51 protein-coding genes, 2 tRNA genes and 1 pseudogene (1 of these 54 running past the window's edge) are annotated in these 49,477 nt (G+C 45.4%); 23 read left to right on the top strand and 31 right to left on the bottom strand.

From position 1 onward, the window contains the following. Positions 1–76: 76 nt before the first annotated feature. Positions 77–337 carry a transposase gene (locus QUA25_RS29460; protein WP_333206449.1) on the top strand — a complete coding sequence of 87 codons (261 nt, stop codon included), beginning with the start codon at positions 77–79 and terminating at the stop codon, positions 335–337. A 423-nt stretch (positions 338–760) separates the two neighbouring features. Here the strand turns inward: QUA25_RS29460 and aroF are convergent, their stop codons facing one another. The 7 genes from aroF to QUA25_RS11310 all read right to left on the bottom strand — a co-directional run bounded on the left by aroF (position 761) and on the right by QUA25_RS11310 (position 7,104). Beyond that, positions 761–1,822 carry a 3-deoxy-7-phosphoheptulonate synthase gene (aroF, locus tag QUA25_RS11340; protein ID WP_333037658.1) on the bottom strand — a complete coding sequence of 354 codons (1,062 nt, stop codon included), beginning with the start codon at positions 1,820–1,822 and terminating at the stop codon, positions 761–763. Positions 1,823–2,028: 206 nt separating this feature from the next. Further along, positions 2,029–2,502 (bottom strand): PAM68 family protein, encoded by a 474-nt coding sequence (locus tag QUA25_RS11335; RefSeq protein WP_333037655.1) that lies wholly within the window; start codon positions 2,500–2,502, stop codon positions 2,029–2,031. A 95-nt stretch (positions 2,503–2,597) separates the two neighbouring features. Then, positions 2,598–2,867, bottom strand: a complete 270-nt coding sequence (gene rpsO, locus QUA25_RS11330) for a 30S ribosomal protein S15 (protein WP_333037652.1) — start codon at positions 2,865–2,867, stop codon at positions 2,598–2,600. A gap of 150 nt (positions 2,868–3,017) precedes the next feature. Then, entirely contained in the window at positions 3,018–3,641 is a 624-nt protein-coding gene (ruvA, locus tag QUA25_RS11325) for a Holliday junction branch migration protein RuvA (protein WP_015174486.1), read from the bottom strand. A gap of 18 nt (positions 3,642–3,659) precedes the next feature. After that, positions 3,660–4,022 carry a type II toxin-antitoxin system RelE/ParE family toxin gene (locus tag QUA25_RS11320; RefSeq protein ID WP_333037650.1) on the bottom strand — a complete coding sequence of 121 codons (363 nt, stop codon included), beginning with the start codon at positions 4,020–4,022 and terminating at the stop codon, positions 3,660–3,662. After that, positions 4,012–4,266 carry a type II toxin-antitoxin system RelN family antitoxin gene (locus QUA25_RS11315; RefSeq protein WP_333037648.1) on the bottom strand — a complete coding sequence of 85 codons (255 nt, stop codon included), beginning with the start codon at positions 4,264–4,266 and terminating at the stop codon, positions 4,012–4,014. Before QUA25_RS11315 ends, QUA25_RS11320 begins: the two co-directional genes overlap by 11 nt. Before the next feature lie 201 nt (positions 4,267–4,467). After that, on the bottom strand, positions 4,468–7,104 hold the full coding sequence (locus QUA25_RS11310) for an AAA-like domain-containing protein (protein ID WP_333037647.1): 2,637 nt from the start codon (positions 7,102–7,104) through the stop codon (positions 4,468–4,470). A 971-nt stretch (positions 7,105–8,075) separates the two neighbouring features. On the opposite strand from QUA25_RS11310, the gene QUA25_RS11305 reads away from it, so the two are divergent. Both QUA25_RS11305 and QUA25_RS11300 read left to right on the top strand, forming a co-directional pair. Beyond that, on the top strand, positions 8,076–8,285 hold the full coding sequence (locus tag QUA25_RS11305; RefSeq protein WP_333037644.1) for a hypothetical protein: 210 nt from the start codon (positions 8,076–8,078) through the stop codon (positions 8,283–8,285). A 275-nt stretch (positions 8,286–8,560) separates the two neighbouring features. After that, positions 8,561–9,133: a hypothetical protein gene (locus QUA25_RS11300; RefSeq protein WP_333037640.1), complete on the top strand. Its 573-nt coding sequence runs from the start codon at positions 8,561–8,563 to the stop codon at positions 9,131–9,133. A 60-nt stretch (positions 9,134–9,193) separates the two neighbouring features. Here QUA25_RS11300 and QUA25_RS11295 read toward each other — a convergent pair whose 3' ends face one another. Continuing rightward, the gene (locus tag QUA25_RS11295; protein WP_333037637.1) at positions 9,194–9,367 is read right to left on the bottom strand and encodes a hypothetical protein; all 174 of its coding nucleotides are present in this window, start codon (positions 9,365–9,367) and stop codon (positions 9,194–9,196) included. Here QUA25_RS11295 and QUA25_RS11290 point away from each other — a divergent pair. Beyond that, on the top strand, positions 9,366–10,082 hold the full coding sequence (locus tag QUA25_RS11290; protein WP_333037636.1) for a GUN4 N-terminal ARM-like repeat domain-containing protein: 717 nt from the start codon (positions 9,366–9,368) through the stop codon (positions 10,080–10,082). The two genes, QUA25_RS11295 and QUA25_RS11290, sit on opposite strands and share 2 nt — an antisense overlap. Positions 10,083–10,315: 233 nt before the next feature. After that, complete coding sequence (locus QUA25_RS11285) at positions 10,316–10,876, top strand: Uma2 family endonuclease (RefSeq protein WP_333037634.1); 561 nt, start codon at positions 10,316–10,318, stop codon at positions 10,874–10,876. A gap of 164 nt (positions 10,877–11,040) precedes the next feature. Here QUA25_RS11285 and QUA25_RS11280 read toward each other — a convergent pair whose 3' ends face one another. Continuing rightward, positions 11,041–13,647 carry a dynamin family protein gene (locus tag QUA25_RS11280; protein ID WP_333037631.1) on the bottom strand — a complete coding sequence of 869 codons (2,607 nt, stop codon included), beginning with the start codon at positions 13,645–13,647 and terminating at the stop codon, positions 11,041–11,043. Positions 13,648–15,087: 1,440 nt separating this feature from the next. Here QUA25_RS11280 and acpP point away from each other — a divergent pair. Beyond that, positions 15,088–15,318, top strand: a complete 231-nt coding sequence (gene acpP, locus QUA25_RS11275) for an acyl carrier protein (RefSeq protein WP_333037666.1) — start codon at positions 15,088–15,090, stop codon at positions 15,316–15,318. 181 nt (positions 15,319–15,499) lie between these two features. Here the strand turns inward: acpP and QUA25_RS11270 are convergent, their stop codons facing one another. The 7 genes from QUA25_RS11270 to QUA25_RS11240 all read right to left on the bottom strand — a co-directional run bounded on the left by QUA25_RS11270 (position 15,500) and on the right by QUA25_RS11240 (position 20,575). Next, positions 15,500–15,865 (bottom strand): type II toxin-antitoxin system PemK/MazF family toxin, encoded by a 366-nt coding sequence (locus tag QUA25_RS11270; RefSeq protein WP_333037630.1) that lies wholly within the window; start codon positions 15,863–15,865, stop codon positions 15,500–15,502. Beyond that, entirely contained in the window at positions 15,859–16,059 is a 201-nt protein-coding gene (locus QUA25_RS11265; RefSeq protein ID WP_333037627.1) for a DUF2281 domain-containing protein, read from the bottom strand. Before QUA25_RS11265 ends, QUA25_RS11270 begins: the two co-directional genes overlap by 7 nt. Positions 16,060–16,109: 50 nt before the next feature. Beyond that, the gene (locus QUA25_RS11260; protein WP_333037625.1) at positions 16,110–16,316 is read right to left on the bottom strand and encodes a DUF433 domain-containing protein; all 207 of its coding nucleotides are present in this window, start codon (positions 16,314–16,316) and stop codon (positions 16,110–16,112) included. Between the two features lie 70 nt (positions 16,317–16,386). Next, positions 16,387–17,106 carry a DUF2786 domain-containing protein gene (locus QUA25_RS11255; protein WP_333037622.1) on the bottom strand — a complete coding sequence of 240 codons (720 nt, stop codon included), beginning with the start codon at positions 17,104–17,106 and terminating at the stop codon, positions 16,387–16,389. A gap of 178 nt (positions 17,107–17,284) precedes the next feature. Further along, positions 17,285–18,502 (bottom strand): DUF790 family protein, encoded by a 1,218-nt coding sequence (locus QUA25_RS11250; protein ID WP_333037620.1) that lies wholly within the window; start codon positions 18,500–18,502, stop codon positions 17,285–17,287. A gap of 15 nt (positions 18,503–18,517) precedes the next feature. After that, the gene (locus QUA25_RS11245) at positions 18,518–18,979 is read right to left on the bottom strand and encodes a DUF3598 family protein (RefSeq protein WP_333037618.1); all 462 of its coding nucleotides are present in this window, start codon (positions 18,977–18,979) and stop codon (positions 18,518–18,520) included. Between the two features lie 54 nt (positions 18,980–19,033). Then, the gene (locus tag QUA25_RS11240) at positions 19,034–20,575 is read right to left on the bottom strand and encodes a DEAD/DEAH box helicase family protein (protein ID WP_333037615.1); all 1,542 of its coding nucleotides are present in this window, start codon (positions 20,573–20,575) and stop codon (positions 19,034–19,036) included. Between the two features lie 331 nt (positions 20,576–20,906). Between QUA25_RS11240 and QUA25_RS11235 the strand changes: the two genes are divergently transcribed. The 7 genes from QUA25_RS11235 to mutT all read left to right on the top strand — a co-directional run bounded on the left by QUA25_RS11235 (position 20,907) and on the right by mutT (position 26,250). Next, positions 20,907–21,029 (top strand): hypothetical protein, encoded by a 123-nt coding sequence (locus tag QUA25_RS11235; RefSeq protein WP_333037614.1) that lies wholly within the window; start codon positions 20,907–20,909, stop codon positions 21,027–21,029. A gap of 291 nt (positions 21,030–21,320) precedes the next feature. Further along, the gene (gene ald, locus QUA25_RS11230) at positions 21,321–22,409 is read left to right on the top strand and encodes an alanine dehydrogenase (RefSeq protein WP_333037612.1); all 1,089 of its coding nucleotides are present in this window, start codon (positions 21,321–21,323) and stop codon (positions 22,407–22,409) included. 266 nt (positions 22,410–22,675) lie between these two features. After that, positions 22,676–22,757 (top strand) — tRNA-Leu (locus QUA25_RS11225). A 73-nt stretch (positions 22,758–22,830) separates the two neighbouring features. Continuing rightward, positions 22,831–23,607, top strand: coding sequence for an RNA methyltransferase (locus QUA25_RS11220; protein WP_333037609.1), 777 nt, complete (start codon positions 22,831–22,833; stop codon positions 23,605–23,607). 541 nt (positions 23,608–24,148) lie between these two features. Then, on the top strand, positions 24,149–25,108 hold the full coding sequence (locus tag QUA25_RS11215; RefSeq protein WP_333037606.1) for an RNA polymerase sigma factor, RpoD/SigA family: 960 nt from the start codon (positions 24,149–24,151) through the stop codon (positions 25,106–25,108). 221 nt (positions 25,109–25,329) lie between these two features. Continuing rightward, a complete protein-coding gene (locus QUA25_RS11210) occupies positions 25,330–25,671 on the top strand; it encodes a DUF760 domain-containing protein (protein ID WP_172187001.1) in 342 nt (113 codons plus the stop codon). Positions 25,672–25,845: 174 nt separating this feature from the next. Beyond that, complete coding sequence (gene mutT / locus QUA25_RS11205; RefSeq protein WP_333037605.1) at positions 25,846–26,250, top strand: 8-oxo-dGTP diphosphatase MutT; 405 nt, start codon at positions 25,846–25,848, stop codon at positions 26,248–26,250. Positions 26,251–26,304: 54 nt separating this feature from the next. Here mutT and QUA25_RS11200 read toward each other — a convergent pair whose 3' ends face one another. Continuing rightward, on the bottom strand, positions 26,305–27,543 hold the full coding sequence (locus tag QUA25_RS11200; protein ID WP_333037603.1) for a histidine kinase: 1,239 nt from the start codon (positions 27,541–27,543) through the stop codon (positions 26,305–26,307). Positions 27,544–27,596: 53 nt separating this feature from the next. Between QUA25_RS11200 and QUA25_RS11195 the strand changes: the two genes are divergently transcribed. The 3 genes from QUA25_RS11195 to QUA25_RS11185 all read left to right on the top strand — a co-directional run bounded on the left by QUA25_RS11195 (position 27,597) and on the right by QUA25_RS11185 (position 32,183). After that, entirely contained in the window at positions 27,597–29,321 is a 1,725-nt protein-coding gene (locus QUA25_RS11195) for a DUF2079 domain-containing protein (protein ID WP_333037601.1), read from the top strand. A gap of 250 nt (positions 29,322–29,571) precedes the next feature. After that, positions 29,572–30,759: a glycosyltransferase family 4 protein gene (locus QUA25_RS11190; protein WP_333037599.1), complete on the top strand. Its 1,188-nt coding sequence runs from the start codon at positions 29,572–29,574 to the stop codon at positions 30,757–30,759. A 179-nt stretch (positions 30,760–30,938) separates the two neighbouring features. Then, complete coding sequence (locus QUA25_RS11185) at positions 30,939–32,183, top strand: MFS transporter (RefSeq protein WP_333037597.1); 1,245 nt, start codon at positions 30,939–30,941, stop codon at positions 32,181–32,183. Positions 32,184–32,292: 109 nt separating this feature from the next. On the opposite strand, the gene QUA25_RS11180 is transcribed toward QUA25_RS11185, so the two are convergent. Further along, a tRNA-Arg gene (locus tag QUA25_RS11180) sits at positions 32,293–32,366 on the bottom strand. 78 nt (positions 32,367–32,444) lie between these two features. Between QUA25_RS11180 and moaC the strand changes: the two genes are divergently transcribed. The 3 genes from moaC (at position 32,445) to QUA25_RS11165 (ending at position 33,679) form a co-directional block, all read left to right on the top strand. Further along, a complete protein-coding gene (gene moaC, locus QUA25_RS11175) occupies positions 32,445–32,966 on the top strand; it encodes a cyclic pyranopterin monophosphate synthase MoaC (protein ID WP_333037594.1) in 522 nt (173 codons plus the stop codon). An 88-nt stretch (positions 32,967–33,054) separates the two neighbouring features. Further along, complete coding sequence (locus QUA25_RS11170) at positions 33,055–33,312, top strand: 2TM domain-containing protein (RefSeq protein WP_006633890.1); 258 nt, start codon at positions 33,055–33,057, stop codon at positions 33,310–33,312. 64 nt (positions 33,313–33,376) lie between these two features. Beyond that, positions 33,377–33,679, top strand: a complete 303-nt coding sequence (locus QUA25_RS11165; RefSeq protein WP_333037589.1) for a DUF3181 family protein — start codon at positions 33,377–33,379, stop codon at positions 33,677–33,679. Between the two features lie 74 nt (positions 33,680–33,753). Here QUA25_RS11165 and murJ read toward each other — a convergent pair whose 3' ends face one another. Then, on the bottom strand, positions 33,754–35,367 hold the full coding sequence (murJ, locus tag QUA25_RS11160; RefSeq protein ID WP_333037586.1) for a murein biosynthesis integral membrane protein MurJ: 1,614 nt from the start codon (positions 35,365–35,367) through the stop codon (positions 33,754–33,756). Between the two features lie 379 nt (positions 35,368–35,746). Here murJ and sfsA point away from each other — a divergent pair, with 379 nt between their 5' ends. Further along, positions 35,747–36,481 carry a DNA/RNA nuclease SfsA gene (gene sfsA, locus QUA25_RS11155; RefSeq protein ID WP_333037584.1) on the top strand — a complete coding sequence of 245 codons (735 nt, stop codon included), beginning with the start codon at positions 35,747–35,749 and terminating at the stop codon, positions 36,479–36,481. A 9-nt stretch (positions 36,482–36,490) separates the two neighbouring features. On the opposite strand, the gene QUA25_RS11150 is transcribed toward sfsA, so the two are convergent. From QUA25_RS11150 to QUA25_RS11110, 9 genes are all read right to left on the bottom strand, one after another. Next, positions 36,491–36,718, bottom strand: coding sequence for a hypothetical protein (locus tag QUA25_RS11150; RefSeq protein WP_333037580.1), 228 nt, complete (start codon positions 36,716–36,718; stop codon positions 36,491–36,493). A gap of 96 nt (positions 36,719–36,814) precedes the next feature. Next, positions 36,815–38,092: a S8 family serine peptidase gene (locus QUA25_RS11145; RefSeq protein WP_333037577.1), complete on the bottom strand. Its 1,278-nt coding sequence runs from the start codon at positions 38,090–38,092 to the stop codon at positions 36,815–36,817. Positions 38,093–38,277: 185 nt separating this feature from the next. Then, a complete protein-coding gene (locus tag QUA25_RS11140; RefSeq protein ID WP_333037572.1) occupies positions 38,278–38,742 on the bottom strand; it encodes a hypothetical protein in 465 nt (154 codons plus the stop codon). A gap of 49 nt (positions 38,743–38,791) precedes the next feature. Continuing rightward, positions 38,792–39,715 carry a hypothetical protein gene (locus tag QUA25_RS11135; protein WP_333037569.1) on the bottom strand — a complete coding sequence of 308 codons (924 nt, stop codon included), beginning with the start codon at positions 39,713–39,715 and terminating at the stop codon, positions 38,792–38,794. 406 nt (positions 39,716–40,121) lie between these two features. Beyond that, entirely contained in the window at positions 40,122–40,469 is a 348-nt protein-coding gene (locus tag QUA25_RS11130; RefSeq protein WP_333037567.1) for a DUF1036 domain-containing protein, read from the bottom strand. A 41-nt stretch (positions 40,470–40,510) separates the two neighbouring features. Further along, a complete protein-coding gene (locus tag QUA25_RS11125; protein ID WP_333037565.1) occupies positions 40,511–40,891 on the bottom strand; it encodes a hypothetical protein in 381 nt (126 codons plus the stop codon). A gap of 113 nt (positions 40,892–41,004) precedes the next feature. Beyond that, positions 41,005–41,736 carry a helix-turn-helix transcriptional regulator gene (locus tag QUA25_RS11120; RefSeq protein ID WP_333037562.1) on the bottom strand — a complete coding sequence of 244 codons (732 nt, stop codon included), beginning with the start codon at positions 41,734–41,736 and terminating at the stop codon, positions 41,005–41,007. A 386-nt stretch (positions 41,737–42,122) separates the two neighbouring features. Further along, positions 42,123–42,392 carry a hypothetical protein gene (locus tag QUA25_RS11115; RefSeq protein ID WP_333037559.1) on the bottom strand — a complete coding sequence of 90 codons (270 nt, stop codon included), beginning with the start codon at positions 42,390–42,392 and terminating at the stop codon, positions 42,123–42,125. 78 nt (positions 42,393–42,470) lie between these two features. Continuing rightward, complete coding sequence (locus QUA25_RS11110) at positions 42,471–44,006, bottom strand: HlyD family efflux transporter periplasmic adaptor subunit (protein ID WP_333037558.1); 1,536 nt, start codon at positions 44,004–44,006, stop codon at positions 42,471–42,473. A 63-nt stretch (positions 44,007–44,069) separates the two neighbouring features. Here QUA25_RS11110 and QUA25_RS11105 point away from each other — a divergent pair, with 63 nt between their 5' ends. The 3 genes and pseudogenes from QUA25_RS11105 to QUA25_RS11095 all read left to right on the top strand — a co-directional run bounded on the left by QUA25_RS11105 (position 44,070) and on the right by QUA25_RS11095 (position 46,390). Beyond that, entirely contained in the window at positions 44,070–44,318 is a 249-nt protein-coding gene (locus tag QUA25_RS11105) for a transposase family protein (protein WP_333037556.1), read from the top strand. A gap of 78 nt (positions 44,319–44,396) precedes the next feature. After that, positions 44,397–45,539 carry an ISAs1 family transposase gene (locus QUA25_RS11100; protein ID WP_333037554.1) on the top strand — a complete coding sequence of 381 codons (1,143 nt, stop codon included), beginning with the start codon at positions 44,397–44,399 and terminating at the stop codon, positions 45,537–45,539. A gap of 209 nt (positions 45,540–45,748) precedes the next feature. Next, positions 45,749–46,390 (top strand): annotated as a pseudogene (locus QUA25_RS11095) (IS5 family transposase). A gap of 486 nt (positions 46,391–46,876) precedes the next feature. Here the strand turns inward: QUA25_RS11095 and QUA25_RS11090 are convergent. The 3 genes from QUA25_RS11090 to QUA25_RS11080 all read right to left on the bottom strand — a co-directional run. Further along, on the bottom strand, positions 46,877–47,080 hold the full coding sequence (locus tag QUA25_RS11090) for a hypothetical protein (protein WP_333037553.1): 204 nt from the start codon (positions 47,078–47,080) through the stop codon (positions 46,877–46,879). Between the two features lie 389 nt (positions 47,081–47,469). Continuing rightward, positions 47,470–49,065, bottom strand: a complete 1,596-nt coding sequence (locus QUA25_RS11085; protein WP_333037551.1) for an FG-GAP repeat protein — start codon at positions 49,063–49,065, stop codon at positions 47,470–47,472. Between the two features lie 200 nt (positions 49,066–49,265). Continuing rightward, positions 49,266–49,477, bottom strand: partial view of an AraC family transcriptional regulator gene (locus QUA25_RS11080; protein ID WP_333037550.1) — the 3' end only. The gene runs 682 nt beyond the window's last position; 212 of the gene's 894 nt are visible here — the last part of the coding sequence; its start codon lies beyond the right edge, outside the window; its stop codon occupies positions 49,266–49,268.

Raw genomic sequence — 49,477 nt, 5'->3', positions numbered from 1 at the left:
CTCAACGCAGCTCATTTGTCTGTCTTACATGATTGAGCGGCTTGGGTGCGTGAAGCACCGTTTAGTCTAAACTCCAATGGATAATTTACCCGCCCATAAGTTAGCTTCAATCAAGCCCATGATTGAAGCTGTAGGTGCGAGTATTATTTGTTTATCCCCATACTCTCCCGATTTTAACCCAATAGAGCTTTGGTGGTCGCAACTAAAATCTTTTTTGCGTATGTTCGCTCCAACTACCACATCCATGATCGATCAAATAATTGCAGTTGCCCTCAACTTAATCAATCCTCAACATTTAAGAAATTGGTTTGCTAATTGTTGCTACTGTACCTCTTAACAGCGGGAAGTGCTGTATGTGAAAAAAATCCTGAAATAATTTGGAAAAAACTATGTAATTAATTTTGGTCTAGCTACTAAGAATAAGATGGGACTCGGTCGATTGTTAGAGGAAAAGTTTTAACGATCAGTTTTTGGTTATACTTAGCAAAGGTTTCTAGATCTTTATATCCAAAATAGCCGAACATTAGTCCCAAAACAACTAATAGTAATATCAGCGATAATGGGTGTCTTTTTCCTAATTTTTTTCCGTGGTAAATTGACTTTTTTCCAAAAGGGGATTAGAGTCAGCATATAAATTGATTGTTAAGCGATCGCTAAAAATCTTATCAGATAGCGCGATCGCTTTTACTTTTGGCGATCGCACCCGAGAAGGAAACAGCCCTGCCGCGATCGCATTTTACGTTAGGCGTTTCGCCTGCTTTTATGCCAAAACTGGCACGGGCTGCGGCCAACGTCCCATGACTTTACCAATCACCGCCAATTCTTCCATCAACTTGTCGAACTGATCCGGTGTTAAAGATTGCGGCCCGTCAGACAAAGCTTTTTTCGGATTCGGGTGCACTTCAATCATCAGCGAATCTGTACCAGAGGCGATCGAAGCAAACGCCATCGAGGGTACAAACTGCGCCCAACCGGTGCCGTGACTCGGGTCAACCATAATCGGTAAGTGAGTCAGAGTCCGCAACACTGGAACCGCCGACAAATCGAGGGTATTGCGCGTATATTGCCTGTCATACCCGCGAATTCCGCGCTCGCACAAAATCACGTTCGGATTGCCAGAAGCCATGATATACTCAGCAGCCATCAACCATTCTTCAATGGTGGCCGAGATGCCGCGCTTCAGCAAAACAGGTTTGTCTTGAGCTCCGACTTTCTTCAACAGTGAGAAATTCTGCATATTTCTCGCCCCGACTTGGATCACGTCCGCTACTTCCACGATCGCACTTAAATCGGCCGCATCCATAACTTCGGTGATAATTCCCAAACCGCTAGCTTCCCGCGCCGCAGCTAGCAATCCCAAAGCACTCTCGCCGTGGCCTTGGAAAGCGTAGGGGGAAGTTCTCGGTTTGTACGCGCCACCACGGAGAAAATGAGCTCCAGCAGCTTTGACGCGCATTGCCGTTTCGACAATCATTTCTTCGTTTTCGACCGAACAAGGGCCTGCTACGATCGCGATCGGGTGATGCAAGCCGATCATTACAGTTCCTAAAGGAGTAGCAACCGCTACTTCGCTGGGTTCTCCTTGGCGGTACTCCAGAGAAGCGCGTTTGTAGGGTTTTTCCACGCGCAGCACTTCTTCAATCCAGGTGCTCAATTCGCGCAGTTGCATGGGTTCGAGCTCGGCGGTGTCGCCTACCAAACCCATAACAACTTTGTAACGGCCGACGATTTTTTCTGGTATCAAACCCCAGTTAGTGCGGAGGTCTTCGTCTAGTCGATCGATCTCGGCTTCTGGAGTGCCGGCTTTCATTACAATAATCATATTTTTTTTGCCTTTTTAGTTGGGCTAGAAACGGATCATGACTCTGATGCACTGAGAAAAATAGATGCAATGGCGATCGAGAATCTATTTATATCAGTATTTTTAGCATTGTTGTGGGGCTGGTTCTTGTTCCCTCCCCAAATACAAACTCGCTAATGGTTAACAGCTTAGTTTTTAGCTAATGACTAATGACTAATGACTAATGACTAACTTTTTGGCTTCGCGGCGCGCCACGCTTCTCGCATCCGTCCAAAATTGGTATTAAATTCTTCCCACCCCAGAGTGCTTCCTGAAATTTCTTCATCCCAGGAAGCCGAGAGGACTCCGTAGCTTAATCCCAGAACGCCTAGACCAAAACAGCCCATGCTTACCAGCAATACTGCTGTGTTGGGCAAATCAAACAAGCCCTTGCTGACTACCAAATAGCTTACAAAAAATGTGCAAATTCCCAATAGGGTAGGTATGCCGCAGAATACCGCTATGCGAGATATCATGCGTTGACTGACTACTTCTGGGATGGATTGCGCCTGTTTTCCGGTTTTGTTAACTTTCGGCTGCTTGTCGGCAGAATCCGACTCTAAGGCTACACTTGCTTGGGGTTCTGGGGGCTTTTTAGGCGTTTTTTTACGATTCGTTGCCGGTTCAAAGGGCAAGCGCTTGCGGGGTGGTTCGGAGGACATATTTTATCTCTAACCTGAAATCTCGAACATTTTTCAATAAGTCTTGGTGTTTGCCCAAGATTAAAGAATATTGTCGCAAATTTTGGCTTTGGTGTTTAGCCGCGAATGCCTAGACGGGCAATCAATGCTTTGTAGCGCTCGACATTTTCCCTTTGGATGTATGCTAGCAGGCGCTTGCGGCGGCTGATCATCATCATCAAACCGCGGCGGGAGGCGAAGTCTTTTTGGTTGATTTTCAGGTGGGCGCTGAGTTTGGTGATGCGATCGGTCAGCATGGCGACTTGGACATCTGCTGAACCGGTATCGGTTTCATGGGTTTGGAAGTCGCCCATGATTTCTTGTTTGCGCTGTTGTGTAAGAGCCATGAATTGATTTTAGTTTTTTTTGTACGATTGTCACAATCTCCAATGTTATCACAGGGGAAGCATAATAACGATAAAATTTTTGCCAGGGATGGGTTTGTTGGCCCGACAGAATTTTGGTTTTTACTCCCGGTTTTTGGATGTTGTAGGGGATTATCGGCTCAAATAGGCGATCGCCTCACGTATCCAATCATCGGCATTACCTTTGGCGGATAAAGTGCTGTCTTGACTAAGGGTTTGCAGCGCTTGCAAGACTTCAGCCGCAGTGTATCCCATCGCCAGCAGGATCATCTCGACTTCTTCTTGAATAGCTGGGGGGACTCCGGCGGCGACTGAAGTTGTCAAACCTGCTTGCTGTCGCCATTCCGAGAGTTTGCTTTTGAGCTCCAGGGCGAGACGTTCTGCGGTTTTTGTTCCCACGCCCGGAGTTTTGGCAAGGATGCGGGTGTTACCGCCGACGATGGCCTGGACTAAATCTTGTAATCCTAAAGTATCCAGAAGTGCGATCGCCAGTTGAGCACCGACACCGCTAACACTCGTTAACTGCCGAAACAAATCGCGTTCTGCCGCGCTGCCAAAACCGTACAATACGATTTGGTCTTCCTTAACTTGCTGGTGGGTAAAAATTTGGGCGACTTCGCCGGATGCTGGCAATTGACCGGTCACGCGGGGCAAAATTTGGATTTCATAGCCGATTTGATTGACTTCCAGAGTCAATATGACGCGGTTGCTGCCTTTGGCGATATCGGCGACTGTGCCTTTGAGATAGCTAATCATAGAGTTAATAATACACCGCTATTGGCTTTCATCAAACTCGGCGATGATGCTGCGGATTTCGTTGAGACTGATATCTGTTCGATCCGATTTTGAGTAAATGGTTAACAAAAGTACGCTGACGGGCGATTCAATCTGATAAATCATGCGATATCCTGCACTTTTTCCTTTTTGGATGTTGCTGTTTTTCACCCGGACTTTTAAGATGATATAATCTTCGCCCATTCCGGGAATGCGATCGCCAAGAAAATTGCCAGCCTGTAGTTGTTCAATTACGGGCTGGACATCATTGCGGATACTGCGATATCTTTTCGCGAGGGCATACAAATTTGCTTCAAAGTCATCCGCAAATCTGATCGTGATTGCTTCGGCTTCATTCGGCATCGATTCTCTCCCACAGTTCAGAGATTGGTCGGGTTTGTCCGGTTTTAGCTTGCTGCAACGCTCTTTTGAGACTAGCTTTTACTTCTTCAACTGGAGTATCGTCGGGGTCGTATTCAGCTTCATCTGTAGGTTCTTGAAAGAGGACGATAATTCGCACGGGGCCCGGAGTGTCTAGTTTTAAAGGTCGATCGAGAATTAATTGACCTTTTTCGTCGATCGTTCCTGTGACTTCTAAGGCTTTCATTTGTTTTTCCTTAATTTTTTTGAGTTAATACTATTATATAAGGCAGCCCGATTAATTTTGTTTTTGTCATATCGTTTCCGGTTGCATCGGAATCATAAAATCGAGTCAACAGTTAACACTCAACCATTCAGTTTTTCGACCCGCCCCTCAACAGTCAACAGTCAACAGTCAACAATAATTCCGCTGCAACCGGAATTTATATCAATTCAAAATAAGCTGCTGTTTAACCAAAGACAAATCCGTCTTACCAAAATTCACAACCAAAGCCACATTGAAATTTTCCAACGATTTGACAAACCACATAATTTCATTAGAAGCTTTACCTTCATAGTGATTAAACAAAATAGAAAATCGCTTTTCCAACTCGGGTTTGACTTTGCCCGAAAGCAGTACAAGTTTCAGCAGTAAACCCATGGTCCTGCTGGCGCCGAGGTTGTACACCAAATCGTAAAAAACGTAGTGGCTGGGATGTTGGGAATTTTCCACTACTAAGAAGTTGAACAACTGGTGGCAAGTCCGAACTAACAATGAATTATTGAATTTCACCGAGTCATTTTCTCGCAATGTATTTTTGATTTGTTTGTACAAACGGTCATTAAATTGACGCCCGCCGTATTCTGGTTCAACCGAGGATATTAAATATTCATATAAATCCACCTTAAATGAGGCGTAAGATGGAGTTTGTCTGGCATCTCTCAGGAAAAATTGAGCCGCTTCTTTGTAGCTGCGATCGCCTGCTACTTTTCCCGCAAATTCCCTGACCGCTAAGTGCAGTTCTGCATCGTTCAAAAGTGTGGGATTAGGCGCCCGCTGCACAATTCCTATTTCTGTATTTCTCGGCTCAACCATATAATTCAAATATTGAGACAAATGTGTTTCAAATTGCCGCTGTCTTTGAAAAGCCAGTTGTTTGATGGTTTGTTGGTCTTCCTCAATGCTGTCCTTGCTCAGTAGAGAATGGCCGTACAAATAAGGATACCGACAAATCAATTCGCCCAAAGGAGAATCTGTATCTTTTTTCTGCTGTTCCGCCTCTCTATCTAAGGCTTTTACTAAGCGCTCTATGGTCTGGAATTCTTCACTCTTAGTAAAGAAATTTATTTGTTCTTGCAAGCGCTTGACTATGTAAAATTCCATCCCGAATCGGGGAGAATTCTGCTTAAATAAAGCTACCAACTTGGCGATCGCGAATTGGTTTTGGGAATGCAATTGCCAGCGGTTGATCGGGATGTAGCAGCAGCGGTGGAGGAGATATTTAAAGTCCTGATCCGATCGCTTGACGGAGACTATACTATACAAACTTGCTTCAATCTCTCGATCGGGATAGCCCATGCCGTCGATAAATAGCTTTCGGAACCGCTCGATCACCTGTGCGGGGGATTCTGTTTCCACGCAGGAGACGATGTGATCGTACAATCTCTGTTCGTTGCTGCCAATTGGAACACTCTCTGAGGGCGGGGTGAGGATGCTGGTGTCTGCATCTGTGTCTACGCTGCTGTCTGCAACTTGTGCGACAACCACTGTCGGTTTTTCCCCCAAAGTTCGATCGGGATTCAAGAACCAATAGTGTTCTTGGCTCAATTGTTTGTCCGCAGCCCAATCCAAAGCTGACTGCAAACTTTCCCCTGTCAATAACAGCGATTCATCTTCGCGGTCTGAAGCCAGCCATGCTGCTAGCGCGGAGCGGTACGGAGCCAATTTTCCCAGCTCCTTTTCTACCCAGAATCGATTAAAAACTGACTGATAAATTAGGTTGGAAACTATTAATTTACCGTGAGATTTAACAACCAGTCCTGACAGTTGCAATTCGATTTTTTCGGCCGAGTAATCTGCTGGTACTCCCTGCGATTCCCCGATGTTTGTTGGCTGGGGCGGTTGCAAAGCTTGCTGGTACAGCGTTAACAGCCGCGTGAGGTCGCAGTGGCTATGGAAAATGCGAGCGCGTATGGGTATCAAATGTTGGGGTTGGTCTTCTTCTTCCCAATTTTTAATAATTCTGTGTTTGACCAGTTTTTCAACCTGCTTAGCTTCGGAATTTCTGCCGATAAAAGGCCCGTATTCAAGTACCAAGTGGCAAACTTTTTGAGTGAGAAACGGTTGGCCGCCCGTCCAAGCTAATATTTCTTGGAGCACTTTTTGGGGGCGAAAAGCTTTCAGCGCTAATCCTTTTGCTAGTGGTAAACTTTCGTGCAGTTGGAATCGACTTAAATGAATCTGGCGTCCAATATTAAAAGGGTTGCATCTTGGATCTCGGATCAATTCTGAGGGGGCTGCTACTCCCATAACAGCAAAAGTCAGGCGATTGTATTCCGGTTGCTCTGCCCGATTGGAGTAACAAGCCCGGATCAAAGCAAAAAAATCGCTGGTACTGAAATTTAGGCTGCTGATGCTGTCAATGTCATCTAGGAAAATTACCAGATTTTGCTGAAGTGACTTGAGCAAAACTTTTTCGATAAATATCTCCAATCGCTGGATCGGTGATAGCAGTTCGCGATCGTTCCACCACTTGATGGCATCAAACCTGTTTGTGATGTGTAAACTGCTTGCCATGCGGTAGATGATTGCGGCATACCACTTTTGGGGGGAGATATCTGGGCTGCTGATGCTTCTCAAGTTGATGGCGGCAAAAACTGTACCTTCGGCTTGCAACCTTTTGGCCGTTTGCACTAGCAGGCTGGACTTTCCCATTTGTGGCGAACTCAACACGTAGCAGAAGTCTCCGGCTTTGAGTCCTTCGTAGAGTTCGCTGTCTGCCGATCGCCTGACATAGGTGGGCGCAGCGGCAGGCAAATATCCTCCGACTTGATATTGGTACGTTGAGTTGACTTCTGCTGTCATCTGGGAATTCATCAAGATGCTGCGCCCCTATGCTGTTTACTCGAAAGGTTACAAATTGCAATTATTGCCAGCTTACTATGGTGGAAAATTTTTGTTCCTCTTTCTCTATTGTCTACTAGCTCAGCTTTCTCCTTGTCAATCTTTACCGTATCTTTGCAAGGGTTCGCCGCCAATCCTACGATCGGCCCAATTTTACCCCGCCACTTGATTTTTTACACTCGTTCACATAAATAATTAGATGAATTTTTACTCGATCGGATTGAAAACGCTAAAACGCCCTTTTTTTCACATTTTTTTACAATAATACTTTAAATTTCACCCGATGGTATGATGTGGGCAGGGAAACTCATAACCACAGCGCCGTCAACCTTCTGCCTTCAGATCCGCCTGCCGGATGCTAGAGAAAAACGCTGAAGAATGGCTGCCAATAAAAAACCCCAGCGTTTTGCTGAGGACTGCTTGAGTGGGAGATATCGTTAATCTGCGTTTTTTTAGTTGACTTAGATTGCATGGAATTCCATGCTGCTGACCTTCCCCGGGCTTTCGCGTTCGGGGATTCCTAAGAACAAACTTTTCAGGATGCATCCACAAAAAGTTTAATTCTTAAAGGCTTTGTCAGTACCAGGCTAACCACTTACTCAACTATAAAAGTTAATGCTGTGGCTAATTGTAGAAGATGCGCCCTGATGGCTTAACTACCCGATGGATTAGCACCCTGATGGCTTAACTCCCTGATGGATCGACGCCCTGATGGCTTTCGCTCCACTACCCAAAAAAATCTGGTTGGTGGATGATCGTGGACGTTAGTAACACGTCACTTCCGGCGTTTCCGATCGCAAGCGGGTGTGCCTGTCTGAATTGATTATGGCAGGCAGATTTATCAGAAGACAAGTGGGCTATTGCATCAACCCATTTCTGATAGATCGGGTTAGCCAAAAAGTGTCAATCTACGGAAATCAGGGTCATCGAACATGAAAAACAGCATCTTAGTATTAGGGGTAATTGCCTCGGCTGGCTTCGGCTTTTTCCAGGCAGGCAGCGCCAGCGCTTCAGCGATCGCCCCACAACATTCATCAGCCAGTAGTTTGACGGCTTGGGAGAGTCGTCCCGACTTTAACTACACTGGAACGAATGAGGATGGGGACCAAGAAGAGGTAAAAACGGGTAAAGGCAGGAAATAATTGGCGCTCTTGTGTGGTTTGCTCTTGTGCGGTTGTGGTTGTGGTTGTGGTGGCATTTGTTGTCGCAACCGCCTCTGATCGAGGCGGTTAAAACTCGATCCCAATATCAGTCTACCTAATCCCGGGGGTGGGGGTCAGTTTCAGAGAACAGTGAATGGGAAAATAAATAGGTAAGGCGAGTCTGTCGGTGGAGTTTCCCCGCCTATCAACTTCCTTACCTTCTGATGTTCGGGATTTGGATCTGGCACAATCGTATTTGATATCGTAAAAACCCAATGGAAAATACTCTCGAAACTACCCGCAGACAGCGCGTATTGACACGAACCCAGGAACGGCGTCAGGCGACACCCAAAGAAAAACAGTTGATTCACCTGCTAGCCAATATGGCTTGCAGTTTGATTAAATACGACTACAAACACGCAGCAGGAAAGGGAACCCTCCCGCCTTCGGAACGCAAGCGTTTAGCGGAATGGCACTACCTGCGAGTTCAGCAAATTCGCCGGATCGAACGCTCATTGGAGCCCGTAGCGACTCTGAAGCGGGTGTATTACAAGAGCATTCTCAGTCCGAGGGATCTGAAGTCTTTGAAACTTCTGTGGCTTGAGGAGGACAAAAACCGCGTCAAACGGGTCGATCCTGACTTGGACGACATCCTCAGCGAAGCTTTGGATCGGGGAGATACTTTAAAACAGCTATTTCACTCGATCGAAGTCAAAGAACGCACCTTTTCTGCAACTCCTAGCCCCGGCGCCGTGCCGCTTTGGGTCAAAGAGTGGGAAGACTCGGAATATGACATAAACTTTTTTCCGCCTTCGTTCTCTGCATGGGTTTCCATCGTGGACGACTAGGTTCAAGAAAAACTCTTTGACATGGCATCGATCGTAAAATTCAGATGGTAGACTTTTTTGCTATTGCTGCCATTGGCGAAGAGGGTGGGGGCGATCGGCTAAACCAGGCGGCGTGGCGCGCAGGCCTCCGAGTACAGAGAAGTGAATCGGAGTCAGTACCATTGTACAATGGGGGAAAACCAGGGCTTCAGCTAATCGCTGATAGCTGATAGCTGATAGCTGATAGTTTCTCATGACTGACTCGATTTCTACTTCTCCTCTAGACTCGGCGGCCGATACAGCCGAACTCCGCTCTCAGTTGAGGTCGGGTTCGGAAAAAGCTCAACTGCAACTGCTGCAACAACAAATAGCAGATTCCGGTTGGGATGTATTGATGGAATTTTTATTAGAGCGCAAGTCAGATGCACCGACTGCGGTAATGGGTAAGGCTTACCAAATTCTTTACAGTGCTAATTCTCCGAGAGCTACGGAGTTTTTGCAAGCGAATTTTCCGACTGGGCTTGTGCCGCTGCGATCGGACTCTAACATTGATTACACTCCGCTGCAACAATTATTGGCGTTACAGGAATTTCAAGAAGCCGATCGCTTGACTTTAGATAAGCTTTGTGAATTGGCGGGGGGAACTACCCCGCAGAGAAAGTGGCTGTATTTTACGCAAGTTGAAAGTTTGCCGGTAACGGATTTGCAAACAATTAATACGCTGTGGAAAGTTCATTCCGAAGGCAAATTTGGCTTTTCGGTGCAGCGGGAAATTTGGCTCGGTTCGGGGAAGAATTGGGATAAGTTGTGGCCGCTAATTGGCTGGAAGAAGGGCAATAATTGGACGCGGTATCCGCAAGAGTTTATCTGGGATTTGAGCGCGCCTAGGGGTCATTTGCCGCTGTCGAATCAGTTGCGGGGAGTGCAGCCTTTTGCAGCTTTGATGGCTCATCCTGCCTGGTTGAAGTGAATGGTTTTCCGTCGGGCTTTTGGAGAATGTGGGGCGGGCTGGATGGCCGGCCCCGCTATTGTTTTTGGGGAATTGGGATTTTGATTTTTGAGGCGCAGAAATTCACAGAAATTCACAGGCGGGACGCCTGTTCCACTTTTGGCATAAAGGGAGAAGGGCGATCGCACTTCTAAGGAATTTGGAAAATTTTATACAATACTTATATCAACTAATTAGCAAGAGGGCTGGGAGTCATGGTAGGCATAGGAACCAAACTCACTTTAGCAGAATTTCTAGCTTTGCCCGACGGAGATATATATTGTGAGTTTGTAGATGGTGAAGCAGTTCCTAAAGTGTCTCCAAAATTTTTTCATTCCAGTTTACAGGGAGCTTTGTGTCGCCTGATTCGTGTATGGTGTAAAGGACGCGGGCGAGTGCTTCCAGAATGGGAAATTTTGTTAAAACGTCAGGATAAAGATTGGGTACCTGTTCCCGATTTAACGTACATTTCTTATGAACGTCTGCCGAAAAGTTGGCGGCGAAATGAAGCTTGTCCCGAAATTCCTGAACTGGTGATTGAGATTATCTCTCCTGGTCAAATGATGCAGGAATTTGAAGAGAAGGCGAAAGATTATTTGGCGGCGGGCGTTCCGCGAGTTTTGGTTATAGATCCAGAGGCTATTTTAATTAGAAGCTTTTTCCCCGATGGTTTGAGTCAAGTTTATACGGATAATACACTAATTTTGGATGAGTTGCTGCCTGGTTTGGAGTTGACGACTAGACTGATTTTTGAAGAAGCGGAATTGATTGATTGATTAAGGGCGATCGTACTCTGTGCAAGATATCAGTGGTAAGGTGTGTGACCACGGGAAAACTTTGAAGGAGTGGCGGTGGGACTATTGACTGTCAGGCAATGGGACAAAACCATAGTATTTACAAGGTACTATGGTTTTTTTGCGCTTACCTGTTACTCATTGAACTAGCGATCACTTTGATTTAAGATTGTTTCAATTTGACTCTGTACTTGTTCTAGTTCCCGACGTTTGTCAGCCAGCCAAACCTTTTCTGCCTCGCATTCTGCTTGATTTTGGCGATCGCGCTTTTCCTGCTGTTCTAATAAATTATCCCACAGCGAGATCGCTTTTGACATCGCATCGCTATTGGCGTTAGTGCGATCGTTAAACACTGTAATAATTCTTTCTTGTACCTTCTCAAAAATAGACTGGGCAGATTCGTCAAATTTCTCAACGCCTAACTCGCAAACTTTTTGCTTAATCTGATCTTTAACAGCATCGCCATCTAAAAAACTAAAGCCAAAACCGCCACCAGCGCCAGCAGCTAAGCCACCCAAAATAACTCCTATAAAACCAAGTCCTGTAAAAAATAGCAACCCAGCACCTACTAATGCACCGAGACCCAAACCAACGCCTAAGCTTTCATCACTACCGATATTTGGGTTAATTGAGGAAGCAATTCCCCTTCCACTTGCGCCAAATCCGCCTAAGCTACCTGCTGTTGCTAAGTTATTGAATTGAGCGACAAGGCTAGTGCTGAGTTGCTGGTCAAACTGTTGAAATTCTTGCCGTATTGCATCAATATCTTCACCGATTTGGCTGTCTAGCACTCCCATATTTTGTTGTAAAATTGACTGTACTTTTTGATTGCCCCAGTCATCAATTTCTTTGGTAATGTCTCGTACAAATTGATCGGCATAATCTTTAGTCAACTTGTCTTGACTCATGATGTGTCCGTGTTCGGAAGTCCAGCGATGACTTTTTGCCATCAGGCGTTCTCCCAATTCTTCCACCCATTCATTCCAAGATTCAAGAGCTTCTTCTAAAGATTGCTCCATCAATTCATTAGCTAAAAATCTAATTTTAACCTCGCGACCGCTTACTTCCGCCATTTGTTCAAATATTTTCTGCTTATCTCCTCGATCAACTGTCAATTTTCCCTCTAACATTTCCCACCATTGATTCAATTCCTGACAACCAGTGTCAATAATTTGCTGAATTCCGGCGGCGGACTGCCGAAGTGCGATCGCCCCTCTTTCCACTGTCAAAAACTGTTCCAGAGATTTGGTAAAATCCTGAAAAGATTTCACATACTCATTTTCCGTCCCATCCAAAATAGCCTCAAGTGCAGATTGAGCCGAGATCAAATGAATCCGGTTTTCACCAGCGATCGAATTTTGACTCTTAACAATCGTTTCCACCCTTTGTCTTACCTGGTTGCGTCTTTCTTCCCCACGCAGCAAATCCGCAAAATTAACTAAAACAAAAATACTCTTCGCAGGTTCATCATCTTTGCCGGGATTCAACTCTTTTTTCAAATACAAAAGCAATTCTCGCTCTTTTTCTGTCAAAACCATGTGAGCGTGAGTCAAGAAAATCACCGCGTCGGTTGTTTTGAGAACCTGTTCGGTGACTAACGTGCGTTCCGCTTGTTCGTTCAATCCGGGAGAATCAATAATTTCTACACCATTGCGGCACAATTCGAGATTCGGATGCTCGAAACTGATTTCTTTGATTTCTGAATTGACAATTTCACCTCCAAAAGAACCTAAAGCCACTTCCTCAGAAATTGAAGCTTTATCTTTATATTGCTCAGGTGAAATCTCCTCCTCGCGTCCGTCATTGTATTTGCAGATAACCCGCTGCTGTGGCCCGTATTTTAAAACCGTTACCGTACCGCTACAGGGAATATCTCGCACCGGTTGAATTTCCTCACCCAACAAAGCATTGAGTAAAGTAGATTTTCCTTTACTAAACTCGCCGACAACAGCAACGCGAAACCGCTGAGATTGTAATTTACGAGATATCTTTGTTACTTCTTCTGTTAAATTAGGAGATAGCACGTTGCGATCGCTTCCATCTAGCAGAGTTAAGCCGAGTTTTCCGCAAACCGCATCCAGTTGTTGTCTATACTCCTGAAACTTTTTCAACTGCTGATATGACGATACTGAATGCTTGCGATCGTTTTGTTGTTTCGGTTTTGCTGGCAAATGTTCGATAATGTGACTGGCAGCACGGACAAACAAAGAATCGATAGATTGAAATCGTGCTGGATCGAGTAACGAGTGGACTTCTGCTAAAGCTGCTGTATCGCTTATTGCTTGACTGCTAAAACTCGCTTCTAAAACAGTCAAAAATCGCCCCTCAATTCCGAGTTTGTTGGCGACAATCGTCAAATACTCTTTTTCGCGTTTATCTATTGTCCCATCTGCCGCCGACATTTGATACCCAAAACTAATCAGCAGCAGTTTTTCCTCCTCAGAAAAACACGCTGTCAGCGCCAGCAACGCGGTCAATTTCTTGTAAACTTGCTGTTCCCGCACGCTCTTAACCATCGGCATTACCAATGGGCGCAAATTGTTGTTAGCGGGAATAAGCTCCGTAAAAGTTGTCCGCAATCGCTGCGTTTCCTCAGCACTTACCGTACCGTCGGCATGAATGACTCCCAGCAATACCGTCACCAATCCCGCAAGAAAAAGCACGGGCGGAGTAATATCCTCTTTTCGTAGGTTTTGCCCTGTCAGTCGGGAAATAAGCTCAACCGTTTGCGGACTAATTACCGAAGTGTCCATTTGCCGCGCCTTTAGATAATTTTTTTTATTGAAACTATCATAATATATTAGTTATTCTGTGGATTGGTAACACGGTAAAAATTGATGATGAACTTTGTATTTCCCGCAGCGGTACAGGCTGCGATCGAGGCTGGCAAGTACGTACAAGTGTTTACATCCGCTGGAGTGCCGATCGGCATGGCCAGAGATGAAGCGACGGGACAGTTCGTCGCCCATGCCGTGGGCGCGGCCCTCAACAACAGCCCGCTATCGCCGTTAGTCTCGCCGTTGCAGTTTGCGATGCAAGGCTTGCAGATGCAACAAATGCACATGGGCTTTCAAGCCGTCCAAGCGAGTTTGGGCGTGCTGCAAGCGACAACAGCCGTCATTGGTGTGGGAACTGTGGCTGGGGTAGCCTTGTCAGCGGTGAATTTGCACCAGACATTGAAACTAAAAAAAGCGGTAGAGAGGCTGGAAGTTAAAGTAGAAAATGGTTTCATCAATTTAGAACAACTTTTGAAAGGTCAAGGCGCGGAAATTAAGCAATTAATTTCCGAAGTGGTTGCAGATATAAAATTTGAGAACCATCGCCTAGTCTTAGTGCGGGCTTACGGGTTATTTAATCAAGCAATTCAACGAATGCGATCGGCTTTGCAAATTCAAGACATTAACCGTCGCAATGCTGAAATTGACGCAGCGCGGGGGATGTTGTTTGAAGCTTTAGCAGACTACAGAAATCCGCATTTATTAGAAGAAACTTGTGCGGCGGGACAGTTGCGGCGGTTAGAGTGCAGTTGGGCGATCGAGCAAAGTATTATCGGCACGTATCAGGTACAAAATGAATTTGGTGCTGCGGGCGATCGGCTTTCTCAACTTCAACAACAAATCCGTCAAGATGGCTTAACAGTAATTGCCGGCTGCGACTCTGACGAGGAACTAGATTTTCTCTTCCCAGAAATCACGCGAATTCACAATCACGATTTAGCTGCCTTAGACATTTGGCTTAATCAGATTGAATGGACTAAAGCTTTGCCCGAAAGTGAGCTAAAACAGTTACAGAGTAAAGATTTTACTAATGCAAACTTTTCATCAAGCGGTGATAAAAAATCAGCAACAACAGCTTCAGCAATACCGGATGAACAGTTATTTTATGAAAATTTGCGGCCTAAGTCTCATTTTTATTCTCTTCGGACTCAACTGGAATTAATGCTCGATCCGCAGCAGCGTCAAGAGTATGAAGATTATATCCTTGAGCAAGGGCAAATAGCTGGTCATAAAAGTTTAGTATCGTCGAACTTGGAAAAAGCGTCTGATTTTGCTGTTGCTAATCTGTTTTACTATTTCAGAGTCCGGGATAAATCGGAAGACGAATCAGAATTAGATCCTGATGAAACTACAACTGATACCACTACTCCTAACGTTTTTGCTGAATCTTCCCCAAGTGGTAAGGTTAAGCAGCAAATCTATGAAAAAGTCAAAGCCGTTATTGCCAAGCAACTAGAAGTTGATGCAAGTCAAGTCACCATCAACGCTAATTTTGCCAATGATTTAGGAGCCGATTCTCTCGATGCAGTAGAGCTAATTATGGCAATCGAGGAGGAATTCGACATTGAAATTCCCGATGAAGTTGCCGAGCAAATTAGTACCGTTCAACAGGCTGTTGATTACATTTACAAAAAAATTGATGTTTAAAAAGCCAAGACAGTAACCAACTTCAAATTCCTGAAACAACAAAAGCTCAGATTCAAGATGATTCCCAAACTATGAAATAATTTGGGTTAACTTCAGATTCAGGAATATTTAATTGCTATGATGAATTGTCAGAATTTCAGTTAGGTCTCAATCCTCATAATCAATGACGAAAAGCGATCGCTCACAAGCCTAAAATCACACGTAGGGCTACTGCCAGCTCATCCATATAATTTTCATCTAAATGACCGATTACCCTAATAACCCTAGATTTGTCGATCACTCGAATCTGTTCGCAAAGTATTACTGAATCTTGATTTAAACCCCCAACTCCAGATGGAACAAATACATGAGAAGGTAAAAGAGCGCGACGAATCTTTGTAGTAAACGGTGCAATAATAGTATGAGGACTTACTGCATTAGCACGGTCAATCTGTAAGATGACAACAGGTCTTATACCAGCTTGCTCTGTACCAACTACCGGATTCAAATCGCATAACACAACATCTCCTCTTGTATATGTTGGATTTACTGATGAAGATCCTACCATTGAATCTCTCCACGGGCTAACTTTTCTTCGTAGGCTTCTAAATTCTTTAAATAGTCAGAAAAGTCTGATTCAGTAAGCTGTGGCAATTCACTGTTGTATTTAAGGAGCAAAAAGTCTATAAAATCATTCACCTCTTGAACAAGTGACTCCGGCAGTTGGCTAATTTTAGCAATAGTTAGATCGTAAACTGTCATGTTTTTACCCTATGTATCTTATTCACTTAACTATAACGCTCTCGCTCCAATTACCGTTTAGCTGCGAAACTCAAGCAAGCCCAAATATCCTGTTGGATGAGATAGGGAAAATCATCTAGAATTTCTTGATAAGTCATCCCAGAAGCAAGATATTCCAGCACGTCATAGACTGTAATTCTCATGCCTCGAATACAAGGTTTACCACCTCGTTTACCAGGTTCGATCGTAATTATATTAGCGATATCTTGGTCTGACATGGCTCTCTTCTGTTAGTTTCTGTTTTTAATTCTAACCTAGGAAGCTGATTTTCACGATCGCACATCCTACTCAAAGACATTCATTAAGTTGTTTCATATCCCCTTGCGGCTGCACTTGCTTGTGCAAACTAATTTTGTCGCCCACTTCATACCCCGAATTAAAACCCGCCGCGCTGCTGACTTGAGAATCTGTTCTCGTTCTAATTTTAACCCCTCGGCCCTCTAGATAATCCGCGATCGCCTGTTGATTTTTCTCAAACATCGATCGTACTACAATCCCTGGAGTCGCCGCCACATCCCCCGAACCCGGAATCCCCGACTCTTCCATCTCCTGTTTTTGTTCCAACAATCTTTGTCTTAACCTTGTCGCGCATCCAACCCGAAAAGCATTCAGATACGCCAACCCCCTGCCGTTTCCTTTGCGGTATTTAGCCCTTTTTTCAATTGCAGAACTCAAATACTCGTACAGATGTTTGCAAACAATCAGGTTTGTAGAAGTTCCCACCAAAAACATACTGCCATTATAAGTGTTTCGCATGGCATTGCAACCGTTAGCGTCGGCAATTCCCGAAAGCAGCATCATTTTCCAAGTGACAAATTTCGATGTTGTTTCAACAGAGTCTTCGTCAATCTCTTCTTGGTGATTTGGTCCTAAATCCGCGAGGCTGAGATTGTATTGTGCCAGTAAAAGGGAAGCTTTTTCGGCCGCAGCAGTCGATTCGTTTTCATTTGATGAGGTGGCAAGGGCTAAAAGCTTTTTGATTCTTTCGACAATACTTGTGTCTGCCATTTTTCAATCGGTTTTAGGGTGAGAGTATGCGGTGGCAAGGATTTGGGTGAATTCCTATTTTAGTATAGCTGGGAATGTGCGATATTTTTTGAGGAGGATTTTTTTGAACCGCAGAGGGCGCAGAGGGCGCAGAGAGAGAGAGAGAAAGAAAGAAGTTCCCAACTGGGGCGCGGATTGGTTACTCTTCGAGGACTTCCAGGACTGATTTGGGCAACAATTTATCTTTAAACCAGACTACTTTTGCTGGCACGTCATTTACATTCACCCCGGCTTTTTCTAAATTCAGCCGTTCGGAAATAGCTAAAATCAAGTTATCGCATTCAGACTTATGTACTTGTGCAAATTTCTTTTGCAAATACTCCGGCCGCCAATAGCCAACTATTTCTAATAAAAATACTCGCCCGTCGGGATGCACCAACCGAAAGTCGGGAATCATCACACTACCTGGAATCGGAATTAAATCAACTTCTCGCTCTAGTTGCCACTCGGTTTTTGTGGAATTCCATCTTTCAGCAAATGCTGCTTCTAACATACTATCATAAGGCTTGCCAGGGGGATAGTGGCTGACTAAACCGCAGTCGGAATTTAGGGTGAATTTACCTATTTTCAAAACGCCACTAAAAGGATCTTTTGTGTGCAGTGTCGAGTGCATACTCCATTTGGTGACGTGCAGCAGTGCCGGCAGCATTTTCGCCAGGGCTAAGCCGTAGCGGGTGCTGGGTTTGAACAAGCTTGTAGGGCCGTCTATTGTCAGTGTAAAACCGTGGTCTGCATCGCCTTCAATGTAAGTCATTAATTGAAATAGTTTCAGATAGCGAAATAAGAGTTTGTATTCTCCTGGATCGTTGCGGTGGGCGGTTAATTGGACTTGACTTGCTCGGTAAAATATGCCTTGAACTTGAGAAAGATTGTATTTGTGAAGCAAGTTTTCGGGAGTTGGTGCATTAAACTCAGTGAGGATTTTATTTTCGTTTAAATCGGCGTATAAACCTGTAGTGATTTCGTGAGGTAAAACTTCTCTGTTTAAGTCTTGGCTGAGTTCACTTGCTACTTTTTCCAGGGTTAATTGGGTGGATTGAGGGCTGGGAGTCGATCGGGCAGACAAGGCAAAAACCCGCTGTCTCAACTCTGAGGGTTCTAGGGGACTGATGACTTCCAAGGTGCAGAAACCGCCTTTCAGCAGGTGCGCTAATCCCCGTTTCAGCCGATAATCCGGGCTGTCGCCTTCTAATTCTAGCAAGCGTCCGTCGAGCTCGCCTTGGGTTTTGCCGATCGACTCTTGAAAGCAGTCGATCGTTTCCTTTGCTGCTTCTAAGTTTTTAGCATCTATCTTGAGGCGGAGCGGGATGATTGATTCCCCGTTTTGGCGGTGACTTAATAAATCAGTTGGTAGCATAAGCAGTGAAAAGTTTTACTCAATTTTTTTTTCAACAATCACCGTAACTCCCCTAAGTTTTCCCTCTTCAGTCAAGAGTTGGGTAGTCCGAATTCGCCGATCGGAACTGACGATATTGATGGTTTCAACAGCCATCAGAATGCCAGTTGCTTTGTCCCACGTTTGAAAAATTATCAAATTATCTCCAACTTCTGTGGCTAGTGTTTTGTAGTTGGAAAAAACCGAGTCTGGGCTTTCATATTGCACTTGCCCTTCACCGACAACATGACCCACAAAATTTTTGGTTTCACTCTTGCCATTGGCATAAGTTTGAACGTTTGTTTGCCTCCACTCGTTGTCAACAATTTTCATGGTTAACACTGATGTCAAACGCTCGGTTTCTTTGCAGTCGGCATCGAGTCTTGTCCAGTTTCCCTCCCAAACTCCAATATGCTTGGGGAAGACTTTAAAGTTAGTTATTTGTGCAGTTGCGCTCATTTTTAGGTAAGGTAAATTAGTTGTTAATGAGATTATACACTAAGTTTGCAATATTTAATCTTCATTTTCTTCATCATTATTTTCTCCCCATTTTTGAGGCGACTCGGCCGCGCGCTGGGTTGTCTGGCGGTTGACTCCGTAAATCGGAGTGGGCTTGATAATTTCTACTTGCTGATATTCTGGCTTTGGCGGTTCTATTTGTGTTTGTGGTTGGGGTTTGTGAGGCTGCATTCCTCCTCGGCGGCGTTGAGAAGTTCTTTCTTCGCTGGTGTCTTCGGTGACGACTTCGTAGAGAATTGCTAACTTGTTTGCATCGCTGCTTTTGCGGAGAACTCGACCCAATCGCTGAATGTACTCGCGTTCGCTGCCCGTTCCTGACAATATGATAGCAATTCTGGCGTCGGGAACGTCCACTCCTTCGTTGAGGACGTGGGAGGCGACTAGGGTTTTGTATTCGCCGCTGCGAAAGTGATCGAGAATTTCGTGGCGTTCTTTGACTGGGGTTTGGTGGGTAATTGTGGGGATGAGAAATTCTTGGGAAATTCGGTAAACTGTGGCGTTGTCACCCGTGAAAATTAGGGTGCGTTGGGGAGAATGTTCTGCTAGTATTTGGGCTAAGATTCGCAGTTTTCCTTCGGTACAAAGGGCGATTTCTTTGGCTTGGCGGTGGGCTAGAATGGCGCGCCGTCCTAGGGGCGATCGCGCGCTTGCCATGATAAACTGTTTCCAACCTTCGAGGCTGGATATTTTGATGTTAGACTGTTTTAAGAAGTCGTTGCGAATGTTGATTAATTCTGCGTAGCGAGCACTTTCTTCTTGTGACAGTTTTACCATGATTTGAACTATTTTATGATCTGCTAAAGCATCGCCTGCCAAATCTTCGGGTCTTTTGCTAAATACTGTCGGGCCGATCAGGAAATGTAAATCGCTGTGGCGACCATCTGTGCGATCGGGTGTAGCTGTCAGTCCGAGTTTAAAAGGCGCGATCGCATATTCGGAAATTACTCGATAAAAGTCCGTTGGCAAATGGTGGCATTCGTCAAAAACCAGCAAACCGTATTTATTGCCCAAGGTTTCTGCATGAATACTTGCACTGTCGTAGGTTGCCACTAAAATTGGCGTTTTGTCCCGCGAACCTCCGCCCAACAATCCGATTTCGATGTCGGGAAAAGCTGCTTTTAAATTAGCATACCACTGGTGCATTAAATCGAGAGTTGGTACTACAATTAATGTACTGCGACCAGTGACTTGCATGGCTAATTGTGCCAGATAAGTTTTGCCGGAAGCTGTAGGGAGGACGACTACTCCTTGACTGCCTGCTTCCTGCCAAGCTGCGAGGGCTTGTTCTTGATGTGGGTAAGGCTGCATTTCCACGCTGGGTATGAGTTCGAGTAATTCGTATGCCCTAGCTTCGTCGGTGAAGTGAATGCACTCGGCTTGCAGGCATTCTACCAGCGGGCGGTAGTGAATGGCTCGAATGCGGTATTTTTCCACGCGATCGTCCCAAGTGGCAAAGTCCACCCAGTCTCTGCCTTTGGGCGGCGGGTGCAGCAATAGAGTTCCGCGATCGAATGTTAAGGTAGGTATTCGTGGCATTTTTTTTTAGAGACCTGAGTCGCTGCTGTTAAATTATAAATGACCGATCGAATATATTGACAGCAGACTTTCTTTAGGCTAATTTTTTAATAAAGTCTATTAGACTTCTGCAAAATAGAAATAGACGCGCGATCGCTTGAAGGTTAGAATATAATTTTACTTTCTAAAATATAAGCCAACTCCTGGAATAGATAGAAAAACATCCGCAGTGCAAGCGGCCGGGGTGTTGATTTTTAAGGACTGCATGAATTGGTCAGTATGCGAAATCTTACCTTACGGTGTGGCGAGAGCGGTGAATGAATTTTGACCAAATAACAGGAAAATAGTATTTTTGGCACTTCAGTCTCTCGGCTATCGCGATATTGCGATGGTAAAAAACACCGGCGAAAAGGAAGTGCGGGTTAATTTGCAAGAAGCTCAGTCAGAATTAGAGAGCTGGCAGCTTCAGATCTAACAACTAATGTTAGAATTAGAGCGAGCTAAAAATACGATCGACCTTGTGGGAAATGACCTATTTGGGAAAGTGCGATCGCCGTGGCTGAAAATTAAAAAAATGTTCGCCCGCACAGCATGATTTCCAAATCTAGTATCTCCAAATTCCTCTAGAAGCCAGACTTATTGAAAAAGTCGGGGGCTGTAAACGGGGGGTTCAAAATCTAACATCTAAAATGGTATTGTAAAACATGATGCCGATCGGATTATTTCTAAGCTAGAGTCGAGGTACGGCTTAGATTAGAGGTTATAGATGGAAATAGGCGTCCCCAAGGAAATCAAGGATTTAGAGTTTCGAGTCGGGCTTAGCCCCACAAGTGTTCGGGCTTGTTCGGACAAAGGCCACACAGTTTTTGTGGAAACGAATGCTGGTGCTGGGGCCGGTTTTGCGGACGAGGACTACGTTGAAGCAGGCGCTAAGATTGTCTTAAAGGCTTCAGATGTCTGGAATCGCGAACTAATTGTTAAAGTTAAAGAACCGCTGCCTGCTGAGTATCCGCTGATGCAAAAAGAGCAGTTGCTGTTTACATATTTGCACTTGGCAGCCGATCGCACATTAACCGAGCATTTAATCAGCAGCGGAGTCCAGGCCATCGCCTACGAAACCGTCGAACTCCCGGACAGAAAATTGCCGCTGCTGACGCCGATGAGCATTATTGCAGGGCGTTTGTCCGTGCAGTTCGGAGCTCGGTTTCTGGAACGACAGCAAGGTGGTCGGGGCGTACTTTTGGGTGGTGTACCGGGGGTAAGACCGGGTAAAGTTGTGATTTTGGGCGGCGGCATTGTCGGCACAGAAGCAGCCAGAATTGCTGTAGGAATGGGCGCGAGAGTGCAGATATTAGACGTAAATGTCGATCGCCTAGCCTATTTAGAAACTCTGTTCGGTTCCAGAGTAGAATACCTCTACAGCAGTCCTTTACAAATAGAAGCAGTTGTTCCCGATGCTGATTTATTAATCGGCGCGGTTTTGGTCTTAGGTAAAAAAGCTCCGGTGCTGGTTTCTCGCGAATTTGTTGCGAAGATGCACCCCGGTTCTGTGATTGTTGACGTAGCCGTTGACCAAGGCGGCTGCGTGGAAACTTTGCGGGTAACTTCTCACACAAATCCTACTTATGTTGAGGAAGGAGTTGTGCATTACGGCGTGCCGAATATGCCCGGTGCTGTGCCTTGGACTGCGACTCAAGCTTTGAATAACAGCACTTTGCCTTATGTTTTGCAGTTGGCAAATAACGGGATTAAAGCTTTGGAAATGAATCCGAGTCTGGCGAAGGGATTGAACGTGCAGAATCATCGATTGGTGCATCCGGCCGTGCGCGACGTTTTCCCCGATTTGGCTGATTAGATTCCCCTTTTTTCAGCAAATCCCGTAGGGTGCGTCAGATCAAAGCTTGTGGATTATTAATAACGGGACGCGATCTGAGGCACCCTACTCAACTACACAGCATTTTGCGATGTTTGGCTAACAGTAAATACTCCAAACTAAAGGATTTCTCAACCCGAACATTAATTTGTGCAAAAAAATATTACTCGCAGCCCACAAAAAAATAAATTCCCCAAAACACTTGACAGATTCGCGAAATTATGGCAAAGTAGTAATTCGTGACCGATGCGGAACTGGCGGAATTGGTAGACGCGCATGATTCAGGTTCATGTGGTGCAAGCCTTCCGGGTTCAAGTCCCGGGTTCCGCATTCCAAAGGCAGAAGGAAGTTTGGGGTTAACCCGATACAGGCAATAACCCCATTCGCTCTGCTGAATAAAACAATGCTGACAAGTATTCAAAACCCCCTAGTTAAAGAAATTCGCAAGCTGCACAGCTCGAAGGGACGCAGGGAACAACAATTATTTTTACTCGAAGGGACGCACTTGCTGGAGGAAGCTTGCGCTGCCAAATACCCCCTAGCAACTGTTTGCTGCACTCCCGAATGGCTGGATCGGCACGGGGAACTTTGGGAGCAAGTTGGTAATTTAGCCGATCGCACAGAATTAGTAAGTGCAAAAGTGTTAGAGTCGATCGCCACTACAGTCCAACCCGACGGCATTGTCGCCACCGCACCCCGCACTGCAACAGAACCCGCAAAATTGTCAACTTTAGGAATAGCCTTAGAAACAATCCAAGATCCCGGCAACTTGGGGGCGATCGTCCGCACGGCTGCGGCTGCTAATGCCGACGGTTTGCTGCTGAGCGCAGACAGCGCCGATTTAGACCATCCCAAAGTGCTGCGCGCCTCAGCAGGAGCTTGGTTTAAGCTGCCAATGGCAGTCAGTCCAGATTTAACTGCCGAAGTCTCCGGGTATAAAAATCGAGGAATGCAAATTTTAGCAACCGTAGCCGGGGCCAGTTTAAGTTATTGGGAAGTAGATTTGCGAGTGCCGACTCTGATAGTTTTGGGCAACGAAGGCTCTGGTTTGTCGGAAGAATTGAGGAGTTTGGCCGATCGACAAATCCAAATTCCCCTGAGTCGTGGCGTAGAATCTTTAAATGTCTCGATCGCCGCAGCCCTCATCTTGTACGAAGCTCAACGGCAAAGAAGTCATTAGTTATTAGTCATTAGTCATTATCTGTTGGGGCGGGTTCATCAATATCTGTAACTTCATATTCAGGGTATTGAAAAGCTGTTGGGCATTTAAATTGTATTTTTTGTATTTTTTTCTTGCACTGTGCCAAAAGGATCAAATTCCCTCCCATCTCCCCCTCTCCCCATTCCCCCCATCTCCCCCTCTACCAATCTACCCCTCTGAGATGTGGCGGATGTTGTTTATATTGATGCAAACTGTAAAGCCAGGAAAGCGGGTACTCTCGTATCAACAGTCCAGGCTGGTATGAAATAAATATGAAGAAGTGTAGCCAAGTGCTCTCACAAATGTTAAGATTCTTAACATAACGTAGTATTGTGCACGCCCCAACCAAAACCTAACCTGAGACGGTGCTGACTGGGAGTAGTAGCTAGCTACCATAAAATTAAGCCTCTTTAAATGGAAGGAAAGCGCAAGTCCCCGCCCGCTTTCCTTCCCAGCTAAAGCTAGGGGTTTGCGACTACCGCAAACCTTTAGAGGCACAGATCCTCAGCGGGAAAAGCTCATGAAAACTCTTAAGTCCTCAGATACAGATTCTGTTCGCGCTTACTTGCGGGAAATCGGCCGCGTTCCCTTGTTGACCCATGAGCAAGAAATACTCTACGGGAAACAGGTACAGCGCTCAACCGCACTGCATCAGGAGAAAGATATTTTAGCCGAAGAGTTAGGCCGCGACCCGACGGCGGCTGAATGGGCACAGGCAGTTGGGCTGTCTGAGGCACAGTTGCAGCGGACGATCGAAAACGGGGAAAGGGCAAAGCGCCAAATGGTGGAAGCGAATCTCCGCCTGGTAGTCTCTGTTGCCAAGAAATATATCAAGCGCAACGTAGATTTACTGGATCTAATTCAGGAAGGCACGATCGGGATGCAGCGGGGAGTAGAAAAATTTGACCCCACTAAGGGCTATAGATTTTCTACTTATGCTTATTGGTGGATTCGTCAGGCAATTACTCGGGCCATCGCCGAAAAAGGCCGCACCATCCGCTTACCGATCCATATCACCGAAAAGCTCAACAAAATTAAAAAAGCTCAGCGCCAACTTGCTCAACAGCTTGGTCGCGCGGCCACGGCTGCTGAATTGGCATCAGAGCTAGAATTGACTCCCAAACAGATTCGCGAATATCTCGATCGCGCGCGCCTGCCACTTTCCCTGGACTTGCGTGTGGGAGACAATCAAGATACAGAGTTGGGCGATTTGTTGGAAGATACGGGTACTACGCCAGAAGATTTTGCCCTGCAATCTTCCCTGCGGACTGACTTAGACCACCTGATGGCGGAACTGACTCAGCAACAGCGAGAAGTGCTCGCCTTGCGGTTCGGTTTAGAAGACGGGCAAACCCTAACTTTGGCCAAAATAGGCGATCGTCTCAACATCAGTCGGGAACGAGTGCGGCAAATAGAACGGGAAGCTTTAACCAAACTCCGCAAGCGCAAGCAAGATATCAACGATTATCTAGCCAGCTAGGTAGATTGGGGATTGACGATCGGGTTCCCCCCACTTGCAATCCCCTATCTAAAATCGTAAAAACCGCCGCTTTTAATTCGGTTGTGCCCACTTGGTTGCTATGACTGTCCTGCTACATTAGTAATTACTTAGTAATAAAGATCAGCAGCCATCAGATAAGGGTTATTTAATTTAACCGCCCGCGTCTAACATAACAAGCTGTGTCTGAAACGGAGGTACTCGTGAGCAACTCATCTAATAAATCCCCAGAATTCTTTGAAGAAGACGGAGAAAATGCCAACTTATTATGGCAATACGTGCAGTCAATGGCTCCCGACACAGTTTCTCAGTTGTCTAAGCCGACTTCTCACGAAGTGTTTCAAGTAATGGAGCGAAATATTGTTGGACTTTTGGGGAATTTGCCTTCGGAACACTTCGGGGTGACAGTGACTACCAGTCGCGAACATTTGGGTAGATTGCTCGCCTCGGCTATGATTAGCGGTTATTTTCTCAAAAATGCCGAACAGCGAATGACTTTTGAAAAGTCGATACAAGCCAGTGAGAGACATGGCTCGGACGATTAGTAGATTCTTAACATTTAAGTGATCCAAGTGTCAAGCCCCCCCTCGCAAGATGGGGGCTTAATATTTTAGATTTTAGATTTTAGATTAAAAAATAATTGAATAATTATTGATATTATTCTTAAATTCCCCATTCCCCATTCCCCATTCCCTATTCCCCATTCCTAATTAATAAATATGTCTCTTCCTCCTTTTGCCCACAAAGTTATCGGCGTTGCTGCAATCTGGAACGATCGCCAACAAATTTTGATTGACAAGCGCCGACAACATGGACTGCACGGGGGTTTCTGGGAGTTTCCGGGCGGAAAAATAGAGCCTGGGGAAACAATCGAAGCTTGCATAAAACGGGAAATTATGGAGGAGTTGGGGATTGTCGTAGAAGTTGGCGATCGCTTGATTACAATTGACCACGACTACACTAAATTTACAGTTAGACTATACGTGCACCACTGCCGCCACGTCAGCGGGGAACCGCAAACGATCGAATGCGATGAAATTCGCTGGGTGACACTCGACGAAATTGACCAATTTACTTTTCCCAAGGCAAACGCACAGATTATTGCTGCACTGCGGAAAAGTTGAGCTGTAATATCAAACTCGGTTGCTACTGACAACTGACAAATCTACAGCTAAGTTTTATTTTTGGACGGGCAGAGTAAAGTGAAAACAACTGCCTCTATCGGGTACAGAGTCTACCCAAATTTGACCGTAGTGGGCACGGATGATGCCTTGACACAGAGACAGTCCAATGCCGTAACCGTCTGTTGATTTATCTCGCTGCAAGCGAAAGCTGTCTTCAAAAATGCTCGCGCAATCTTCTTCAGGAATTCCCGGGCCGCTGTTGCAAATGCTGACTTGAACTTTGTAAGCGGTGCGGTGAAGAATGGACAGATTAACAGTTCCTTGGTCTGGGGTGTACTTGCTGGCGTTGTCAAGCAGGTTGACTATGACTTGTTTGATGCGATCGGGATCGGCATAAACCAAGGGCAAATCTGCGGGAATGTCTGTTTCTAAGTTCAGACTTTTCGCCTGAAATTTGTCTTGAAATTGCCCTATTACATCTTGACAAATCGCTCCCAGTTCGATTTTTTTTGGTTCAATGTGGAGTTGAGCGTTTGTACCCCGGGCTGCTTGCAGGATATCTGTAATCATCCGATCGACAATTCGGATTTGGCGGCGGGCTTGTTTCATCAAATGAGCTGCCAGACTCGGTGTCAAACGTGACTTTTCCCCCTCTTTCACCTTCTGACTTGACTCCAAAGTCTCCAAAGCCAAAGATGCGGCCGTTAAGGGATTTCGCAAGTCGTGAGCTAGCATCGCAATAATCCGGTCTTTCAACTGCAACTGCTCTTGCAGGTGTTCTTTTTCCTGTTTGAGGCGAAAAACTTCATCGGAAAGCTGCACAATTTCGGCGGCGCAAGCAACGGAATAGATTGGTTTTGCGTCAGTCAGGGTTTCCGCGAGAGCTGAGGCCGACTGCTGCTGAGCTGCGTATTCTTCTACAGAACGCTTCCAGCGCGGCCACCAGTGTTCGAGTTGGGCGATTAAATTGCTGCCGGCGAGAGTTTGTCGGGGATCGGGATGAATTTTGAGCAGCGAGGGAGTGGCTACAAGTTTAAAGTGTTCGGCTAAATCGGGCTGTTCTCCTACGTCGATGATTTGAAGCTCAAAGTCGCACTCTGCTTTCAAATCCTTTAGGGACTTGCGGATGTGTCTGGTCTGTTCCCGGGAAGAGGAACGCTTGTCTACAAACAGCAAAAGCTGTAAAAGCGGTGCGGGATTTACCGGCTGTTCGGGAGAACAGTCAGTGCCGCTGGTGCCTGGTGTTGGATGGACGCTGTTGAGCTTTTCGATCGGGTGAAAATAATTGAGCATTGCCGAGCCGAGTTATTTCACTTCTACTTTAATTTAATACTTACTTTAGATTTATGCTATTGTCCGATAATTTCATTACAGGCGGGCAGATGATATTTTTGAGATGGAAGAAAAATGAGTCGCTGCGGGTGGTGGTTCAAGTGGCGGCGGCCTTTTTTGTGCTGTGCCTGTTGCTGACGCTGCACCGCTACTACAGCTTTTACGCTACTTACGACCAAGGCATTTTCAATCAACTTTTTTGGAATGGCACTCAGGGTCACTTGTTTGAGAGTTCCCTCTCTTCGGCTTTGTCCACTAATGTGGTTCACCAAAATCAGCTCCCGTCCGTATCTTACTATCGGTTGGGGCAGCATTTCACCCCGGCGCTAATGCTGTGGCTGCCAATTTACTCGCTGTTTCCCTCGCCCGTCACTTTGACGGTGTTGCAGGTGACTTTAATTACGGCGGCTGGAGGAGTGCTCTATGCTCTCGCCAGACACTATCTGGAACCGAGGCTGTCGGCGACAATAGTTGTGAGCTATTACTGCGCTAACGCGGTCATCGGCCCGACTTTGGGCAATTTTCACGATATTTGTCAAATCCCACTTTATGTCTTTGGCTTGCTGCTGGCGATGGAGAAGCGCTGGTGGCCGCTGTTTGGGATTCTGGCAACTTTAATTTTGGCCGTGCGAGAAGATGGGGGAGTTGTTTTATTTGGCGTCGGAGTTTACCTGATTTTGAGCCGGCGCTACCCTCGGACTGGTTTGGCTGTCTGCATACTCAGTTTTGGTTATATGATCGTCCTGACCAATCTGATTATGCCTTTGTTTTCTGCTGATATATCCCAGCGGTTTATGATGGAGCGCTTCGGCCAATATGCCGATGGAGATGAAGCTTCTACTCTAGAAATTATTTGGGGAATGGTGAGCAATCCCGGGCGGTTGGTGGCTCAATTATTTACGCCGTTTTTTGGTAAGATTAGATACCTGCTTGGTCAGTGGTTGCCATTAGCTTTGGTTCCTGCTTTCGCGCCTGCGTCTTGGATGATAGCTGGATTTCCGCTGCTGAAGCTATTTTTAGCGAAAGGAGAGTCGGTGCTGGCGATTAATATTCGCTATGCGATGACTGTGGTTCCAGGGCTTTTTTATGGGGCAATTCTGTGGTGGGCCCAGCGTCAAAAGGAAGAAGATAGAATGGTGAGAGAGGAAAGAATGTTTTTGCGTTTTCCTTCTGCTTTATTTCCTCTGCCTTCATCTTCAAAGTTTCGCCGCTTTTGGGCGTTTTGCATCTGTTTGTCGCTATTTTTTACCTTCACTTCTAACCCAAATCGGACTTTTTCTTGGATTTTGCCCGATGCGATCGATCCTTGGGTGCAGGTTCCTCTCGTCAGACAATGGCAGCACGTTTTGCAAGTGCGGCCGCTGTTGGCTCAAATTCCTGCTGATGCTAGCGTGGCAGCGACGAATACTATTGTGCCGATTTTGTCAAGCAGGCGGGAAATTCTCAGGTTTCCGATGTTTGAACTCCGCAATGATGCGGGGAAGGCAGTGAAGATGCAATATGTAATTGCCGATATGTGGCAGTTGCAGCAGTATCAGACTGCGTTTCGCGGGGAACGGGGACAGTTGCGGGAGATCGTACCGGCGATCGAGCGAATGTCCAAATCTGGAGAGTACGGAATTGTTGGCTTTGAAGACGGCGCGATTTTGATGCGTCAGGGTGCTGTTTCTAATTCTGCATCGGCTGCTGCTTGGACCCGTTTTCGCGGTGAATTGGAGCCGATTTTGAAGAAACGGTAAGCGGGTAGTTACGATCGCCATTGCTTGCCTCAGTGCCTTAAATCTTGAGGAAACCTGTTTTTTTCAGGTAATGGCGATCGAGCAATTTCATGCAAAAACCAGCTTTAGGCATGATTTTCTGTCTTTGTTCCTGCCAAAAGTCAGGCATTGGGCATCAACTTGCGATCAACTTAAATTTAAGGGTGATCATTATACAATAAATCTGTTAACTCTAAACATTAAGTTATATAAATTATTTGGAGGGAGAAAGATGAAAATTTTGGTATTGGCATGGGAGTTTCCTCCCAGAATCGTAGGCGGTATCGCCCGCCACGTATCGGAACTATATCCAGAATTAGTGAAGCTGGGGCACGAAATTCACTTAATTACAGTAGAGTTCGGCCACGCGCCGATGTACGAAGTGGTGGAAGGAATACGTGTGCATCGGGTGGTGGTGGGGCACGCCAGGGACTTTTTTCACTGGGTGGCGAACCTCAACCAAAGCATGGGCCACCAAGGCGGGAAACTGATGCTTGAGGAAGGCCCCTTTGATATCATCCACGCTCACGATTGGTTAGTGGGAGATGCGGCGATCGCCCTCAAGCATACCTTTAAAGTACCGCTAATTACCACCATCCACGCCACCGAATACGGGCGCTTCAACGGCATCCACAATGAAGGACAGCGCTACATTAACGCCAAGGAAAACGACCTCGCTTACAATTCTTGGCGAGTAATTGTTTGCAGTGATTATATGCGGCGGGAAGCCGAACGGGTACTAGCGACTCCGTGGAACAAAATAGAGGTAATTTACAACGGAATTAGACCCGATAAAAAGCCCCGTTGGCACGAATTTGATGCGATGGATTTCCGCCGAAGGTTTGCTGCTGACGATGAGAAAATTGTCTATTATGTAGGAAGAATTAGCTATGAAAAAGGCATTGGTGTATTTCTAAATGCGGCACCTAAAGTAATTTGGGAAATGGGGGGTAAAGCGAAAATTGTAATTGTTGGCGGCGGCAATACAGACCATCTTAAACATTTAGCTTGGCATTTGGGAATTTGGAATAAGTGTTATTTTACTGGGTTCATGTTTGAGGAACATCTCGACAAATTCCAGACGGTGGCTGACTGCGCGGTTTTCCCCAGTCTTTACGAACCTTTTGGGATTGTAGCGTTAGAAAGCTTTGCTGCAAGAGTGCCTGTGGTGGTTTCGGATGCGGGCGGACTTCCAGAGGTGGTGCTGCACACTAAAACTGGCGTTGTTACTGAGGCAAACAATCGGGATTCTTTGGCCTGGGGAATTTTGGAGGTTTTGAAAAATCCGGGTTACGCGCAGTGGTTGGTTGACAATGCTTATCAAGATTTGGAACGCCGGTTTAGTTGGCCGAAGTTGGCGATAGAAACCCAGTGGGTTTATGAACGGGTGGTGGAGGAAAGGGCTGAGGTTGATTGGTAAGAATGCTCTTTTTTGACGGTTGACGGTTGAGAGTTGACGGTTGACGGTTGACGGTTGAGAGTTGACAGTGAGTCGAATATCAACTTTTTTGGTGCAAATCTTAAGAATTTGTAACACAATGATAGAGACACTCGAACTTACTTTGATTGCACTAGGAAGATTTAAAGGGAATTAGCATCTTGAATATTTTTAGGGAAATCGATCCCCAACCCAGACGCAGCTTACTGATTTTATTCACTGCAGGCCTGCTATTCTGGTCGAGTTTGGCTTCGCTACTGCCAACTTTGCCGCTGTATGTTCAATTTGTGGGCGGCACAAAACAGCAAATTGGCTTTGTGATGGGTGCATTTGCGATCGGACTTTTGCTATCGAGGCCGCAGTTGGGTAAAACAGCCGACAGCAGGGGGCGAAAACAAGTTTTGCTTCTAGGCGCGTCAGTCGCTGCGATCGCCCCTTTGGGCTACCTGTTAGCTCAATCTATCCCCTTACTGTTACTTATTCGCGTTTTTCACGGCATTAGTATCGCCGCTTTTACTACAGCTTACAGCGCTTTGGTAACAGATTTATCGCCGCCAGGAAAGCGGGGCGAATTAATTGGTTACATGAGCTTGGTGAATCCTATTGGTCTAGCAGTTGGGCCGGCTATTGGCGGATTTGTGCAAGCTTGGGTTGGTTATACTCCTCTGTTTGCGATGTCGGCGGCGTTCGCTGCAACGGCTGTAGTTTTTACCTGCAAAATTGCGGAACCTAATTTTGTAAGTTTAACACTCTCGGACTCGCTATCTGAGGACAAAAATAGCCAAAAATACTGGAAAATGCTCTGGAATCCGAGAGTGCGGATTCCGGCTTTAGTGTTATTGGTGGTTGGTTTAGTATTTGGAACTTTGAGCACTTTTATGCCTTTGTTTATCCAAGAAACTAAGACTAATTTGAATCCAGGATTATTTTATTCGACGGCGGCTATCGCCAGTTTCGGTATACGGTTGCTCACGGGACGGGCTTCGGACAAATACGGTCGTGGCTTGTTTATTTCTGCAGGCTTAATCTGTTATGCCGTGTCGATGTTATTGTTGTATTTTGCTAACACCAGCAGTGCTTTTTTAATCGCCGCTTTGGTTGAAGGTTGCGCGGGCGGTACGGTTTTGCCGATGATGGTAACGCTGATGTCGGACAGGTGCGAACCTCATGAAAGGGGCCGCTTGTTTTCCCTTTGTATTGGCGGATTTGATTTGGGCATTGCGATTGCGGGGCCGACTTTAGGCTTTGTGGCTGAACAAGTTGGCTACAGAAATATGTTTGGTTTTGCGGCTGGACTCGCTGGTTTGGCTTTGCTGGTTTTTATTACTCAGTCTAGCAAGGGCTTATCTAATTCGATGAAATTTGCGATCGGTCGAGGCAAAGATATTTATGCTTTGCATCAGTAAACGTACCCAATTAAAAAAGTTCTGAGTTTTAAGTCGTGAGTTGAATTAATTTCTTAATTCAAAACTCAAAACTCAAAACTCAGAACTCACAGCTTATAACGTTTTTAAATGGGCTTGGAGGGATTCGAACCCCCGACCTCATGGTTCGTAGCCATGCACTCTATCCAACTAAGCTACAAGCCCCTGTTGAGTTAAGATTTAATCTAAAATTGATTAAGTTCTTTTCTCACAGAATCTAACAGTAACACCATTACCAAAATAATGCAAGACCTTTCGCAAACTTTTTCTAAATTGCCCGATGCGGCACAGCTAACTCACCTCAACAACAGCGGGGAAGCCCAAATGGTGGACGTTTCGGCGAAAGTGCCCACTGTGCGGCAAGCTGTGGCGGCTGCCAGGGTGCGTATGCTGCCGGAGACTTTTGCGGCGATTGAAGCGGGGAATGCGCCGAAAGGTGATGTGTTGGGCACTGCAAGGCTGGCTGGAATTATGGCGGCGAAACAGACTGCACATTTGATTCCTCTGTGCCACCCTCTGCCGCTGAGTAGTGTGGAAGTGCAGGTGATAGCGGATGCTGGGTTGCCGGGGTATCAAATTCGAGCGACGGTGAAAATTAAGGCGGAAACTGGGGTGGAAATGGAGGCGCTGACGGCGGTTTCGGTGGCGGCGCTGACTTTGTATGATATGGCGAAAGGATTGGAAAAGTCGATCGCCATTGAGTCAATTCGACTGGTGAGTAAAAGTGGCGGCAAGTCTGGAGACTATGAAAATGTAGAGGCATAAGTTTCCTACCGAAAGAGGGATGCAGCATTCAAAAAGCTGCACTTATGATTAAAATAGGCACAGAACTACTAATATCAAGTGAAAAACTATGCCTCCTCGTTGGCCCCGCAAACCCGATCGCAATGATCCAGAGTACCGCCGCTTAGATGACCGGATGAATTTTGCTATCCACGTCGGTCTTTTTTCTGCTACCAATTCAGGTTTGTGGTTTGTTCACAATTTGCAAAAGGCTGATTGGCCTTGGGCTATTTCGGTAACGGGTGGATGGGCTCTAGTAGTTTTGGCCCACGCGATTTACCATTTTGCGATCGCCGATTATTCGCCCCTCACCAAAGATTCTGGCTGAAGGCAGTTGGCGGCGATTTGTTAAGTCTTTTGATTGATAACAAATAACTTTCGGCTTTTTTGATATGGCTAATACTACACAGGCGATCGAATCCTTAGCAGCCGAAATCGGCGAAAATGTCTACATTGACATTGCCAAATGGCATTTGTATCTGAGAGATGCTCACCTGCATACCGTTGTTGCCGAACAACTTTATTCCATGCTGGAAGATGGCAATTTAGATGCTGACAAAGTGGGACAAGTTTTGCAAGGAATTCCAGTCAAGCTGGGCGGCGGCAAGCGGGAAGTGCCACTGGCAGATTTGATTCCGATGCAGTGTCAAGTTCAATTGATGGATGTTCTTGAGGAATTTCAGCGGAAAATGTAAAGGAAAGGGCGGGTTTTGTACGCAGATTGTGGGCGTTGTGTCTGGTATTTCGCCCTTAACCCGCCCCGACAATTTTATTTGCGAAAACGGCCACGAATGCGATCGACAAACATATCAACTTCCGGCAACTTCATCTGACTGACAAACAGGGCAAAAACTCCTAACCCTACAAAACTTGCCACACTCAACTGCACTAATTGAACGACCAAACCTTCAGTACCCAAAACTCTTTGACAGCTTTGCAGAGTAGCTAAGGTAACGAAAGCAGTTAAACAACTGCCAGAAGTTAACCCCAGAAAAGGTAAACTCCACTCCCCCCAAGGCAGGCCACCCAGCTTTTTATCTAAACAGTACAAAAGCATAATCATCGAAAGAAGATTCACTCCCACCGTCGCCAAAACTAATCCGGGCGCCCCAAAGGCTCCAACCAACAAATAATCCAAAAGAGCGTTTAAAAAGATATTGATAATACTGATGCGAAAAGGGGTTTCCCCGTCTCCCAAAGCGTAAAATACCCGTACCACAACGTCGCGTCCCAAATACACAAACATTCCAATACTGTAAGCCATCAATATCGGCGCGACAAACTGCGAGGCTGACCGATCAAAAGCATAGCGTTCGTAAACAACGCGGACGATCGGCCCAGCCAGCGTTATCATTAAAGCGCTCAGCGGCAGCATTGTAAGGCCGGTCAAAACTAAAGATTGACGAATTCGATCTTTTAATTCCGGCCAATCTCTCGGATCGGTGAGGCGAGAAAATATGGGTAGAAATGGCACTAAAATTACATTAGAAATGATGCCTAAAGGCGTCATGACTAACAAGCCACTGTAACCCAACGCAGAGGCAGCTTGAGGGATGTAGGATGCGAAAAATAGGTCAGTATAAACATTAATTTGCAGCATTCCTGATGATAAGGTAGCAGGAACCATCACCTTAATTACTTCTTGCACTCCCGGTCGTTTAAAATTAAACCGCAAACGCAATGTTCCCAACCCCGCGCGCCACTGCGCCAGCAGTTGCACCAACCACTGCAAAACTGCACCCGCTAACGTTCCCCAAGCTAACACTAAGCCACCGATTAGTGCGTATTCCGGCTGAATAATTTTGTCTCCGAGTTGCATTGCGAGAATCCCCAAACCGCCAACAAGTGCAACGCTGGAAAATAAAGGGCTAATTGATGGCAACCAGTACATATCGGCGGCGTTGAGAGTGCCGAAACCAATGCCGATTAAGCCTGAAAGTAATGCCATCGGCGCCATAATCCGAAATTGCTGGACGGCAATTGCTTTAATTTGTAAACCTTCTGCTGTTCTATTTAATCCCGGTGCTACCACATCGATCAGCGGATCGGCAAAAATAATTAAAGCGATCGTCACCAACAGCAACAAGCCCCCGACTAAGGTGGTGATAGTCTCGACTAAGGGTGCTGCTTCTTTTTTATCCCGGCGGGCTAAAACACTGACTATGGCGCTGTGAAATGGCCCGTTAATCCCTCCGAGCAAAATAAATAAGAAACCAGGGATGACGTAGGCGTAGTTGTAGGCATCGACGGCGACACCGACTCCAAAGGCTGCGGCGATCGCAATTTGGCGCACCAATCCAAAGACTTTGCTAATTAGAGTGGCGACTGCGACAATGCCGGCAATCCCTGCGAGGGAACGAGAGGGCTTCTGTAATTGGGACACAAATGGTTACAAACGCTAATGCTAAAAGGATTCACTTATTTTAATCGCGAATCGGGAGAATCATATCATGAACTCATAAAACTTCTAGGGGGAATTGCGCGGATACCAATTTTATCGATATTACTGACTTGCGGAAATTCAATAATCGATCGGGACTCTTCGTACTAACTACAAACCGCCGTTTCGTGCTATGATGCCTCAATCTAAAATCTACAATCTAAAATCTACCATTTAAAAATGATGAAATAAATGAGTTGATCAAAGCAGATAAATAACATATAATTGATAACTTATGAGCGATTGTGTTAGCTCCCAGACTTATTTAAAAAGTGCGAACCCAGGTATTCGGTTATAGGTAAAATCTAAAATATAAAATCTAATGACTGGCTTAATTTACAAATATCCTCCTCTTTTACCCGGAATTCTCATCAAACGTTACAAGCGATTTTTTGCCGAAATTGAACTAGATTCGGGAGAAATAATCACCGCGCACTGTCCGAATACTGGCCCGATGACTGGTGTTTACATTCCGGGCAATCCAGTGCTAGTATCTCCCAGCGACAATCCCAAACGCAAGTTAGCTTATACTTGGGAATTAATTAAAGTTTGCGACACTGTGCCAACTTGGGTAGGAGTTAATACTGGGCTGCCAAATCGAGTAGTTAAATTAGCTTTGGAATTGAAATTGTTTCCAGAGTTGGGCAATTACAGTTTAATTCAACCGGAGGTTGTTTACGGCACTGATAAAAAAAGTAGAGTGGATTTTTGGCTAACTGGTGAGGAAAAACCAATTTTTCTGGAAGTGAAAAATACAACTTGGGTAAAAGAGGAGTTGGCTTTATTTCCTGATACAGTGACGGAGAGGGGACAAAAGCATTTGAGAGAATTGATAGAAGTGGTGCGGCAGGGTTCGAGGGCTGTAATGCTGTATTTTATTAATCGCGGGGATTGTACTGATTTTGCTCCGGGGGATAGTGCCGATCGCCTTTACGGAGAATTGTTCAGACAGGCGATTAGTGAAGGTGTAGAGATTTTGCCCTGTCGCTTTGACGTGACGCCAGAAGGCATTCGCTATTTGGGGTTAGCAAAACTGGATCTACTAACCCCTAAATGATTGATTAGTTTAAATTGCCTGCATTTCTCGATCGATCTCAACACTAGCCACGCCTGGTACGCTCTTTAGTCCTTCTAGCTTCGACTCAGCAACTTCTCCAGTAACGATACCAATCACAGGCAGCACCTCATCTACTTTCATTCCCGCCGATTCTAAGGCAGTGACAACCGATTGAATTACCGATATGTTTTGGTCGTCAACAGTCACTATAATGCGCTGTACTTGTTCGTCAGACATATTTAGCATCCTTTGGAGCAAATCCATTGCGGTATTATAAATTGTCTTCTGTTAGATCCCCGCAGGCTAGTGCTGCGGGGATTTGAGTATTCTGCATTACGGAGCTTGTACTAAACCGCTTCCGACACGAGTATTTGGCAACGGTAGCGCCATAGCATAGGCAGTCAGCAATTGCCAAAGTTCAGCACCTCGTTTACCAGTCGATTCGGCATACAAGGCAGCGAGCCCAGCCACGTGCGGTGTAGCCATGCTAGTGCCATTGTAAGCAGCATAACGCCCTTTATCCATAGGCACTGATGAGTATACTTTCACTCCTGGAGCGGCGATATCGACTTTAGTTCCTTGAATTAGGTCAGAGCTAGCCGAGAAGTCAGGCACTTGGACGCAGTTATCGACGGCTGCAACAGCCATAATCGAGGGACTATTCGCTGGTTGTCCAACGGTTTTGGTTGGTCCGTGGTTGCCGGCGGCCGCCACGATCAGACACCCATTTTGTAGTGCCCGACGACCGACAGTTTCGTAGGCTGTAGAGGGCTTTGGATTGGTGTTTCCTAATGACATAGAGATCACTTGACACCCATTGGCGATCGCCCATTCCATCCCAGCCAGAATCCAGCCACTAGCGCCACTACCGGCATTACTCAACACTTTACCGACATAAATGGTCGATTCGTAAGCGATCCCGTACCTGCGGCCGTTAAGATCCTTGAACCCGCAGGCTGTCCCGATGCAGTGCGTGCCATGACGGTTGCCATCTTGTACGTCCTCCCCTGGTACGAAGGACTGCGATACGATCGATCGACCTGCGAAGTCGGGATGTTGGAGATCCATCCCCGTATCCAGCACAGCAACTTTCATTCCACTACCAGTCAACAGAGAGTTCATCACCTTCGTTGCCTTCAAACCCCAAGTAGACTCGCTATCATCGGAAAAACATTCTTGTTTCTCGATTTCTGCTGCTTCTGTAGTAGTGGCTTTGTCGTACAGGTTATTCACCGCATCGCGATAACCCCGCAAATAGTCTGCCGACAACCCATCACCAATGGCGTAGAAAGTGCGCTCCGGTTCGATCGCCAGAATAGCCGAATCCTCTCCCGCTGATGTCATGATGTTGCTGAAAGCCCCTTCGTCTAACGAGACGACGGCCACGCCAAGAGTGGGAAACACCGCTCCCCCTGCTGCTTCAATTTGGCTCAAGTCTAGAGCAGAGTCCGGGAAATCGGCAGCATTTGCCAGGTCTCTGATGCCAGTTTGGTCGTTCAGAAGGTCTAACCCTTCTATCACCGCATCATCGCGGAAAGTAATAATGTAACGCCCTGTCGTTTCATCAGCTTGGGCAGTTTCTGGGATGGAAAAACTAGGTTGTTCAGACATAAATACCTCTTATTGAGTGTTATTAGAAATCCATGACAGTTTTTCTGACATGAATTTCTACTTTTTTTGATGCTGACTCGACTTATTTAGGACTTACGCAAAAGAGCAATTTTTACATTATTTGTGGGGTAAGGTGCGGTGTGCTGCGCCCTACAGATACACTTTGTACGTAAGTCCTGTGCTGTTTACTCGGCTAATTTGCTAATTTGATGGTAAAGTTCGTCATCTAACCGTCCTTCTCCTGTCTGGATCAGCCATTTTTCTAAAGTACGGTTTTTATCGGGAAATTGTTGGGATTTACCATTGCGTCTAGCCACGATCAATCCATTAGAAATCACAATTTCCCGATCGCCCTCTACCTCTTCACCACTTTCTCGGACAATCAAACCACGATACCCCAATCCTTCATTAACAGCTCCTTCTCCTTGATGTGTAGACAATGATTGAAGTCGTTGTGTAAACTGCTGAGATTCTTGCACTGTCAATTCCCAATGTGGGTTTGGTCTGCCACTAAACATATCCACTTCTACTTGCATCTTTTTGTCTCCTAAAGCTGTGACCGAACATCCAAGCAAAGTCACCAAAAACATTAAAAAACCCAAGCCAATTATCCTTTCTAGATATGTTGTGAGTGAATAAGCCCGTTGCATGGTCTTCTTCTCCAGTGTGGGGAACCCACATTCCGCAGTGCTATAGATTCTATTTAATCTTTTGGCTCTTACAAGTGTAAAAGTAGCCACAGAAGATGGTGTAAGGCCCACGGTTACAGGTAGCTGGGTTAGTGATGACTACGCCGCTGTTATCTGTATTCCGAGCCGCTGTCGAACCCGGTTTGTGACCCCAAAATCCTTCTCGCATTTTGCGATACCAGTGGAAATCAACAAAGCCCGGACCAGGGGCGATAACCAGTGCTACTAAATAGCGAGGGGCTTCTGAAGCGGGGAAACAATCGTAGCGTTTGTGCAATCCATCGCACAGAGAAGCTTTGGTAACTTCTACGCAATTAATTGCAGTGTACTGATGTCCGCATCCTTTTCCTGGTTGGGCAAAAGTATCTGTCCGCTTATTGCTCGCATAGTTATAGCAGTTGTTTTTCTGCCGGATTACGGGGTTGTTGTTCCAGAAGCCGGGGTTATAGGGCGAAGTATCATAAAAGCAGGTAGCAGCAGCCTCACTTGAGGTTTCTACCGCCATGTTTGGTAAGTCTTCAACATCAGATACTGAAACTCTGCTGCTGGTTTCCAGTTGTTGTCGCAGAAAATTCTGCAACATTTCATCTAAAGGTAGTTCTTCTCCGAAAGCCGATGCTTCTGGAGATGATTCTGCACTGCTCATTAAGCCGATCAAACGCTCAGCAATCTCGTTTGCTTTATCGCTAGCAGCACTCGCACCTGCTGCCATATACATACTAGCGGGTAGTTCAAAGTCTTGGGCAAGCTCGTCAGAGAGGGGTTCAATGGTGAAACCGCGAAACCCTAATCCAGCATCAGCAGAAGCTGCTTCGGCTACAATGCTACGATTGTTAGCAATCTCTTTGAGCGTAGTTCGAGCTTCTTCCTCGTCCGTAATAATCCACTCTGGAGCGGGTCTTCCGGAAAATATATCGGCAGTAATCCGTAACATACTTAACCTCTTTTTTGAGTAGTTTTCAGCAAACAAACTCCACCTTAAAGTTGTTTAATAGCTAGAGAAGACAACCTTGGTCGTGAGTGTTATTTAAGCTGAGTTTCAAAACTGCATAACAGCTTTTGATCTAATACTCCTCAAAATAAACTTGGAGAGCAATACGACGATCCGCGTATAGGATTATGAAGATATTGCAACAAAATTCCATTTGAATAACCACAACTTTTATCAAGAGATGTTGCTTCTTTTCTGTTATAAAAAGTAAAAAAAATCCCATAAATGGGAGTCCGTGCAATAATATTAAGTAAATTAGAGTTAATAGTCGATTAATTCCGCTCCTATGTAGATTAAGTTGTCAAGTTAAATTTAGAATAAAAATTTAACTTGACAACTCCACTCAGATTTATGCTGTCAAATTCAGCGTGAAATTGTCATAACTGTTAATATCAAGCAACCGGAAGCCTACATTAGTTGCTTGGGTGCTGCTTGTCCACTCACACCAGTCAAATGCTTGTGGAGGGACAGGCCTCACGTAAGGCCCTGCCCAATTTGCTCCGTTATCAGCCTCAGCATAGTAACAGTAGTAGCGATTCAGGCTACGCAAACTCCCCCCATATACCACTTTGCATTCGCCAGGATTGAGCCGCCACCAACCTTTTTTTGCCCAATTTCCACCATCTGGACAGTTGGGGCGATAGTACATAATAGCTACCCAAACACCAGATGTATATTTGTTGCAAATTGTGAGCATATTCCACCTCTTACAATGAGTAATTGCCAATGAATACGGTTCTATGTCCCTGTTTTGTAACGGGTAAATTCAGGTAAAACTTCTTTGTTTTCCACAGAGGACATTGATGATGCACGTAGTGTGTGAAGGAATGTTTGATTTTCGATGCCCGGTTTAGCATCAGATTGACCTTCGCGAGCTTCCGAATCTTGTTTTATTGCACTGACATCCACAAAATCGACTGTTGCATCTTCTTGGCTTTTTTGAGGTAAAACTTCTTTGTTTTCCACAGAGAACATCGATGATGCGCGTAGCGTGTGAAGCAAGGTTTCATTTTCGATGCCCGGTTTAGCATCAGATTGACCTTCGCTAGCTGCCGAATTCTGTTTCTGAACACCGATATCGACAAAATCGACCGTTGCATCTACATTATTGGTTTCCATTTTTACCTCCGTAGTGGATTTTTGTTTGGCACAGTTTACAGACTCCGTATAGCGTTTGATCTCATAGTCCTCAAAATAAACTTGGAGATCAATACGACGATCCGCGTATAGGATTATGAAGATATTGCAACAAATTCCCCGTTGAACAACCCCAACTTTTCCAGAGCAACCATCACAGCAGCCGTCCGGGTTTGTACGCTTAGTTTCCCGTAAAGATGCTCCAGATGTTTTCGCACTGTTCCTTCACTGCAACCGAGCACTTTAGCGATTCCTGCATTGCTTTTATCTTTGGCAATCCAGAATAAAACCTCCGCCTCGCGTTTGGTGAGTCCTAGCGATTCCAGGGTAGAAATAGAGAATGATTGCAGTTCTTCTTCCTCCAACAGCAAGAGATATTGCTGGTTGATTGGATCTGGAATCAGACGGACGATCAACTGTCTTCCTGTTTGCTGAATGTACAATGGTAAACAGCTAGATGGAATATCGCCATTGAATGTGAGTCGCGATATCTGTTCCTTGAACCAATGTTGTAAGAGTTCTGGCAATGAGTGCGGGGCGCGGGATAAAAAATACTGGTTCAACAGTTGTTCGGCGCGTTGAGTCATGAATTGCACCTGCCCTGCAATCTCCACAACTATGGCTCCTACCCGATCCAAGATTTGCTGGACTAATACCTTAATGAAATTATCTGACTCTTTGTTAGTGCGATCGCCTAAAACTTCGAGAGTATAATGTTGGTAGCAATTTTCGTAACTTTTGGTATCAGCGTTTGTTGCTGGGAATTTATCAATACCTTCAGATGTCAACATAACTGCGCGCTGACGCTTTGGTGTCTGTGAATTCATGGGAAGTATCTCCATTGGCATACAGGGTGAGAATGACGAAACCAGATACCCTTGCGGTGGGGGTATCTAGCTCATTTCACTGTTGTTAAGGTATACAAGTGTAGAAATGCACTCTGAGATTTTTTGACAGTCCCTGATTTAAATTGCTTTTCTTAAGTAATCACTAACAATAACAGTCACTAGCTGTTAGTTACCAGTCGCATAATCGAGTGACTTGCATAAATTTTATTTTTGTGTTAACCCAAGTACAGGCTACTGTAGAGATTAGTGGCGAAAAATAAAGTGACAGTCAATCGATTTGAGATTTGAGAGTGAAGAAATCCACTCCACGGATTTATGCGGAGGCTTGTAACCTGGTTGCTTTCGGTCAGGAAAAATTTTTACTATTAAATTCGCAAAATATAAATTTCTACAGGGGAGGCGATCGCGCTTATGGGAAAAACGCGATCGCTTTCAACACCTAGCGCTGTAAAAAAACCTAGCTGTTTATTAATCTTGAAGGCAAACAAGCCTAATCCTGCAACAGCAAGGGCAGCAATCTTGCTAGGTGATGGCGCTGCTTCGGCAATGCTGAGCGCGTTGCTCCAGGTTGCGTTTCCATACGTGATTTGACTGGTGAACCGGCAAGCTTGAAGATAGGTAAAGATGCCGTGCATACCAGTACAGAAACTCGCTCTAAGAACGTCGCGGTGAATTAGATAATCAAATATACTAATAGGTGAAGGTAAAGTTGGTTAAACATCGGCGAGCATCCTGGCTTTTCTGAACATAAATGTAAGTACGGTTTCTTGTCGAGAAATAATGTCTGCTGTAACTTCCATTCCGGCGTGAATATGATACTGACAGCACTGTTGATCGGCAGATTGGCTAATAGCCCGATCGCGCTTGACTAAATAAGTTTTTTGGGGCATAACAGTCACTTCATAGTAAGGCGGACTGTTATTTTCACCAGCAATGGCATCGGGTGCGATCGCACTAACTTTCGCTTCTAGTACGCCGTAGTCGGGATAGGGATAGGCAGAAATCCGCAGGATAGATGTTTGACCGATCGCGATTTTACCAATATCGGGAGCAGCGACGCGAGCTTTGACGACAATCGCAGCATTAGCGGGAGCAATTTGAGCAATTGCCGCGCCGAGTTGTGCAGTTTGTCCGGGATTTCGTAGATTTAGTTTGAGAATGGTGCCGTCTACGGGAGAACGAACAATACTTTTTGCAAGTTCGGTATCAATTTGTTTGAGCTCTTGACGATCGCGATTGATTTGATTTTCGATGTCAGCGCGACTCTGAATCGAAGTTAATCGTTCTTTTTTCAACGCTGCCAAAGCTGCTTCACCCTTGGCTTTTTCTTGAGCAATTCGCTGTTGGGCGATCGCCACGGGTGCGGCACTGGGATTCAAGGCAGCTTCAACAACTTTTAATTTAGCTGCGGACACTTCAACAGCTTGTTGCTGCCTGTCAACGGTTTTTCTTTGGCTTTCAACTGCTTTTTTTTGCGCTTCTACGGCCGCTTTTTGCCCTGCCACGGCTTGTTCTTGCTGCTGGGCGGCAAGTTTCGTCTCCTCCACTAAATCCAGCGAAATAGCGCCTGTTTTTTGGATTGACTGATAGCGATCGCGCTTAGAAACGGCTGCTTTTAAATTTGCCTCGGCAGCCTTTAAATTTGCTGCGGCTGTTTGCAAGGAAGCCTGTTCTTTTTGCAATTCCGGCAGGGATTTTTCCCATTCCGACTGGGCTAATTGTAAATTAGCTTTGGCCGCTTCAACTTCAGCCAGCGAGGTAATTTGCCGTTCTCCATAGTCCCGCTGGCTGCGGCTTAAATCGGCTTGGGCAGAGGCAACTGCGCCTTCCATTGCCTGAGTTTCTGCAAAACCGCGATCGTCTAAAGCGCTAATTTGAGCAGCAATTTGACGCAGTTGCAGTTGGTTTTGCTGGATATTTCCTTGCAGTTGGCTTTGTTTGGTTAAAAGTTGGGAAGAGTCGATTAGGGCGATCGCATCTCCTTGTTTGACAGCCTGATTTTCTTTCACTTGAATGCTTTTCACCGTGCCTGCTGTCGCCGCTTCTACAATGCGAATTTCTCCAGCCGGACGGACGGTAGCCGGAGCTCTGACGGTAACATTATATTTAGCGACAGCAGCAAGTGCGATCGCACCGCCAAAAGTTCCCAACAAAAATAATCCGCCCGCCGTTATCCAGCGGCTGACGGGCGGCAAGAATTCATCCGGTTTTGCGGTGCGGAGAAAGTCAAAAGATGAGTCATTAGTCATTAGACCTCTTGCGAAAGTGCGCGCGTTCTAGGTAAAATAAAAGAAATAATTAGCTCCCATAAGATGAATTACGAACAAGTACAAAAGTTAAACCCCGCCGACTTTAAACGGTACTGTGGACTACATCAAGAGACATTCAAAGAGATGGTAAAAATAGTCAAAGCAGAAAAAGTTTTTCAAAAAAAATCAGGAAGACCAAGTAAATTGTGCGTTGAAGACCAAATCTTAATGACATTATCCTATTTGCGAGAATATCCTACTTTTTTTCATCTGGGAATTAAATGGGGTATTAATCAGGGCGAACGCATCTAAATTCCATGTTAACAGAATCTGGTATATTGGAGAAGAATTATTGAGTAGCTACAAAACATTTAATTAGGGTTTACCTGTATGAAACTCAAACCTAAAATCACCATCGCCGACCATTTTGCCGACTTAGAAGATCCAAGAATTGAGCGGACAAAACATCATCAATTAATTGACATTATCACCCTCTCAATTTGTGCCGTGATTTGCGGTGCTGATACATGGGTGGATATCGAAAGTTACGGGCGAGCTAAATACCAATGGTTAAAAAAAATTTTAGAATTGCCGAATGGCATACCTTCACATGACACAATTGCGCGAGTATTTTCTCGCCTCAAACCCGAGCAATTTCAGAAATGTTTTTTGAGTTGGATTCAATCTATTAGTTGCTTCAATCCAGGAGAAGTAATCGCAATAGATGGCAAAAGTCTTCGCCATTCTTACGAGCGGGGAGGAGACAAAAAAGCAATTCATATGGTCAGTGCTTGGGCGACGAATCAAAGATTAGTTTTAGGACAAGTTAAGGTTGATAAAAAGTCTAATGAAATCACAGCTATTCCGGCTTTACTCAAAGTATTAGAATTGAAGGGAAGCATTGTCACCATTGATGCTATGGGCTGTCAAAGGTCAATTGTGAAGTCAATTGTTGAACAAGAAGGAGAGTATGTAATCACCTTAAAAAAGAACCAACCATCCCTATATGCCAGAGTAGAAGAGTTGTTTAAACAAGCAATTAGACAAGGATTTTCGGGATTTACACATACAGCTCATTCGACGAAGAAAGAGAATAATCACGGTCGCTCTGAAATCCGACATCATTTAATGCTAAGTAACATCAAAGAGCTGATTGACCCCGACAATCAATGGGAGAAATTTCAGAGTATAGGTATGATAGAATCCGTGAGAATAGTGAAGGAAAAAACCACTATTGAAACTCGTTATTACATTAGTAGTTTACCAAATAATGCTCAAAAAATGGGTGAATCAGTCCGCAGCCATTGGGGAATTGAAAATTCTTTACATTGGGTACTAGATGTGGGTTTTCGTGAAGATGATTGTCGGATTAGAAAAGATAATGCTCCGCAAAACTTTGCTATGATTAGACACATCTCGCTCAATCTTTTGAATCAAGAGAAAACCTCAAAAACCGGAGCAAAAAATAAGCGACTTAGAGCTGGGTGGGATGATGACTATTTGACACAAATTCTCGCTGTTTCAGTTAACTAAATTCTCAAAAATAACTCATTGCTAACTATTATACAACTTGTAAACAGTGGTTGTAAGCTTTTTATTATCTAAAAATAGGCAGCAAGTAACAACCACCATTAATCAGTTACTCTTTTCTCTAAAAAACATTACAAAGCGTGTCTGTAGCTTCTTTGAATGGTGAATTTCTCCCAAAATATACTCACCACTGGTGAACAGTGTTCAATAAGATGCGTTTCCCCTGGGGTATTAATGAATCAAATGCTTATCGAATTGTAATTAGAACTGAGAAAGCTTTAATAAATTCAGGTTTATTTAAATTACCTGGCAAAAAAAATCTTTATCAAAGTCAAATTCAGGAGATAGAAACTGTAGCGGTGGATGTGTCAGAGCATGAAATAGAGCGTCCCAAAAAAAAGCAAAAGAAATATTATAGTGGCAAGCAAAAATATCATACAATAAAATCGCAAGTTTTAGCCAACACAAAAAGTACCGAAATAATATGTACAGCTTTTAGTAACGGAAAAACGCATGATTTTAGTTTGTTTAAAAAAAGCAAGATGGGGATGAATAAAGAAATTGAACTTTGAGGTGATAAAGGTTATCAAGGAATCAAAAAAATTCATAATAATAGTAGAACCCCTATCAAAAAAACCAAGAATAAAGAACTGACTCAAGCAGAAAAAGTTTTAAATCGCCAACTGGCAAAAGAAAGAATTGTTATTGAAAATATACATCGAAGTTTAAATATATTTAGAATACTTTCATCCAGATATCGGAATCGAAGAAGGCGCTTCGGATTAAGATTTAATTTGATCGCTGGTATTTATAATTATGAACTTTCTTTAAAGACTAAATTAGATATCGCCTGAGACTTTCGCAAGAGGTCTATTAGTCATTAGTCATTAGTCATTAGTCAGTTGGCAGTGGTTATTTGTTATATGCAGGACGATCGCTCTGTTATACAATGCAACGTTTTGTACGGGCGGGTTTTATCAACAATATTTGGCTAAAACCAACAATCTCATAAACCCGCCCCCGCCCAATTACCTGTTACCAAATTCAAGGTTTCTGCAACATTTTTTAACTCCTTTAACTAAAGGGATTGGCGAATAATAGCAGAGCGCGGACATTAGCATACAGAGCTGATAATCCTGTTTGGTTTGAGGTTTTGGAGCGCATACCGCGTTTTTTATTGGGTTCCGTACTCACAATTGGCAGAACATCCGAAAGTTGACTAACGCTGGTAACTTGACCGCCTGCGATTAAATTGGCTTCCGGATCTGAAATATCCTAAAGTTCGCGATCGCTCAGCCAAGAACTCTGATTAAGCATTTCCAAGTCTCCTGTTACAATTACTACTGTTTTGCCTTGTTGGCTTGACTAAGGAAAGAAGGGAGAGCGATCGCAGATCTTTCTTCCTCAGCCTCCCCCTGTAAGAAGAGTTGTCCGCCAGAAATAGATTCCTGACTTTGTTCGTTTAAATCAATCACTAGCGGATGTATTTTTTTTACATCCCACATGGATTTTGATGAATTTTTAGTTGTGTGTTTGCGAAACATTTTTCTCCTCCCGACTTTTCAAACAGACAAATTATGAGAGATGCGATCGTACCTGGAAATACTTGTCCTGTATGCCATCGCCCGTCAATCTTTTGCTCCAGATCAAAACTCTTTCCCATGTTGATGCCAATTAGATGGTACCCCATCGAATATTCAGGAGTTTCAAAAGGCGGCTGGCGATCATGTTCTAAGGTAGATAGTTTTCAGATTAGCTAACCTGCGATCGCAATCTCCCTTAAAACGGCCAACTTAAATATCTTCTCGGCTGGAAGCCGCTGTATTTTTTGGAAGTCCCTTATTAGGGCAACTTATAAGTTGCCCTAACTTAGACGCTATCGCTCTCCTCCTATGACCTGCGATTGCATCTCTGCGGCTTGAGGGTCTATATGCTAGCTGTACAGGACATTCACCCCACCTGCGTCGGCGATCGATCCAATATCTTCGTAGGCAACGCCTATAGCCAGGTCGTCGCTGCCGTCATTGTCGAAGTCGCCTGCTGCCAAGCTACCCCCGAAAAAATCGAATGACTCGGCAACCTGACCCGCACTGTCTTGCGACCAAAGTTGGTTGTTGTTATCGGTTAACAGGGCGGTCGAACCGCGCAGCACGTTCACCGCACCAGCACTGTTGCTGGCACCAACATCTTCTCCGGAAACGCCTATAGCCAGGTCGTCGTAGCCGTCATTGTTGAAGTCACCTGCTGCCAAGCTGCGCCCAAACCCATCGTTTGCCTCGGCAACCCCCTCTACCGTCCCAACATCTTGATGCCAAAGTTCGTTGTTGTTATCGGTTAACAGGGCGGTCGAACCGCGCAGCACGTTCACCGCACCAGCATCGTCGCTCGCACCAACATTTTCTCCGGAAACGCCTATAGCCAGGTCGTCGTAGCCGTCATTGTTGAAGTCACCTGCTGCCAAGCTACCCCCAAACCGATCGTTTGTCTCGGCAACCCCATCGACCGTCCCAACATCTTGATGCCAAAGTTCGTTGTTGTTATCGGTTAACAGGGCGCTCGAACCGCGCAGCACGTTCACCGCACCAGCATCGTAGCTCGCACCAACATTTTCTCCAGAAACGCCTATAGCCAGGTCGTCGTAGCCGTCATTGTTGAAGTCACCTGCTGCCAAGCTACCCCCAAACCGATCGTCTGCCTCGGCAGCCCCATCGACCGTCCCAACATCTTGATGCCAAAGTTCGTTGCCCGTGGCGGTTATGCCAGAGGCAGATCCGCGCAGCACGTTCACCGCACCGGCATTGTCGCTCGCACCAACATTTTCTCCGGAAACGCCTATAGCCAAGTCGTCGTAGCCGTTATTATCGAAGTCGCCTGTTGCCAAACTCGCCCCGAAGCGATCGCCTGTCTCGGCGGACCCGTCGATACCGGGACTGTCTTGATGCCAAATTTCATCGCCTGTGGAGGTCAGCCCCGCAGCCGATCCGTAGATTACATTTACCGCACCGGCACCTGTGATCGCATCAACTTTCTCTCCGAGAACGCCGATTGCCAAGTCATCGTAGCCATCATTGTTGAAGTCTCCCGTCACCAAGCTAGATCCGAAGCTATCGCCTGCCTCGGCTATCCCCTCGATGCCTAAACTGTTTTGCGACCAAATTTCATTGGTCAGGCTGCTCAAGCCACCAACCTCGCCGTAGATGACATTTACCGCGCCGGCACCGATGATCCCATCAATGTCCTCTCCAGGAACGCCTATGGCCAGGTCTTGGTAGCCGTCATTGTCGAAGTCGCCTGCTGCCAAGTTCGACCCGAACAAATCGCCTGCCTGGGCAATCCCCTCAATGCCTGAACTGTTTTGCGACCAAAAATCACTGTTGGACGGACTTAGACTCATGGTGCCGAGGGATGCTGGAGCGCCCGAACTCATTTGGCTCTGGGAGCGTCCCAAAGGGTCTACTGCGGACGGAAAAACATCTGCTGATGTATTTGGAACTGTTGGTGGAAATCCTGGAATCGAATTCTCAAACATGAGTATTTATCTCCCTTATTAAGTAAAATTGATGTAGTTTTGATTCACTTGCAGATATGATGCTTGCTGTCAGAAATCAACTCGGTCTAATTAGTTGAAGAAGCGACTATCTCTTCTTCACTTCCAAAATATGTTGACTTAATAGTTGCAGGAAATTAGCCAGACATCTTGCACGATATTGCTGTTTTTGCACATTCTTGCTATGACTTGAGCAAAGTTTTGGGAGTCACTCCTGTCAAGCGTTTGAAGTGACGGTTGAGGTGACTGTGGTGAGAAAAGCCACAGGCTATCGCAATTTCAGACAAACTCATCTTTCCCTGGCACAGCAATTGTTTTGCCCGTTCAACTCGCTGTTGAATCACGTATTGGTAGGGACTGATACCAACAGATTGTTTGAAAGCGCGGGAAAAGT

This window comes from Microcoleus sp. Pol17C6 (assembly GCF_036701145.1).
Taxonomy (GTDB): domain Bacteria; phylum Cyanobacteriota; class Cyanobacteriia; order Cyanobacteriales; family Microcoleaceae; genus Microcoleus.
The sequence above is the reverse complement of the archived record's forward strand: the minus strand, read 5'-3'. Positions and strand labels throughout refer to the sequence as shown.

Bases quoted from the DNA above. Each gene is read 5' to 3' on its own strand.
- QUA25_RS29460 (WP_333206449.1), top strand. From the start codon at position 77: ATGGATAATTTACCCGCCCATAAGTTAGCTTCAATCAAGCCCATGATT.
- aroF (WP_333037658.1), bottom strand. From the start codon at position 1,822: ATGATTATTGTAATGAAAGCCGGCACTCCAGAAGCCGAGATCGATCGA.
- QUA25_RS11335 (WP_333037655.1), bottom strand. From the start codon at position 2,502: ATGTCCTCCGAACCACCCCGCAAGCGCTTGCCCTTTGAACCGGCAACG.
- rpsO (WP_333037652.1), bottom strand. From the start codon at position 2,867: ATGGCTCTTACACAACAGCGCAAACAAGAAATCATGGGCGACTTCCAA.
- ruvA (WP_015174486.1), bottom strand. From the start codon at position 3,641: ATGATTAGCTATCTCAAAGGCACAGTCGCCGATATCGCCAAAGGCAGC.
- QUA25_RS11320 (WP_333037650.1), bottom strand. From the start codon at position 4,022: ATGCCGAATGAAGCCGAAGCAATCACGATCAGATTTGCGGATGACTTT.
- QUA25_RS11315 (WP_333037648.1), bottom strand. From the start codon at position 4,266: ATGAAAGCCTTAGAAGTCACAGGAACGATCGACGAAAAAGGTCAATTA.
- QUA25_RS11310 (WP_333037647.1), bottom strand. From the start codon at position 7,104: ATGACAGCAGAAGTCAACTCAACGTACCAATATCAAGTCGGAGGATAT.
- QUA25_RS11305 (WP_333037644.1), top strand. From the start codon at position 8,076: ATGAAAAACAGCATCTTAGTATTAGGGGTAATTGCCTCGGCTGGCTTC.
- QUA25_RS11300 (WP_333037640.1), top strand. From the start codon at position 8,561: ATGGAAAATACTCTCGAAACTACCCGCAGACAGCGCGTATTGACACGA.
- QUA25_RS11290 (WP_333037636.1), top strand. From the start codon at position 9,366: ATGACTGACTCGATTTCTACTTCTCCTCTAGACTCGGCGGCCGATACA.
- QUA25_RS11295 (WP_333037637.1), bottom strand. From the start codon at position 9,367: ATGAGAAACTATCAGCTATCAGCTATCAGCTATCAGCGATTAGCTGAA.
- QUA25_RS11285 (WP_333037634.1), top strand. From the start codon at position 10,316: ATGGTAGGCATAGGAACCAAACTCACTTTAGCAGAATTTCTAGCTTTG.
- QUA25_RS11280 (WP_333037631.1), bottom strand. From the start codon at position 13,647: ATGGACACTTCGGTAATTAGTCCGCAAACGGTTGAGCTTATTTCCCGA.
- QUA25_RS11270 (WP_333037630.1), bottom strand. From the start codon at position 15,865: ATGGTAGGATCTTCATCAGTAAATCCAACATATACAAGAGGAGATGTT.
- QUA25_RS11265 (WP_333037627.1), bottom strand. From the start codon at position 16,059: ATGACAGTTTACGATCTAACTATTGCTAAAATTAGCCAACTGCCGGAG.
- QUA25_RS11260 (WP_333037625.1), bottom strand. From the start codon at position 16,316: ATGTCAGACCAAGATATCGCTAATATAATTACGATCGAACCTGGTAAA.
- QUA25_RS11255 (WP_333037622.1), bottom strand. From the start codon at position 17,106: ATGGCAGACACAAGTATTGTCGAAAGAATCAAAAAGCTTTTAGCCCTT.
- QUA25_RS11250 (WP_333037620.1), bottom strand. From the start codon at position 18,502: ATGCTACCAACTGATTTATTAAGTCACCGCCAAAACGGGGAATCAATC.
- QUA25_RS11245 (WP_333037618.1), bottom strand. From the start codon at position 18,979: ATGAGCGCAACTGCACAAATAACTAACTTTAAAGTCTTCCCCAAGCAT.
- QUA25_RS11240 (WP_333037615.1), bottom strand. From the start codon at position 20,575: ATGCCACGAATACCTACCTTAACATTCGATCGCGGAACTCTATTGCTG.
- ald (WP_333037612.1), top strand. From the start codon at position 21,321: ATGGAAATAGGCGTCCCCAAGGAAATCAAGGATTTAGAGTTTCGAGTC.
- QUA25_RS11220 (WP_333037609.1), top strand. From the start codon at position 22,831: ATGCTGACAAGTATTCAAAACCCCCTAGTTAAAGAAATTCGCAAGCTG.
- QUA25_RS11215 (WP_333037606.1), top strand. From the start codon at position 24,149: ATGAAAACTCTTAAGTCCTCAGATACAGATTCTGTTCGCGCTTACTTG.
- mutT (WP_333037605.1), top strand. From the start codon at position 25,846: ATGTCTCTTCCTCCTTTTGCCCACAAAGTTATCGGCGTTGCTGCAATC.
- QUA25_RS11200 (WP_333037603.1), bottom strand. From the start codon at position 27,543: ATGCTCAATTATTTTCACCCGATCGAAAAGCTCAACAGCGTCCATCCA.
- QUA25_RS11195 (WP_333037601.1), top strand. From the start codon at position 27,597: ATGCTATTGTCCGATAATTTCATTACAGGCGGGCAGATGATATTTTTG.
- QUA25_RS11190 (WP_333037599.1), top strand. From the start codon at position 29,572: ATGAAAATTTTGGTATTGGCATGGGAGTTTCCTCCCAGAATCGTAGGC.
- moaC (WP_333037594.1), top strand. From the start codon at position 32,445: ATGCAAGACCTTTCGCAAACTTTTTCTAAATTGCCCGATGCGGCACAG.
- QUA25_RS11170 (WP_006633890.1), top strand. From the start codon at position 33,055: ATGCCTCCTCGTTGGCCCCGCAAACCCGATCGCAATGATCCAGAGTAC.
- QUA25_RS11165 (WP_333037589.1), top strand. From the start codon at position 33,377: ATGGCTAATACTACACAGGCGATCGAATCCTTAGCAGCCGAAATCGGC.
- sfsA (WP_333037584.1), top strand. From the start codon at position 35,747: ATGACTGGCTTAATTTACAAATATCCTCCTCTTTTACCCGGAATTCTC.
- QUA25_RS11150 (WP_333037580.1), bottom strand. From the start codon at position 36,718: ATGTCTGACGAACAAGTACAGCGCATTATAGTGACTGTTGACGACCAA.
- QUA25_RS11145 (WP_333037577.1), bottom strand. From the start codon at position 38,092: ATGTCTGAACAACCTAGTTTTTCCATCCCAGAAACTGCCCAAGCTGAT.
- QUA25_RS11140 (WP_333037572.1), bottom strand. From the start codon at position 38,742: ATGCAACGGGCTTATTCACTCACAACATATCTAGAAAGGATAATTGGC.
- QUA25_RS11135 (WP_333037569.1), bottom strand. From the start codon at position 39,715: ATGTTACGGATTACTGCCGATATATTTTCCGGAAGACCCGCTCCAGAG.
- QUA25_RS11130 (WP_333037567.1), bottom strand. From the start codon at position 40,469: ATGCTCACAATTTGCAACAAATATACATCTGGTGTTTGGGTAGCTATT.
- QUA25_RS11125 (WP_333037565.1), bottom strand. From the start codon at position 40,891: ATGGAAACCAATAATGTAGATGCAACGGTCGATTTTGTCGATATCGGT.
- QUA25_RS11120 (WP_333037562.1), bottom strand. From the start codon at position 41,736: ATGAATTCACAGACACCAAAGCGTCAGCGCGCAGTTATGTTGACATCT.
- QUA25_RS11115 (WP_333037559.1), bottom strand. From the start codon at position 42,392: ATGCACGGCATCTTTACCTATCTTCAAGCTTGCCGGTTCACCAGTCAA.
- QUA25_RS11110 (WP_333037558.1), bottom strand. From the start codon at position 44,006: ATGACTAATGACTCATCTTTTGACTTTCTCCGCACCGCAAAACCGGAT.
- QUA25_RS11105 (WP_333037556.1), top strand. From the start codon at position 44,070: ATGAATTACGAACAAGTACAAAAGTTAAACCCCGCCGACTTTAAACGG.
- QUA25_RS11100 (WP_333037554.1), top strand. From the start codon at position 44,397: ATGAAACTCAAACCTAAAATCACCATCGCCGACCATTTTGCCGACTTA.
- QUA25_RS11090 (WP_333037553.1), bottom strand. From the start codon at position 47,080: ATGTTTCGCAAACACACAACTAAAAATTCATCAAAATCCATGTGGGAT.
- QUA25_RS11085 (WP_333037551.1), bottom strand. From the start codon at position 49,065: ATGTTTGAGAATTCGATTCCAGGATTTCCACCAACAGTTCCAAATACA.